General features: G+C 64.1%; 60 protein-coding genes, 6 tRNA genes and 2 pseudogenes (1 of these 68 cut by a window edge). 48 read left to right on the top strand and 20 right to left on the bottom strand.

What is annotated here, in order from left to right:
• Together OGL92_RS17865 and OGL92_RS17870 are read right to left on the bottom strand one after the other, a co-directional pair.
• Positions 1-369, bottom strand: a 369-nt coding sequence (locus tag OGL92_RS17865) for a GNAT family protein (protein ID WP_263146286.1), incomplete at its 3' end; no start/stop codon positions are given.
• A 276-nt stretch (positions 370-645) separates the two neighbouring features.
• Positions 646-1560 carry a LysR substrate-binding domain-containing protein gene (locus OGL92_RS17870; protein WP_263146171.1) on the bottom strand — a complete coding sequence of 305 codons (915 nt, stop codon included), beginning with the start codon at positions 1558-1560 and terminating at the stop codon, positions 646-648.
• Between the two features lie 104 nt (positions 1561-1664).
• On the opposite strand from OGL92_RS17870, the gene OGL92_RS17875 reads away from it, so the two are divergent.
• Complete coding sequence (locus tag OGL92_RS17875; protein ID WP_263146289.1) at positions 1665-2591, top strand: DMT family transporter; 927 nt, start codon at positions 1665-1667, stop codon at positions 2589-2591.
• 562 nt (positions 2592-3153) lie between these two features.
• The gene (locus OGL92_RS17880; protein WP_263146174.1) at positions 3154-3429 is read left to right on the top strand and encodes a hypothetical protein; all 276 of its coding nucleotides are present in this window, start codon (positions 3154-3156) and stop codon (positions 3427-3429) included.
• Between the two features lie 178 nt (positions 3430-3607).
• On the opposite strand, the gene OGL92_RS17885 is transcribed toward OGL92_RS17880, so the two are convergent.
• A tRNA-Asn gene (locus OGL92_RS17885) sits at positions 3608-3683 on the bottom strand.
• Positions 3684-3751: 68 nt separating this feature from the next.
• Complete coding sequence (locus tag OGL92_RS17890) at positions 3752-4948, bottom strand: amino acid aminotransferase (RefSeq protein ID WP_263146176.1); 1197 nt, start codon at positions 4946-4948, stop codon at positions 3752-3754.
• A 186-nt stretch (positions 4949-5134) separates the two neighbouring features.
• Between OGL92_RS17890 and uvrB the strand changes: the two genes are divergently transcribed.
• Positions 5135-7144 (top strand): excinuclease ABC subunit UvrB, encoded by a 2010-nt coding sequence (uvrB, locus tag OGL92_RS17895; RefSeq protein WP_263146177.1) that lies wholly within the window; start codon positions 5135-5137, stop codon positions 7142-7144.
• 48 nt (positions 7145-7192) lie between these two features.
• On the opposite strand, the gene OGL92_RS17900 is transcribed toward uvrB, so the two are convergent.
• Together OGL92_RS17900 and OGL92_RS17905 are read right to left on the bottom strand one after the other, a co-directional pair.
• Positions 7193-8683: an MDR family MFS transporter gene (locus OGL92_RS17900; RefSeq protein WP_263146291.1), complete on the bottom strand. Its 1491-nt coding sequence runs from the start codon at positions 8681-8683 to the stop codon at positions 7193-7195.
• 59 nt (positions 8684-8742) lie between these two features.
• Positions 8743-9780: an HlyD family secretion protein gene (locus OGL92_RS17905; RefSeq protein ID WP_263146178.1), complete on the bottom strand. Its 1038-nt coding sequence runs from the start codon at positions 9778-9780 to the stop codon at positions 8743-8745.
• 104 nt (positions 9781-9884) lie between these two features.
• Between OGL92_RS17905 and OGL92_RS17910 the strand changes: the two genes are divergently transcribed.
• From OGL92_RS17910 to OGL92_RS17950, 9 genes are all read left to right on the top strand, one after another.
• Positions 9885-10805, top strand: a complete 921-nt coding sequence (locus tag OGL92_RS17910; protein WP_263146180.1) for a LysR family transcriptional regulator — start codon at positions 9885-9887, stop codon at positions 10803-10805.
• A gap of 59 nt (positions 10806-10864) precedes the next feature.
• On the top strand, positions 10865-12346 hold the full coding sequence (gene gltX, locus OGL92_RS17915) for a glutamate--tRNA ligase (protein ID WP_263146181.1): 1482 nt from the start codon (positions 10865-10867) through the stop codon (positions 12344-12346).
• 145 nt (positions 12347-12491) lie between these two features.
• Positions 12492-12567, top strand: a tRNA-Ala gene (locus tag OGL92_RS17920).
• 63 nt (positions 12568-12630) lie between these two features.
• Positions 12631-12706, top strand: a tRNA-Glu gene (locus tag OGL92_RS17925).
• Between the two features lie 78 nt (positions 12707-12784).
• A tRNA-Ala gene (locus tag OGL92_RS17930) sits at positions 12785-12860 on the top strand.
• Positions 12861-12910: 50 nt separating this feature from the next.
• A tRNA-Glu gene (locus OGL92_RS17935) sits at positions 12911-12986 on the top strand.
• Between the two features lie 354 nt (positions 12987-13340).
• Positions 13341-13991: a bifunctional 4-hydroxy-2-oxoglutarate aldolase/2-dehydro-3-deoxy-phosphogluconate aldolase gene (locus tag OGL92_RS17940; protein WP_263146183.1), complete on the top strand. Its 651-nt coding sequence runs from the start codon at positions 13341-13343 to the stop codon at positions 13989-13991.
• Positions 13988-14422, top strand: a complete 435-nt coding sequence (locus OGL92_RS17945) for a thioesterase family protein (protein ID WP_263146185.1) — start codon at positions 13988-13990, stop codon at positions 14420-14422. The genes OGL92_RS17940 and OGL92_RS17945 overlap by 4 nt, the downstream gene beginning before the upstream one ends.
• A 62-nt stretch (positions 14423-14484) precedes the next feature.
• Positions 14485-15363: a GntR family transcriptional regulator gene (locus OGL92_RS17950; RefSeq protein ID WP_263146187.1), complete on the top strand. Its 879-nt coding sequence runs from the start codon at positions 14485-14487 to the stop codon at positions 15361-15363.
• On the opposite strand, the gene OGL92_RS17955 is transcribed toward OGL92_RS17950, so the two are convergent.
• Entirely contained in the window at positions 15360-15752 is a 393-nt protein-coding gene (locus OGL92_RS17955; RefSeq protein ID WP_263146190.1) for a hypothetical protein, read from the bottom strand. The genes OGL92_RS17950 and OGL92_RS17955 overlap by 4 nt on opposite strands.
• A gap of 133 nt (positions 15753-15885) precedes the next feature.
• Here OGL92_RS17955 and OGL92_RS17960 point away from each other — a divergent pair, with 133 nt between their 5' ends.
• The gene (locus OGL92_RS17960) at positions 15886-16851 is read left to right on the top strand and encodes a tRNA-dihydrouridine synthase (RefSeq protein ID WP_263146191.1); all 966 of its coding nucleotides are present in this window, start codon (positions 15886-15888) and stop codon (positions 16849-16851) included.
• A 25-nt stretch (positions 16852-16876) separates the two neighbouring features.
• Here OGL92_RS17960 and OGL92_RS17965 read toward each other — a convergent pair whose 3' ends face one another.
• Entirely contained in the window at positions 16877-17653 is a 777-nt protein-coding gene (locus OGL92_RS17965) for a hypothetical protein (RefSeq protein WP_263146194.1), read from the bottom strand.
• Positions 17654-17738: 85 nt separating this feature from the next.
• A complete protein-coding gene (locus tag OGL92_RS17970) occupies positions 17739-18719 on the bottom strand; it encodes a lysophospholipase (protein WP_263146196.1) in 981 nt (326 codons plus the stop codon).
• Positions 18720-18875: 156 nt separating this feature from the next.
• Here OGL92_RS17970 and aroC point away from each other — a divergent pair, with 156 nt between their 5' ends.
• From aroC to mtnC, 5 genes are all read left to right on the top strand, one after another.
• Positions 18876-19967 (top strand): chorismate synthase, encoded by a 1092-nt coding sequence (aroC, locus tag OGL92_RS17975; protein WP_263146198.1) that lies wholly within the window; start codon positions 18876-18878, stop codon positions 19965-19967.
• A 99-nt stretch (positions 19968-20066) separates the two neighbouring features.
• Entirely contained in the window at positions 20067-21251 is a 1185-nt protein-coding gene (locus OGL92_RS17980) for an MFS transporter (protein ID WP_263146200.1), read from the top strand.
• The gene (locus OGL92_RS17985) at positions 21248-21868 is read left to right on the top strand and encodes a methylthioribulose 1-phosphate dehydratase (protein WP_263146202.1); all 621 of its coding nucleotides are present in this window, start codon (positions 21248-21250) and stop codon (positions 21866-21868) included. Before OGL92_RS17980 ends, OGL92_RS17985 begins: the two co-directional genes overlap by 4 nt.
• A gap of 61 nt (positions 21869-21929) precedes the next feature.
• Positions 21930-22475 (top strand): acireductone dioxygenase, encoded by a 546-nt coding sequence (locus OGL92_RS17990; protein WP_263146204.1) that lies wholly within the window; start codon positions 21930-21932, stop codon positions 22473-22475.
• Between the two features lie 71 nt (positions 22476-22546).
• On the top strand, positions 22547-23230 hold the full coding sequence (gene mtnC, locus OGL92_RS17995; protein ID WP_263146207.1) for an acireductone synthase: 684 nt from the start codon (positions 22547-22549) through the stop codon (positions 23228-23230).
• A 24-nt stretch (positions 23231-23254) separates the two neighbouring features.
• Here mtnC and OGL92_RS18000 read toward each other — a convergent pair whose 3' ends face one another.
• Positions 23255-23602: a hypothetical protein gene (locus tag OGL92_RS18000; RefSeq protein ID WP_263146209.1), complete on the bottom strand. Its 348-nt coding sequence runs from the start codon at positions 23600-23602 to the stop codon at positions 23255-23257.
• A gap of 149 nt (positions 23603-23751) precedes the next feature.
• Here OGL92_RS18000 and OGL92_RS18005 point away from each other — a divergent pair, with 149 nt between their 5' ends.
• Positions 23752-23943, top strand: coding sequence for a PLD nuclease N-terminal domain-containing protein (locus OGL92_RS18005; protein WP_263146211.1), 192 nt, complete (start codon positions 23752-23754; stop codon positions 23941-23943).
• Positions 23944-24014: 71 nt separating this feature from the next.
• Here the strand turns inward: OGL92_RS18005 and OGL92_RS18010 are convergent, their stop codons facing one another.
• Positions 24015-24485 (bottom strand): methylated-DNA--[protein]-cysteine S-methyltransferase, encoded by a 471-nt coding sequence (locus OGL92_RS18010; RefSeq protein WP_263146213.1) that lies wholly within the window; start codon positions 24483-24485, stop codon positions 24015-24017.
• A gap of 174 nt (positions 24486-24659) precedes the next feature.
• Here OGL92_RS18010 and speE point away from each other — a divergent pair, with 174 nt between their 5' ends.
• Both speE and OGL92_RS18020 read left to right on the top strand, forming a co-directional pair.
• Positions 24660-25520 carry a polyamine aminopropyltransferase gene (gene speE, locus OGL92_RS18015; RefSeq protein ID WP_263146215.1) on the top strand — a complete coding sequence of 287 codons (861 nt, stop codon included), beginning with the start codon at positions 24660-24662 and terminating at the stop codon, positions 25518-25520.
• 102 nt (positions 25521-25622) lie between these two features.
• The gene (locus OGL92_RS18020; protein WP_263146217.1) at positions 25623-26477 is read left to right on the top strand and encodes a hypothetical protein; all 855 of its coding nucleotides are present in this window, start codon (positions 25623-25625) and stop codon (positions 26475-26477) included.
• A gap of 72 nt (positions 26478-26549) precedes the next feature.
• Here the strand turns inward: OGL92_RS18020 and OGL92_RS18025 are convergent, their stop codons facing one another.
• A complete protein-coding gene (locus OGL92_RS18025; RefSeq protein ID WP_263146220.1) occupies positions 26550-27152 on the bottom strand; it encodes a peroxiredoxin C in 603 nt (200 codons plus the stop codon).
• A gap of 248 nt (positions 27153-27400) precedes the next feature.
• On the opposite strand from OGL92_RS18025, the gene OGL92_RS18030 reads away from it, so the two are divergent.
• Positions 27401-27616, top strand: a complete 216-nt coding sequence (locus OGL92_RS18030) for a bacterioferritin-associated ferredoxin (RefSeq protein WP_263146221.1) — start codon at positions 27401-27403, stop codon at positions 27614-27616.
• A 204-nt stretch (positions 27617-27820) separates the two neighbouring features.
• Positions 27821-28291, top strand: a complete 471-nt coding sequence (gene bfr / locus OGL92_RS18035) for a bacterioferritin (protein ID WP_263146224.1) — start codon at positions 27821-27823, stop codon at positions 28289-28291.
• A gap of 59 nt (positions 28292-28350) precedes the next feature.
• On the opposite strand, the gene grxD is transcribed toward bfr, so the two are convergent.
• Complete coding sequence (grxD, locus tag OGL92_RS18040; protein ID WP_263146226.1) at positions 28351-28677, bottom strand: Grx4 family monothiol glutaredoxin; 327 nt, start codon at positions 28675-28677, stop codon at positions 28351-28353.
• Positions 28678-28843: 166 nt separating this feature from the next.
• The gene (locus OGL92_RS18045; protein WP_263146228.1) at positions 28844-30949 is read right to left on the bottom strand and encodes a molybdopterin oxidoreductase family protein; all 2106 of its coding nucleotides are present in this window, start codon (positions 30947-30949) and stop codon (positions 28844-28846) included.
• Positions 30950-31266: 317 nt separating this feature from the next.
• Here OGL92_RS18045 and OGL92_RS18050 point away from each other — a divergent pair, with 317 nt between their 5' ends.
• On the top strand, positions 31267-32607 hold the full coding sequence (locus OGL92_RS18050) for an OprO/OprP family phosphate-selective porin (protein WP_263146229.1): 1341 nt from the start codon (positions 31267-31269) through the stop codon (positions 32605-32607).
• A gap of 110 nt (positions 32608-32717) precedes the next feature.
• Complete coding sequence (locus OGL92_RS18055; protein ID WP_263146230.1) at positions 32718-33851, top strand: GNAT family N-acetyltransferase; 1134 nt, start codon at positions 32718-32720, stop codon at positions 33849-33851.
• Between the two features lie 69 nt (positions 33852-33920).
• Here the strand turns inward: OGL92_RS18055 and OGL92_RS18060 are convergent, their stop codons facing one another.
• From OGL92_RS18060 to OGL92_RS18070, 3 genes are all read right to left on the bottom strand, one after another.
• Complete coding sequence (locus OGL92_RS18060) at positions 33921-35753, bottom strand: ABC transporter ATP-binding protein (RefSeq protein ID WP_263146233.1); 1833 nt, start codon at positions 35751-35753, stop codon at positions 33921-33923.
• 138 nt (positions 35754-35891) lie between these two features.
• Positions 35892-36449 carry a peptidylprolyl isomerase gene (locus OGL92_RS18065; protein ID WP_263146235.1) on the bottom strand — a complete coding sequence of 186 codons (558 nt, stop codon included), beginning with the start codon at positions 36447-36449 and terminating at the stop codon, positions 35892-35894.
• Between the two features lie 376 nt (positions 36450-36825).
• Positions 36826-37749 (bottom strand): LysR family transcriptional regulator, encoded by a 924-nt coding sequence (locus OGL92_RS18070; protein WP_263146237.1) that lies wholly within the window; start codon positions 37747-37749, stop codon positions 36826-36828.
• Between the two features lie 96 nt (positions 37750-37845).
• On the opposite strand from OGL92_RS18070, the gene OGL92_RS18075 reads away from it, so the two are divergent.
• The 3 genes from OGL92_RS18075 (at position 37846) to OGL92_RS18085 (ending at position 39439) form a co-directional block, all read left to right on the top strand.
• On the top strand, positions 37846-38166 hold the full coding sequence (locus OGL92_RS18075; protein ID WP_263146240.1) for a 3-phosphoglycerate kinase: 321 nt from the start codon (positions 37846-37848) through the stop codon (positions 38164-38166).
• A gap of 180 nt (positions 38167-38346) precedes the next feature.
• Positions 38347-38640, top strand: coding sequence for a hypothetical protein (locus OGL92_RS18080; RefSeq protein ID WP_263146241.1), 294 nt, complete (start codon positions 38347-38349; stop codon positions 38638-38640).
• 532 nt (positions 38641-39172) lie between these two features.
• Positions 39173-39439, top strand: a complete 267-nt coding sequence (locus OGL92_RS18085) for a DUF3509 domain-containing protein (protein ID WP_263146244.1) — start codon at positions 39173-39175, stop codon at positions 39437-39439.
• An 82-nt stretch (positions 39440-39521) separates the two neighbouring features.
• On the opposite strand, the gene OGL92_RS18090 is transcribed toward OGL92_RS18085, so the two are convergent.
• On the bottom strand, positions 39522-40397 hold the full coding sequence (locus OGL92_RS18090; RefSeq protein WP_263146246.1) for a YihY/virulence factor BrkB family protein: 876 nt from the start codon (positions 40395-40397) through the stop codon (positions 39522-39524).
• A gap of 438 nt (positions 40398-40835) precedes the next feature.
• Between OGL92_RS18090 and OGL92_RS18095 the strand changes: the two genes are divergently transcribed.
• From OGL92_RS18095 to OGL92_RS18125, 7 genes and pseudogenes are all read left to right on the top strand, one after another.
• Positions 40836-41783, top strand: coding sequence for a hypothetical protein (locus tag OGL92_RS18095; protein WP_263146247.1), 948 nt, complete (start codon positions 40836-40838; stop codon positions 41781-41783).
• A 304-nt stretch (positions 41784-42087) separates the two neighbouring features.
• Positions 42088-42375, top strand: a complete 288-nt coding sequence (locus OGL92_RS18100; RefSeq protein WP_263146248.1) for a DUF3509 domain-containing protein — start codon at positions 42088-42090, stop codon at positions 42373-42375.
• Between the two features lie 21 nt (positions 42376-42396).
• Positions 42397-42594 (top strand): hypothetical protein, encoded by a 198-nt coding sequence (locus OGL92_RS18105; protein WP_263146249.1) that lies wholly within the window; start codon positions 42397-42399, stop codon positions 42592-42594.
• A gap of 190 nt (positions 42595-42784) precedes the next feature.
• Positions 42785-43204, top strand: a pseudogene (locus OGL92_RS18110) (GAF domain-containing protein); the annotation flags it as partial.
• Positions 43205-44596 (top strand): bifunctional diguanylate cyclase/phosphodiesterase, encoded by a 1392-nt coding sequence (locus tag OGL92_RS18115; RefSeq protein ID WP_263146293.1) that lies wholly within the window; start codon positions 43205-43207, stop codon positions 44594-44596.
• Between the two features lie 148 nt (positions 44597-44744).
• Positions 44745-46370 carry a methyl-accepting chemotaxis protein gene (locus tag OGL92_RS18120; protein WP_263146250.1) on the top strand — a complete coding sequence of 542 codons (1626 nt, stop codon included), beginning with the start codon at positions 44745-44747 and terminating at the stop codon, positions 46368-46370.
• A 386-nt stretch (positions 46371-46756) separates the two neighbouring features.
• On the top strand, positions 46757-47299 hold the full coding sequence (locus OGL92_RS18125) for a hypothetical protein (protein WP_263146251.1): 543 nt from the start codon (positions 46757-46759) through the stop codon (positions 47297-47299).
• 70 nt (positions 47300-47369) lie between these two features.
• On the opposite strand, the gene OGL92_RS18130 is transcribed toward OGL92_RS18125, so the two are convergent.
• The gene (locus OGL92_RS18130) at positions 47370-47594 is read right to left on the bottom strand and encodes a hypothetical protein (protein ID WP_263146252.1); all 225 of its coding nucleotides are present in this window, start codon (positions 47592-47594) and stop codon (positions 47370-47372) included.
• A 594-nt stretch (positions 47595-48188) separates the two neighbouring features.
• Between OGL92_RS18130 and OGL92_RS18135 the strand changes: the two genes are divergently transcribed.
• Complete coding sequence (locus OGL92_RS18135; protein WP_263146253.1) at positions 48189-48488, top strand: hypothetical protein; 300 nt, start codon at positions 48189-48191, stop codon at positions 48486-48488.
• Between the two features lie 114 nt (positions 48489-48602).
• The gene (locus tag OGL92_RS18140; RefSeq protein WP_263146254.1) at positions 48603-48884 is read left to right on the top strand and encodes a hypothetical protein; all 282 of its coding nucleotides are present in this window, start codon (positions 48603-48605) and stop codon (positions 48882-48884) included.
• Between the two features lie 313 nt (positions 48885-49197).
• On the opposite strand, the gene OGL92_RS18145 is transcribed toward OGL92_RS18140, so the two are convergent.
• Entirely contained in the window at positions 49198-49713 is a 516-nt protein-coding gene (locus OGL92_RS18145; protein WP_263146255.1) for a DUF4142 domain-containing protein, read from the bottom strand.
• Between the two features lie 265 nt (positions 49714-49978).
• Here OGL92_RS18145 and OGL92_RS18150 point away from each other — a divergent pair, with 265 nt between their 5' ends.
• The 11 genes and pseudogenes from OGL92_RS18150 to OGL92_RS18200 all read left to right on the top strand — a co-directional run.
• Positions 49979-50248 carry a PepSY domain-containing protein gene (locus OGL92_RS18150; protein ID WP_263146256.1) on the top strand — a complete coding sequence of 90 codons (270 nt, stop codon included), beginning with the start codon at positions 49979-49981 and terminating at the stop codon, positions 50246-50248.
• Between the two features lie 137 nt (positions 50249-50385).
• A tRNA-Gly gene (locus OGL92_RS18155) sits at positions 50386-50459 on the top strand.
• Between the two features lie 365 nt (positions 50460-50824).
• Positions 50825-51271 carry an Rrf2 family transcriptional regulator gene (locus tag OGL92_RS18160; RefSeq protein ID WP_263146258.1) on the top strand — a complete coding sequence of 149 codons (447 nt, stop codon included), beginning with the start codon at positions 50825-50827 and terminating at the stop codon, positions 51269-51271.
• A gap of 124 nt (positions 51272-51395) precedes the next feature.
• Positions 51396-51715 (top strand): annotated as a pseudogene (locus tag OGL92_RS18165) (phage major tail tube protein); the annotation flags it as partial.
• Positions 51716-51843: 128 nt separating this feature from the next.
• Positions 51844-52242, top strand: a complete 399-nt coding sequence (locus tag OGL92_RS18170; RefSeq protein ID WP_263146259.1) for a hypothetical protein — start codon at positions 51844-51846, stop codon at positions 52240-52242.
• Complete coding sequence (locus tag OGL92_RS18175) at positions 52239-52454, top strand: hypothetical protein (protein ID WP_263146261.1); 216 nt, start codon at positions 52239-52241, stop codon at positions 52452-52454. The genes OGL92_RS18170 and OGL92_RS18175 overlap by 4 nt, the downstream gene beginning before the upstream one ends.
• Positions 52455-52670: 216 nt before the next feature.
• Positions 52671-53231, top strand: a complete 561-nt coding sequence (locus tag OGL92_RS18180; RefSeq protein ID WP_263146262.1) for a hypothetical protein — start codon at positions 52671-52673, stop codon at positions 53229-53231.
• A complete protein-coding gene (locus OGL92_RS18185) occupies positions 53228-53398 on the top strand; it encodes a hypothetical protein (RefSeq protein WP_263146264.1) in 171 nt (56 codons plus the stop codon). Before OGL92_RS18180 ends, OGL92_RS18185 begins: the two co-directional genes overlap by 4 nt.
• Positions 53399-53512: 114 nt before the next feature.
• Entirely contained in the window at positions 53513-53827 is a 315-nt protein-coding gene (locus tag OGL92_RS18190; RefSeq protein WP_263146266.1) for a phage tail assembly protein, read from the top strand.
• An 8-nt stretch (positions 53828-53835) separates the two neighbouring features.
• On the top strand, positions 53836-53958 hold the full coding sequence (locus OGL92_RS18195; RefSeq protein ID WP_263146267.1) for a GpE family phage tail protein: 123 nt from the start codon (positions 53836-53838) through the stop codon (positions 53956-53958).
• Positions 53945-54097 carry the 5' portion of a hypothetical protein gene (locus OGL92_RS18200; protein WP_263146268.1) on the top strand. Its footprint extends 207 nt past the window's final position, so the window shows 153 of its 360 coding nt (coding positions 1-153); the start codon lies at positions 53945-53947; its stop codon lies off the right edge, out of view. The genes OGL92_RS18195 and OGL92_RS18200 overlap by 14 nt, the downstream gene beginning before the upstream one ends.

A 54097-nucleotide genomic window follows, 5' to 3' on the forward strand; every position in this document is an offset into this window, starting at 1 on the left:
ATCCCACATCGCCCGTGTCAGGCGATAGACCAGCAGGGGCGGCGGATTGTCGGGATCGCCGCTCCGCGCGTGCCGCTGGAAGCCGACCTTTTCCAGCACCCGCTGCGAGGCCAGGTGGTTTTCCCGCACCAGGGCGGTGAGCCTGTCCAGCCGAGCGCTGCCTTCCGGTCGCGCCGAAGCCGAAGGCGAGCGCACACCGGCGAAATCGGTGGCGTAGCCGCGTCCCCAGGCCTCCAGGGAGAAGTGATAGCCCGGGTTGTCGATGGACTCGCCGTGGAAGTCGCGAACCCGGATGCCGCCGAAACCGGTGAGGCGGTCGGGGTCGTCCCGGGTGGCATTGCCAGTAGCCGGAGCCGTGAGTCTGCCAATGCGCCACCCGGTCGGTCATGACCGACGCCACGTAGGCGAGGTCGGGAAAAGGGCCTTCCGGGTTGAGGCGGTTGGTTGCCGGGTCGCCGTAGATTCGCAGCAGCTCCCCGGTATCGGTGTGGGCGGCAGGGTGCAAGACGAGCCGCTCCGAACTCACTTGCATGTTGGCCTCGACGACTCAAGCAGGCGTGGGTCGGGATGAGGCGGTCGTCTCCAACCGCCGAGATCGGCCCGACCAGACGCTTCCGCCGGTGCGGCAAGCCGACCCCGCGGCCTTCAATCGGCCGGTGGCCACGCGGCGCCCTTGGACAGGTGCGCCACCAGTTGCCTGGCGTGGGACGACAGGCGCTCCCAGTCCCGGATACACAACCGCAGTTCCCGCGTCGCCCAGGCGTCCTCCAGGGGCACGATGCTCACCGGCAGTTCGTGGGCATGACGCAGCGCCGCGGCCTCGGGCAGCATGGCGATCCCGGCATTCTGTGCCACCAGTTGGGCGATTGCGTCGAAGCTCGGGGCCCTTACCCGGACCTTCAGCGGCACTCCGTTGTTGAGGGCCGTCTCTTCGATGAAGCGCTGCATGGCCCGTTCCGGCTGCAGGCAGACGAAGGAAAAGCCCAGGGCATCGCGTATGTTCGCCGTCTGCCGCTGGGTCAGGGGATGCCGATGCGGTACCAGCAGGACCAGCTTGTCGTCGCGGAACGGCAGGGAGATCAGTCCTTCCGTGGGCAGGTTGCCGTCGTAGACGCCGATCTCCGCCTCGCCAGCCTGTACGGCCCTGAGGATGTCGCGACTCTTCTGCTCTTCCAACTGCAGGTCGATTTCCGGGTAGTCCATCAGGAACGGCCCCAGAGCCGACGGCAAGAAGGTGCTGTTGGCGACCGTCGTGGCGGCGAGCCGCAGGACGATCCGTTGGCGCCCCGCCAGTTCCTTCACCCCCTGCCGGAGCTTTTCCGCCTCCCCCAGGATCGCCAGGGCCTGGTCGATGACCAGGCGGCCGGCAGGGGTCAGGGTCATGCCCTCCGGGGAGCGGCCGAACAGTGTGAGCCCGCAGCGTTTTTCGAAGAGCCGCAACCGGTTGCTGGCGGCGGAGACCGCGACGGGGAAGGTCGCCGCCGCCTTGCTCAGGCTGCCGGTGGTGGCGATGGCCACGATCAGGCGCAGGTCGATCAGATCGAAGTACAGGGCATTCACCTGGGGAGAAAGCAGTGTGCTGAAAAAAGCGATACGGCTGGAGGGAGGGTTCCACGCAGAATAAAGCCTCCTGCCCCTGTCCTGGAAGCTGTCCCTTGAAGTCCCTGCCCCTGTTGTACCGGCAAAGCGTGGATGACGGCCGTTTCTATGCGGTGCTGTCCGCGGCGGGTTTCAGCCTGAAAGCCATTTTCGTCAAGCTCGGCTATGCCGCCGGCCCGGTGGATGCGGTGACCCTGCTGGCGCTGCGCATGGGCCTCGCCCTGCCATTGTTCCTCGGTCTGCTCTACCTGAGCCGACAGGACGGCGAGGCGCCCCTGGACACCGGCAGCCTGCTGAAGATCCTGATGCTGGGGGCGTTCGGCTACTACCTTTCGAGCCTGTTCGATTTCTACGGGCTGGAATACATCAGCGCCGGCTTGGAGCGCCTCATCCTGTTTTCCTACCCGACTCTGGTCCTGGCGTTCCAGGCCGTCCTGCTCCGCCAGTGGCCGGCATCCCGGACGCTGCAGGCGATGGGCATCTGCTACCTGGGGCTGGGCGTGGCCTTCCTGCACGACGTGGGTTTTTCCGGCGGCGGCGACTACGTGTTCAAGGGCGCCGCCTGGGTCTTCGCCAGCGCGGTCACCTACGCCTTCTACTACATCGGCACGGGAGCGATGGTGGAGCGGGTCGGCTCGATGCGCCTGGCGGGGCTGGCCGGCAGCGCATCGGCGTTCTTCGTGCTCGGCCACTATGGCCTGACGGCCGAGGGCAGGAGCCTGGCGGACCTGGGCGGGTCGGTCTGGCTCTATGCGGCATTGATGGCGTTGTTTTCCACCGTGCTGCCGGTGTACTGGATGGCGCTGGCCATCCAACGCATGGGGGCGGCCCACGCGGCGACCATCGGCAACCTCGGCCCGGTCCTCACCCTGTTCGCGTCCTGGGCGATCCTCGGCGAGCAGGTGTCGCCGTACCAGGTGGGCGGGCTGGCCCTGGTGCTGTTCGGGATCTCCCGGATCAAGCCCGCGGCGCCGAAGAACGTCGGCCGGTAGCGCACCGGGCCGTCCTTCGGCGCCGTGGTCACCGGCCGGAGGCGGACGCCAGCCGACGGGCGAGCCCGAGGAAAACCGCGCTCTTCACCACCAGGCCGGTGGCATTCAGGAGGGTGGCCAGCAGCAGGATCTGGGTGGCGACGGAGTTGCGTCGTGGGTCGACGAACCGTGGAACAGCGCGAGCACGACAGCGCCCTCTTCGGGTTGAGCGGGTTGCTCAGGAGGCCCAGGGTGAAGATCGGCAGGAGCGGGGTGGCGCTCGATCTCGCCTCGGCTGCCAGGGCCGGGCTCTTCGTGATGAAGGCTTTCCAGGCCAGGACCGCCAGGTATTCCGCACCGGCGAAGCGCACGACGTCGTATGCATAAGCATGGCGATGAACAGCTGGGAAAGGCCCAGGGCGGCGGCCAGCGCATGGCAAAAGGTGCCCGCCCGAATGCCGGCCAGGCATATGAAGCCGGAGCGCGACCCTGGCTCAGGGCCAAGGGATTGGCCTTGGGGGCGTGGCCGTTCCGGGTGGGTGTGCTTAAATCGCCGCCACGTTAGGCTGCGCTGAGAAAGGGCATGTTGGAACTCGAGGAACCTTCCCGTGAGACGATGCTGGAGCCCGAGCTGTCGGTAGACCCGCAAGGCATCGTCAGGCTGGCTTTCCCGCACTTGGGGCTGACCCTCGAGGCCCCGGCCAGGCAGATCCGGATCGCGGTGGACACGGTGAGGAGGCTGCGTCCGATGCGGGTATCCACCGCCGCCCTTGAGGGCCCGCTCTGGGACGTCCTGCTCTCGTTCGACAAGGCCAACGAGTTGCGCCGGCTCATCGGCCAGGACGAAGCGCGCTCGTAGGAGGGAACAGGTTGGGATACGCGGTGACATGGGGCGCGGCTGCCATCGCGGCGGGAAAGGGGCGAGGCGAGTCGCTTGCCTGGCCGGAATTCCATCGACGACCGGTAAGGAACAGCCGATGCGCTGGACGAGTGCGCAAAAAAAAAGCCCTGCATCGCTGCAGGGCTTTCGTTTTATCTGGCTCCGCGACCTGGACTCGAACCAGGGACCCAATGATTAACAGTCATTTGCTCTACCGACTGAGCTATCGCGGAACAACGACGCGTATCCTACTGATTAGGAAGGGGAAGTCAATACCTTGGCCATGACTTCCCCAATCTTTTCAGAGGACCGCGACGATGGCGTCGGTGACCCGTTGCAGGTTGTCGCGATTGAGCGCGGCCACGCAGATGCGCCCGGTGCTCACGGCATAAATGCCGAACTCGCTGCGCAGGCGTTCCACCTGGGCGGCGTCCAGGCCCGAGTAACTGAACATACCGCGTTGCCGGGCGACGAAACCGAAGTCCCGCTTGGCGCCTTGGGCGGCCAGGCGCTCGACCATGGCCAGGCGCATGTCCCGGATACGCTCGCGCATCTCGCCCAGTTCCTGTTCCCAGAGGGCGCGCAGTTCCGGGCTGTTGAGCACGTTGGCGACCACGCCGGCGCCATGGGTCGGCGGGTTGGAGTAGTTGGTGCGGATCACCCGCTTGAGTTGCGAGAGCACCCGGGCGCTTTCGTCGCGGGAGGCGGTGACCAGGGAGAGGGCGCCGACCCGCTCGCCGTACAGCGAGAAGGATTTCGAGAAGGAACTGCTGACGAAGAACGACAGGCCCGATTCGGCGAACAGACGAACCGCTTCGGCGTCCTGCTCGATGCCGTCGCCGAAGCCCTGGTAGGCGATGTCCAGGAAGGGCAGATGGTCGCGTTCGCGGACGACGTTCAGTACCGCTTTCCAGTCGTCCGGGGTCAGGTCCACCCCGGTGGGGTTGTGGCAGCAGGCATGCAAGACCACGATGGAGCCGCTCGGCAGCGCGCGCAGGTCGTCCAGCAGACCTGAACGGTTTACCCCATGGCTAGTCGCATCATAGTAGCTGTAGTTGCGTACCTCGAAGCCCGCCGCCTCGAACAGCGCACGGTGGTTTTCCCAGCTGGGATCGCTGATCGCCACCACCGCATCGGGACGCAGGCGCTTGAGGAAGTCCGCGCCGATCTTCAGGGCGCCGGTGCCGCCAAGGGCCTGGGTGGTGATTACCCGGCCGGCCTCGATGAGCGGCGATCGGTCGCCGAACAGCAGTTTCTGCACCGCTTGGTCATAGGCCGGGATACCGTCGATCGGCAGGTAGCCCCGCGGCGAGTGAGCCGCAACCCGCGCCTGCTCGGCTTGCGCCACGGCGCGCAGCAGGGGAATCCGTCCTTGCTCGTTGCAGTAGACGCCCACGCCCAGGTTGACCTTGTCCGTACGGGGGTCGGCGTTGAACGCTTCGTTGAGACCGAGAATGGGGTCGCGCGGGGCCATCTCTACAGCGGAAAACAGGCTCATGTGCGGCAGGCTCTGGGGATGGAGGTGTGGGCGGGGCAGCCCCCGTCACGAGGCGATTGGGGGTTGCATGAACGGGTCGCTATTATAGCGGCCAGGGTTGTATGCGGCGATAACGCGTGCATGCTTTTTCGCCAGCTTTGACGCGGGGTTCGCCGCCGCGTCACTGCCGTCTGTCGAGGGTCCGTCATGTCCGAGTTTCAACTCGTCACCCGCTTTGAACCCGCCGGCGACCAGCCGGAAGCCATCCGCCAGATGGTCGAGGGGTTGGAGGCCGGTCTTTCCCACCAGACCCTGCTGGGGGTCACCGGCTCCGGCAAGACCTTCAGCATCGCCAACGTGATCGCCCGAGTGCAGCGTCCGACGCTGGTGCTGGCGCCCAACAAGACGCTCGCCGCGCAGTTGTACGGCGAATTCAAGACCTTCTTCCCGAACAACGCGGTCGAGTACTTCGTTTCCTATTACGACTACTACCAGCCCGAAGCCTACGTGCCGTCCTCGGATACCTATATCGAGAAGGACTCGTCGATCAACGATCACATCGAGCAGATGCGCCTGTCCGCCACCAAGGCGCTGCTGGAACGCTCCGACGCGATCATCGTCACCACGGTGTCCTGCATCTATGGTCTGGGCAGCCCGGAGACCTACCTGCGGATGGTGCTCCACGTCGACCGTGGCGACAAACTCAACCAGCGCGAACTGCTGCGTCGTCTCACCGATCTGCAGTACACCCGCAACGACATGGATTTCGCCCGGGCCACCTTCCGCGTGCGCGGCGACGTGATCGACGTGTTTCCCGCGGAATCCGACCTCGAGGCGATCCGCGTCGAGCTGTTCGACGACGAGGTGGAGAGCCTGTCGGCCTTCGATCCGCTCACCGGCGAGGTGATCCGCAAGCTGCCGCGCTTCACCTTCTTCCCCAAGACCCACTACGCCACGCCGCGGGAAACGCTGCTCGACGCGGTGGAGAAGATCAAGGTCGAGCTCAAGGACCGCCTGGACTACCTGCGCGCGCAGAACAAACTGGTGGAGGCGCAGCGCCTGGAACAGCGCACCCGTTTCGACCTGGAGATGATCCTCGAGCTGGGCTACTGCAACGGCATCGAAAACTACTCCCGCTACCTGTCCGGGCGCCTGCCCGGCGAAGCGCCGCCGACCCTCTACGATTACCTGCCGGCCAACGCGTTGCTGGTGATCGACGAGTCCCACGTGTCGGTGCCCCAGGTGGGCGCGATGTTCAAGGGCGACCGCTCGCGCAAGGAAACCCTGGTCGAATACGGCTTCCGCCTGCCTTCGGCGCTGGACAACCGGCCGCTGCGCTTCGAGGAGTGGGAGGCGATCAGCCCGCAGACCATCTTCGTTTCCGCCACCCCCGGTCCCTACGAGGCGGATCACGCCGGCCGGGTGATCGAGCAGGTGGTGCGCCCCACCGGCCTGGTCGACCCCGAGATCGAGATCCGTCCGGCCACCACCCAGGTGGACGACCTGCTCTCGGAGATTCGCAAGCGCGTGGCCCTCGAGGAACGGGTGCTGGTCACTACCCTGACCAAGCGCATGGCCGAGGATCTCACCGACTACCTGGCGGACCACGACGTCCGGGTGCGCTACCTGCACTCCGACATCGATACCGTCGAACGCGTGGAGATCATCCGCGACCTGCGCAGCGGCACCTTCGACGTGCTGGTGGGGATCAACCTGCTGCGCGAGGGCCTGGACATGCCCGAGGTGTCGCTGGTGGCCGTGCTGGATGCGGACAAGGAGGGTTTCCTGCGCTCCGAGCGTTCGCTGATCCAGACTATCGGCCGCGCGGCGCGCAACCTCAACGGCCGGGCGATCCTCTATGCCGACCGTATGACTGGCTCGATGCAGCGGGCCATCGACGAGACCGACCGCCGCCGGGAGAAACAGGTGGCCTTCAACCTGGCCCACGGCATCGTGCCGAAAGGCGTGAAGAAGGACATCACCGACATCCTCGAGGGCGCGGTGCCGGGGGCCCGCGGCAAGCGCCGCGGCGTCGCCAAGGTGGCCGAAGAGAGCGGCCATTACGAGGTGGAGCTGCGTTCCCCCAGCGAGATCACCAAGCGCATCCGCCAGCTGGAGGAGAAGATGCTGCAACTGGCCCGCGACCTGGAGTTCGAGGCGGCGGCGCAAACCCGCGACGAAATCCAGAAGCTGCGCGAGCGGCTCTTGCAGGTGTAGCGCCGGTCGGGCGGCGGATTTGGAGAGGCGCCCAGGAACCGGCGCCGCTCAGTGCGCCGCGCCGCCGGTGGTGCCGCTGGGCAGGCTACGGGTCAGGAGTACGGCGAGCATGCTGATGGCCAGGGCCAAGCCGACGAAATGGAAGGCGTCGTTGTAGGCCATGATCGCCGCCTGCTGATGCACGATTTCGCTGAGCTTGCCCAGGGCCGCCTGCTCGCTGCCGAGCCGCGCGGTGAGCTGGGTCAGGCGTTCCGTCGCCTCCGCGTTGGTGGGCACCACCGCCTCGCGCAAGTAATCGAAATAGGTTTTGGCGCGGGCGTCCAGCAGGGTCGCCAGCAGGGCGATGCCGATGGCTCCGCCGAGGTTGCGCAGGATGTTGAACAGGCTGGAGGCCGAGCCGGCATCCTGCGGGCGGATGTAGGCCGTGGCGATCAGCGAGATGGTCACCATCACCATCGGCTGGCCGATGGCGCGGATCACCTGGATATGGCTGAACTGCGGCCCGGCGAAGTCCAGGTTGAGCACCCCGGAGGCGAAGCTGGACAAGCCGAACAGGAAGAAGCCGAAGGCGCAGAGCAGCTTCGGCGCGACGAACTTCATCAGCTTGGGCACCAGCGGGATCAGGAATAACTGCGGAATGCCCATCCACATGATCACCTCGCCGATCTGCATGGCGTTGTAGTTCTGGATCTGCGCCAGGTACAGCGGCAACAGGTAGATCGAACCGTACAGGCCGATGCCCATGCCCACGCTGGCGATGCTGCTGAGGCCGAAGTTGCGCTCGCGCAGCACACCCAGGTTGATCAGCGGGTGCGGCCGCGACAACTGCAGGATGACGAACAGGATCAGGCTCACCAGGGCGGTGGAGCCGAGCCCGACGATCAGGTCGGATTCCAGCCAGTCTTTGCGGTGGCCTTCCTCGAGGAACACCTGCAGGCAGCCCAGCCCGACGCCCAGGGTGAGGATGCCGGCGTAGTCGGTGGTTTTCAGCAACTCCCAGTGGGGGGGCTTCTTTTCCAGCCCATAGAGCAGGCCCGCGATCATCACCAGCCCGGGCGGAACGTTGATGTAGAAGATGTATTCCCAGCCGAAGTTTTCCGTCAGCCAGCCGCCCAGGGCCGGGCCGATGGAAGGGGCGAAGGTGGCGGTGATGGCGAACAGCGCCATGCCCTTGGCGCGGTGATGGTCCGGCAGCTTGATCAGCGTGAGGGTGAACGCCAGGGGGATCAGCGCGCCGCCGGTGAAGCCTTGCAGGGCCCGGAACAGGATCATGCTTTCGAGGCTCCAGGCGAAGGAGCAGAGCAGCGACGCGGCGAGGAACCCCAAGGACACCCAGAGCGCCAGGCGCCGCGCGGAAAGCAGCTGCACCAGCCAGGCGGTGAGCGGGATCATGATGATTTCCGCCACCAGGTAGGAAGTGGAAATCCACGAGCCTTCTTCCAGGGTCGCCGACAGCGCGCCCTGGATGTCCTTGAGCGAGGAGTTGGTGATCTGGATGTCCAGCACCGCCATGAAGGCGCCGAGCATCGCGCTCATCACCGCGATCCAGTCGCGCCGGCTGGGCTCGCCGGTGGGGCGGATCAGGGCATCGCCGGCCACTAGCGGTCGGTTCCGACGGAGACGTCGACCTGCACCGACATGCCGGGGCGGATCCTGCCGCGCAGCGGGTTATCCGGCGCGAAGGTGAGCTTCACCGGGATGCGCTGCACCACCTTGGTGAAGTTGCCGGTGGCGTTGTCCGGCGGCAGCAGGCTGAACTGCGCGCCGGAGGCGGCGAACAGGCTTTCCACCCGGCCTTCGATGGGCGTGTCGGGGAAGCTGTCGAAGCGCAGTTCGGCCTGCTGCCCCGGCTGCATGCGGCCGATCTGGGTTTCCTTGAAATTGGCCTGGATCCAGATGTCCTGGTCCGGCACCAGCGCCATCAGGTAGGCACCCACTGATACGTACTGGCCGTTGCGCGCGGCGCGCTGGCCGACCAGGCCGCTGATGGGTGCGCGGATTTCCGTGCGGCCGAGGTTGAGGCGGGCCTGGGCCAGCTCGGCGCGGGCGTTGGCGATCTGCGCGTCCAGCCGCTTGAGTTCGGCGTTGAGCGCGGCGACCTGTTGCCGCTGGGCCTTGAGGTCGGCTTCGGCCTTGGCCACCTGCGAGCGCGCCACGTGGCTGTCGGCGGACAGGGTGGTGACCCGCTCTTCGGATACGTAGCCGGGCTTGCGCAAGGCTTGCGCGCGATTCAGGTCGATCTGGGTGCGGCCGAGGTTGGCCTGGCTGGCGGCGACCTGCGCTTCGCCGGCGGCGATCAGGCTGGCCTGTTCGGCGAGCTTGCTTTCCGCCTGCACTCGCTCCGCCTCGCGACTGGCCAGCGCGGCGCTGGCGCGCTGCAGGGCCAGGTCGAAATCGTCGGGCTCCAGGCGCAGCAGCAGGTCGCCTTTCTCCACGTGCTGGTTGTCGGCAACCAAGACTTCGAGGATACGTGCGTTCACCTGGCTGGACACGCGGGTGATCTCGCCCTGCACGTAGGCGTTGTCGGTGCTCTCGTGAAAGCGCCCGACCAAGTACCAGTGCAGGAAAAAGCCTCCGGCGACCACCGCCAGCAAGACCAGGAAGATGAACAGGCGACGTTTGAGAGTGGCGAGCATGGACGGCTTAAATGGCAGGGAAAAGTGTAAACGAATCTAACAGCGTTCCGTCGTAGCATATAGACGGTACGATTCATAAACTTTGTTGCTCCTGAGGAACAATGATGGGCCTGGACGATGCGCTGATCTTTACGCGAGTGGTGGAGTACCACAGCTTCACCCAGGCCGCGCAAAGCCTCGGCATGCAGAAGTCCACCGTGAGCCGGCGCATCGCGCTGCTCGAGGAACGTCTCGGCGTGCGCCTGCTCAACCGCACCACGCGCAAGCTGCGCCTGACCGAAGTGGGGCAGGCCTACTACGAGCGTTGCCGGCAGATCATGCTGGATTTCGCCGAGGCCGAGCAGGCGGTCATGCAATTGCAGCAAGAGCCTTCCGGGCTATTGCGGATCACCGCCCCCATCGAGTTCGGCCAGTTGTTCCTCGGCGGCGTGCTGGGGGATTTCATCCGCCAGTACCCGCAGATCACCGCCGAAGTGGAGATCACCTCGCGCAACGTCGATCCGGTGGAGGAGGGCATCGATATCGCGATCATCGTCGGCCAGCCGCAGGATTCCACGCTGATCGCCCGCAAGCTGTTCGAAAGCCGGCGGCGCCTGTATGCCAGCCCCGCCTACCTGATCGCCCGCGGCACGCCCCAGGTCGCGGACGACCTCTCGGCGCACCGCGCCGTGCTGCTGCCGCAGGATTCGCCTCGCCATTGGCCGTTGCTGGGGGAAAGCGTGCCCTGCCTGCGCGCCTTGTCCTGCAACAACATCACCTTCGCCCGCGAGGCGGTGATCGCCGGGGCCGGAATCGCCGGCCTGCCGGTGATGATCAGTGACGCGGCGGTGCGCCGGGGCGCGCTGGTGGAGCTGTTGCCCCAGACCCGGCTGCCGATCGGCGAGCTCTACGCGGTGTACCCGTCGCGGCGCTTCCAGGCGATGAAGGTGAAGACCTTCCTCGATTTCCTGATGAACAGCCTGCCGATCCCGGACGGGGGGCCGCTGGAGCCGGCCGCCACGCGCCTGTTAACATCGCTGCACTGAAATCCCCACCGCCTTCGTCCTGCGCCGCGGTCCGCCGCAGCCCCTGTTCCGAGAAGCCCATGACCACCGTACGTACCCGTATCGCGCCGTCGCCCACCGGCGATCCCCACGTCGGCACCGCTTACATCGCCCTGTTCAACCTGTGTTTCGCCCGCCAGCACGGCGGCCAGTTCATCCTGCGCATCGAGGACACCGACCAGGTACGCTCCACCCGCGAGTCCGAGCAGCAGATCTTCGACGCCCTGCGCTGGCTCGGCATCGAGTGGGACGAGGGTCCCGACGTCGGCGGCCCCCATGGCCCCTATCGGCAGAGCGAGCGCGGCGACATCTACAAGCGTTACGCCGCGGAACTGGTGGAAAAGGGCCATGCCTTCTATTGCTTCTGCACCCCCGAAGAGCTCGACCAGATGCGCGCGGAGCAGACCGCCCGCGGCGAGACGCCGCGCTACGACGGGCGCGGGCTGAACCTGAGCGCCGACGAGGTGCAGCGTCGCCTGGCCGCCGGCGAGCCCCACGTGATCCGCATGAAGGTTCCCAGCGAAGGCATCTGCGTGGTCCCGGACATGCTCCGTGGGGACGTGGAGATCCCCTGGGACCGCATGGACATGCAGGTGCTGATGAAGGCCGACGGCCTGCCCACCTACTTCCTCGCCAACGTGGTCGACGACCACCTGATGGGCATCACCCACGTCCTGCGCGGCGAAGAGTGGCTGCCGTCCGCGCCCAAGCTGATCAAGCTGTACGAGTACTTCGGTTGGGAGCAGCCCAAGCTCTGCTACATGCCGCTGCTGCGCAACCCGGACAAGAGCAAGCTTTCCAAGCGCAAGAACCCCACCTCGATCACCTTCTACGAGCGCATGGGCTACCTGCCGGAAGCCATGCTCAACTACCTGGGCCGCATGGGCTGGTCGATGCCCGACGAGCGCGAGAAGTTTTCCCTGGCGGACATGATCGAACATTTCGACCTGTCGCGGATTTCCCTCGGCGGCCCCATCTTCGACCTGGACAAGCTGTCCTGGCTCAATGGCCAGTGGATTCGCGAACTGCCGGTGGAGCGTTTCGCCGCCGACGTGCAGAAGTGGGCCTTGAACCCGGACTACCTGATGAAGATCGCGCCGTTGGTCCAGGGGCGGATCGAGACGTTCAGCCAGATCGCTCCGCTGGCCGGGTTCTTCTTCGCCGGCGCCCTGCCGCTGGACGCGGCGCTGTTCGAGCACAAGAAGCTCGATTCCACCCAGGTCCGGCAGGTCATGCAATTGCTGCTGTGGAAACTGGAAGCTCTGCGCCAATGGGATAAGGAGCGCATCACCGGCTGCATCCAGGCGGTGGCCGAGCACCTGCAGCTCAAGCTGCGCGACCTGATGCCGCTGACGTTCGCCGCGATCACCGGGCAGGCCAGCTCGGTCTCGGTCCTGGACGCCATGGAGATCCTCGGGCCGGATCTCACCCGCTTTCGCCTGCGCCAGGCCCTCGAAGTGCTCGGCGGGGTCTCGAAGAAAGAAACCAAGGAGTGGGAAAAACTGCTCGCTGCCCTGGGCTGAGCGTCGGGCGGGCTGGGGCGGCTCGCCCGTTCGGCTGCCTGGGTCGGGGATAAGTGGTTGTTCTGCCAGCGAAAGAATCCGCCATGCAGCGAAATTTTTTGTTGACAGGTCGGAGGGGCGCCCATAATATGCGCCCCGTCCTGATGGGGCTATAGCTCAGCTGGGAGAGCGCTTGCATGGCATGCAAGAGGTCGACGGTTCGATCCCGTCTAGCTCCACCACTCTTTCTTCGGTGAGAGTGCCACGGTCGACCCCAGGGTCGATTGGTTGTAGAAGGGTTCTGCGTCCCCTTCGTCTAGTGGCCTAGGACACCGCCCTTTCACGGCGGTAACAGGGGTTCGAGTCCCCTAGGGGACGCCACTATTTTGCGCTTCCGTTCGACGGAAGCGAGGCCGGTGAAGACGGCCACACCCAGGCAGCTCAGGCTGCACGCTTTTCGGGGCTATAGCTCAGCTGGGAGAGCGCTTGCATGGCATGCAAGAGGTCGACGGTTCGATCCCGTCTAGCTCCACCAAACGTCAGACGAGGCCAGCCTTAGGGCTGGCCTCGTTCTTCGAAGGTTCTGTCCCCTTCGTCTAGTGGCCTAGGACACCGCCCTTTCACGGCGGTAACAGGGGTTCGAGTCCCCTAGGGGACGCCAGTTTCCCGCTTTGCGGGGTTTTCAAGGGTCATCCTTCGTGGATGGCCCTTTTGTTTTTTCAGCCCCTGGGCTTTTCCGCTTCTCTTCTCTTCTCGTTCCGACGATAGCCGGCATCAGCTGCCATGAGCGACGTGGCTGCGTTCCGGCGAAACCGGTCTCGACCGCGCCTCGGGCTCCTTCAGATCCAAATACTTTCCCCGTCTGGTCGTCTTTTCTTCGAACCCTGCACTTTCGATTGGCTCAGACGTATTGACCCGCACGGTGAGCCGCTACACTGCTGCCGGCGAAACGCCCGGATCCGCGACAGGAGCCGGAAGCCTTATCTGAGGAAGCGGTGGAGACGTGAGAGGCGCCATGAGGTTGACGATGGAAATGGTTTTGCAGAGGGCCCGCCCGGTCATGCCGGTCCTGGTGATCGAGGACATCGGCCTGGCGCTGGACCTTGCCGCGGCGTTGCGGGCGGGCGGCGTCGAGGTCCTCGAAGTCACCCTGCGCACGCCCCGCGCCCTGGACGCGGTCGCCGCCATCAGCCAGGCCTTTCCCGACCTGTTGGTGGGCGCCGGCACGCTGATCCATCCGGAGCAATTCCTCGAGGCGCGCGATGCCGGGGCGCAGTTCGTGGTCAGCCCGGGCTGCACCCAGCGCCTGGCCGCGGCCGCCGAAGATGCCGGGTTACCCTACCTGCCGGGCGTGATGACGCCTTCCGAAGTGCTTCAGGCGCTGGAATACGGGTATCGCTCGTTGAAGCTGTTCCCCGCCAACGGTAACGCCAGCGTGAAGATGCTCAAGAGCCTCAAGGGCCCGTTCACCGGCATCCGCTTCTGCCCGACTGGCGGCATCACCCCGGATAATCTCTCGGTGTTCCTGCGCCTGCCGAACGTCGCCTGCGTCGGCGGGACCTGGATCGCCCCGGAAAACCTCGTGCGCGCCCGCGCCTGGGATCAGATCACCCAACTGGCCCGCGAGGCCCGGGACATCGCCGGTGGACTGGAGCGGCAGCCATGAGCTGGGACCTCTCCGACCCCTTCGTCATCGATATCCAGGTCGGCGCCGAGGACATCGATGGCCTGGGCCATGCCAACAATGCGGTCTATGTTTCCTGGCTGGAGCGTTGCGCCTGGCGCCATTCCCAGAGCCTCGGCCTGGACCTCGCCGAGTACCGGCGCCTGGACCGGGCGATGGCGGTGGTGCGCCACGAGATCGATTACCTGGCCAGCGCCTACGAGGGCGAGGCCTTGCAAATAGGCACCTGGATCGTAGAGTCCGACCAGCGCCTGAAGATGGATCGACGCTTCCAGTTGGTCCGCCCGGCGGATGCCGTTACGCTGTTGCGCGCGCGTACGACGTTCGTCTGCATCGAACTGTCCAGCGGCAGGCCGAAACGCATGCCGGCGGAATTCATCGAAGGCTACGGAAAGGCGCTTCGCCAGACCTGAGTGCCGGAACAGAGGCCCGTGCTGGATTGGCACGGGCAACAGCCCAAGGAAGGGTTCGCGTCATGACACAAGGAACGAGTCATCCCACCTCGCTGCAGGTCAAGTTGGCCGCGCAGATTCTCGCGGCGATCCAGTCCGGCGAATTCGCCGTGGGCCGCCACCTCAAGGAAGTCGAACTGGCGAGTCGCTTCGGCGTGTCGCGCTCCCCGATCCGTGGCGCATTGGCCTACCTGGCGGCGCAGTCGCTGATCCAGCCGCTGCCCCAACAGGGCTATGGCGTACCGGCGCACGCGCGTCTGGAGCGTGGCCCGACCTGCCTGCCGTTGTGCGAGGACGAAGACCTGTACCGCCGCCTGATCCGTGATCGGTTGACCCGCCATCTGCCGGATCAGGTGATGGAAAGCGATCTGCTGCGCCGCTACGGCGTGGGCAAGGCCACCTTGCGTCGCTGCCTGTTGCGCCTGTCGGAGGAGGGCGTGATCCAGCGCCGGCATGGCCATGGCTGGTTGTTCCTGCCGACCCTGAATACTCCGCAGAAACGCTACGAGAGCTACCGCTACCGGATGCTGGTGGAGCCGGCCGGCCTGCTGGAGTCGACCTTCGCCCTCAGCGACGAGCGGCTCGCGCAATGCCGTCAGCAGCAACTGGAGTTGCTCGACCGGCTGCCCGACGGTTCGAGGTTCTTCGCGGCCAATGCCGAATTCCACGAGCTGCTCGCGGACGCGTCGGGGAACAGCTACATCCTCCAGGCGGTCCGGCAACAGAACCGCCTGCGTCGGCTCAGCGAGAGCCAGCGAACGGCGGACCCGGAGCACGTGAGGTTGTCGTGTCGCGAACACCTGGCGATCCTCGATGCCCTGGAGCAGGGCGACAACGAGTGGGCGTCGACCCTGTTGCACCGCCACCTGGAGGTTGCCAGCCGGCGCCATCTGCGGGATTAGTCCACCAGGGGCGAGAGGAAGACCCCGGTGGTGTCCACCATCACCTGATACTGGCGGGTCTCGCCCGGCTTGAGGATCGCCGACTGGTTGCTCCCGGGAATACCGGCCTGGGCGCAATAGCCGGCGCTGGAGAGGGCGACCGACAGGGCGACTTCACCGTTCGGCACACTGAGGGTGACGGATTGTTCCGGTGCCAGCTTCGCCGCCAACTGGCTGTTGACAAACAGCTCCACATCGCAGGCGTTGGGTGCGCTGTTGTCGCGGCCGACCATCAGGCGCGCGGCGGCCAGCGGCGAGGGGGCCGGCGGGCCCGGCGGGATTTCCGGGTCGTTGGCCGCCGAGGCCAGGGTGCAGGCGAACAGCATGGACAGGGCCAGTGGGCTACGCATCGGGTGACTCCAGCGATCGGGTTTCATGGGGGTTGGACCTTCGTCCCGCGGGGAAGGGTCCATGCTTCGCCGGCTTCGGTGGCTGGCCGTCCTGCTTTACACTGGCCGCCCTTTTCGACTGGCGAACCTCCCCATGCAAATCGCCCTGGCGCCCATGGAAGGCCTGGTGGACGACATTCTCCGCGACGTTCTCACCCGGGTCGGCGGCATCGACTGGTGCGTGACCGAGTTCATCCGGGTCAGCGACCGGTTGTTGCCCGCCAGCCATTTCCACAAGTTGGCGCCGGAACTGCGCAGGGGATCCATAACGCCGGCCGGCACGCCGATGCGCGTGCAGTTGCTTGGCTCCGACCCGGGCTGCCTGGCGGAGAACGCCGCCTATGCCTGCGAACTGGGCGCGCCGGCCATCGACCTGAATTTCGGCTGCCCGGCCAAGACGGTGAACAAGTCCCGCGGCGGCGCGGTGTTGCTCAAGGAGCCGGAGCTGCTCCACTCGATCCTTCGCGAGGTGCGCCGGGCGGTGCCCGCGGCGATTCCGGTGACGGCGAAGATGCGCCTGGGCTTCGACAGCCCGGAGGGCAGCCTGGATTGCGCTCGCGCGCTGGCCGAGGGCGGCGCCGGGCAGATCGTGGTGCACGCGCGGACCAAGTTGGAGGGCTACAAGCCGCCGGCGCACTGGGAGTGGGTGGCGCGGGTGCAGGAGGCGGTGCGGGTGCCGGTGTTCGCCAACGGCGAGATTTGGAGCCTGGAGGATTACTGGCGTTGCCGCGCCGTCAGCGGCGTGGAGGACGTGATGCTCGGCCGCGGGCTGGTCTCGCGCCCCGACCTGGCCCTACAGATCGCCGCCTGGCGCGCCGGGCGGGCGCCCCAGGCGCTGGAGTGGGCGGACCTGCATCCGCTGCTGCGGGATTTCTGGGCACAGGCGCGGCGCAAGCTGGCGCCGCGTTATGCCCCCGGGCGCTTCAAGCAATGGCTGGCGATGCTCACCCGCAACTATGCCGAGGCCTCCAGCCTGTTCGGCGAGATCCGCCGGGATGACGGCTGCGAGCGGCTCGACGCCTGGCTTGGCTACGATGCCGCGCGGCTCGACGTCGCCTGATCGGCGACAGCCTCCACGGTACGCCTCAGTGCGTGGCGATCCAGATCAGCAAGCCGGCCTGGAACACGGCGAATGCCACCAGGCAGGCGATGGTGAAGCGCAGGCTGCTGTCGTCGCGTTTGAAGGTGGCCAGGCGCTGGCTGAGGGTGCGTAGCTGGGTGTCCTGCTCCCGCAGGTTCTGATCGGCCATCTGCAGCATCGCGGCGGCTTCCAGCAGCTCGACGAACTGCACCTTTTCCTTGTTCCAGTCGCTGTGCAATTCGCTGACCCGGCCCGCGCCGTACTGGCCCTTCAACTGCAAGGCGTCCTGGTAGGTGATTTCGAAGCCTTGGGCGCGCAGCACGTGGTCGCGGCGCAGGCGGGCATCGTCGGTCAGCGCATCCTTGGCCGCCAGCGCACCGCCCTCGACCCGGTAATGCGCCCACTGCTGCTTGGCCCAGGCGATGCCCTGGGCCAGGAGGAAGCGCGCCAGGCCGCGGTTGATCGGATCGAGCGGCGCGCTGCCATCGGTTTCGAAACGGATGCTCTTCTCGCGGTGGTCGGCCCACACGTCCAGGGTGTTCTGGCGGTTGCGCGCGCGCTGGCCGGGCAGCTCGACGGTCAGGCGCAGCAGGCTCTGGTCGGGGCTGTGCCGCTCGACCCGACCCAACTGCACAAAGCGCAGGGGACGCGCGCCGGTGCTGCGGTCGGTGGGCAGGGCCGCCAGGCGCAGCAACTGCGTGCGCTCCGCCTGCAGCTCCGCCCAGGGGTGGGGGCGGTGCTGTTCTTCGGTGTCCTGGGGTTCGACTTCGGGTTCGATCATCGGCGCGTCCTCCTGCCACAGCATGCCAGCCGCGGCGCCATTGGCCAAGGAACGCGGCACGACGGGCCGCGAGGCCGTGGAGGCCTTATCGGCCGTCGGGCGCCGGGCTGGAGTCCGGCAGGCGCTGGATGAAGTCCAGCAGGTAGGCGCCGAGCTGGCCGGCCAGGGGCAGTTTCGGGTCGTCGTAGGAGGCCATCTGCTTCTTCACGTCGTCCGGGACCACCCGCAGCACGTGGTTCATGCCGCCGACCAAGGCCAGTTCGGCGTCCGGGCGCACAGCCTTGAGACGCTCGGCGTCAGCGACGTCCACCTGGATGTCGTGGGTGCCCTGGACGATCAGCGCGGGCATGCGCAGACGGGCGAAGGCTTCCGCCGGCTGCTGGCGGAACAGGCTGATCAGATAGGGCTGGACGCTGGGGCGGAACAGCACCTGCAATTCGTCCGGCACCTCGGCCACGGTCTGCCCGGCCTTGAGCGAGGCGATCAGCGCCGCGCTCTGCGCCAGCAGGGGCGGTGGCAGGCGGTAGCGCAACTGCTCGTCCAGCACCTGGTCGATCGGTCGCGAACTGCCGGCGATGACGATCAGCGCATCGGCACCGGCGTTTTCGGCGGCCAGGCTGGCGATCAGCGCGCCTTCGCTGTGGCCGATGAGGATCAGCGAACCGAAGCGCGGGTCGCTTTTGAGGCGTTGGCCCCAGGCGATGGCGTCGGCGACGTAGCCCTCGACGCTGAGGGTGCGCTCGTCCGGCGCCGCGGCCTTGCTCGCTGCCACGCCGCGCTTGTCGAAACGCACGCTGGCGACGCCGTGCTTGGCCAGCAACTGGGCCAGGCGCTTGAGGCTGTCGTTGTGGGCGCCATAGGGGTTGTTGCCGTCGCGATCGGTGGGCCCGGAGCCGGCGATCAGCAGCGCCACCGGCACGCGTTCCTCGGTTTTCGGCAGCAGCAGGCTGCCGTGCAGCGTCCCGCTGCCGGTCTCGAGGTCGATGGGCCGCTGCAGGATGGTATGCGGGGTGGCGTTGGCGAGGCTGGTGAACAGAAGCAGGGACAAGGCTAGGGCTCGCAACATCGAAGGGACATCGGTGGGGAAGGGGATGTGGCTTGGACGCGGAGCACCGGCCAAGGTTCTGCCGATCCGAGGCGGCCGGGGCGGAACTCGCCCGCGCGGCAGAGGGCCGAGTATACTCGGCGGCTCTGTTTCAGGCTGATTCCGTGGAGCGCCCGCATGTCCGGTAATACGTTCGGCAAGCTGTTCACCGTCACCACCGCCGGCGAAAGCCACGGGCCGGCGCTGGTCGCCATCGTCGACGGCTGTCCGCCGGGCCTGGACCTGTCCGCCGCGGACTTGCAGCACGATCTCGATCGGCGCAAGCCGGGCACCAGCCGCCACACCACCCAGCGCCAGGAAGCCGACGAGGTGGAAATCCTTTCCGGGGTGTTCGAGGGCAAGACCACCGGTTGCCCCATCGGCCTGCTGATCCGCAATACCGACCAGAAGTCGAAGGATTACTCGGCGATCAAGGACCTGTTCCGCCCGGCCCATGCCGATTACGCCTACCACCACAAGTACGGCATCCGCGACTACCGCGGCGGCGGCCGCAGTTCGGCGCGGGAAACCGCCATGCGCGTGGCCGCCGGTGCCATCGCCAAGAAGTGCCTGGCGCGCCAGGGCATCCGCGTGCGCGGCTACATGAGCCAGCTCGGCCCGATCGAAATCCCCTTCAAGAGCTGGGATTCCGTGGAGCAGAACGCCTTCTTCAGTCCCGACCCGGACAAGGTGGTAGAGCTGGAGGCCTACATGGACCAGTTGCGCCGCGACCAGGATTCGGTGGGCGCGAAGATCACGGTGATCGCCGAGGGCGTACCGCCGGGGCTCGGCGAGCCGATCTTCGACCGGCTGGATGCCGAACTGGCCCACGCGCTGATGAGCATCAATGCGGTGAAGGGCGTGGAGATCGGCGCCGGGTTCGCCTGCGTCGCCCAACGCGGCACCGAGCACCGCGACGAGCTGACGCCCCAGGGGTTCCTCTCCAACCATGCCGGCGGCGTGCTCGGCGGGATTTCCTCCGGCCAGCCGATCGTCGCCCACCTGGCGCTGAAGCCCACCTCCAGCATCACCACGCCGGGCCACTCAATCGATACCCGGGGGCAGCCGGTGGAGATGATCACCAAGGGCCGCCACGACCCCTGCGTGGGCATCCGCGCCACGCCCATCGCCGAGGCGATGATGGCCATCGTGCTGCTCGACCACCTGCTGCGCCAGCGCGCGCAGAACGCCGAGGTGCGGGTGGACACGCCGGTGCTGCCGCAGCTGTGAAGTCGTATCGGAGCGGACGTCCGCGACGCCTGCGCGCCCGTGACGACCGGCTGGCCGTCGACCGGTGGCCGCCCCTCGATCCGCCGATCGCCTAGCGGGGTGGCCCTGTTGCCCTATTGGCGGCTGTCGAGCTTCTATTTCTTCTACTTCGCCCTGCTCGGCGCCACCGCGCCGTTCCTGGCGCTGTACTTTCATCACCTGGGGTTCGCCAGCGCGCGGATCGGCGAGTTGGTGGCGATTCCCATGCTGATGCGCTGCGTCGCGCCCAACCTCTGGGGTTGGCTGGGCGACCGCAGCGGCCGCCGGCTGACCATCGTGCGCATGGGCGCGCTATGCACCCTGGCGAGCTTCGCGCTGATCTTCTTCAGCCACAGCTATGCCTGGCTGGCCCTGGTGATGGCGCTGCACGCGTTCTTCTGGCATGCCGTGCTGCCGCAGTTCGAGGTGATCACCCTGGCGCACCTGCGCGAGCAGGTCGCCCGCTACACGCAGATCCGCCTCTGGGGCAGCATCGGCTTCATCCTGACCGTAGCCGGCCTGGGCCTGCTGTTCCAATGGTGCAGCCTGGACTTCTATCCCTGGGCGCTGCTGGCGATCATGGCCGGCATCGTCCTCGCCAGCGGCTGGGTGCCCAACGCCACGCCGGCGATCCGCGGCGGCCCGGAGGGCGGCGGCTTCCTCAGCCAGCTACGCCGGCCGGGTGTCCTGGCGTTCTATGCCAGCGTCGGCTTGATGCAACTGTCCCATGGCCCTTACTACACCTTCTTCACCCTGCACCTGGAGACCCTCGGCTATGCCCGCGGGCTGATCGGCCAGCTATGGGCGCTGGGCGTGGTCGGCGAGGTGCTGCTGTTCATGGTGATGGCGCCGATCCTCGGCCGCTTCAGCCTGCGCCAGGTGTTGATCGCCAGCTTCCTGCTGGCGGCGCTGCGCTGGCTGCTGCTCGGCTCCTTCGCCGATCACCTGGGCGTGCTGCTGATCGCCCAGTTGCTCCACGCGGCGACCTTCGGCAGCTTCCACGGCGCGGCCATCCAATTCGTCCAGCGCAGCTTCGGCGCCTCCCAGCAAGGCCAGGGCCAGGCGCTGTACGCCGCCCTCGCGGGTATCGGCGGGGCGCTCGGCGCGCTGTATTCCGGCTATGCCTGGAGCGGCCTCGGCGCCGCCTGGACGTTTGGCCTCGCCAGCCTGGCCGCGCTGGGCGCCGCGGGCGTCGCCGTGGCTTACCTGAGCGATCGACCGCGCGCGGCGAACCCGCCCCTCGACACCACACAGGAGCAAACATGACTGCCCCACGCGAGCGACTCGCCCAAGAGATCATCGACGCCGGTCGTTTCCTCTACGAGCGCGGCTGGTCGCCGGCCACCAGCAGCAATTATTCGGCGCGGCTGTCGGCCGACCAGGCGCTGCTCACCGTTTCCGGCAAGCACAAGGGCCAGCTCGGCCCGGACGACGTGTTGGCCACCGACCTGGCCGGGAACAGCCTGGAGCCCGGCAAGAAGCCGTCGGCGGAAACCCTGCTGCATACCCAGCTATACACCTGGAAACCGGAGATCGGCGCGGTGCTGCATACCCATTCGGTGAACGCCACCGTGCTGTCGCGGCTGAGCCTGAGCGACTCCCTGGTATTCGCCGACTACGAATTGCAAAAAGCCTTCTCCGGGATTTCCACCCATGAAAGCCAGGTGCTGGTGCCGATCTTCGACAACGACCAGGACATCCGCCGCTTGGCCGCGGCGGTGCAACCCTGGCTGGATGCCCATCCCGATTGCGTCGGCTACCTGATCCGCGGCCATGGCCTTTACACTTGGGGGCCGCGGATGAGCGACGCGCTGCGTCAGGTCGAGGCGTTCGAGTTTCTCTTCGAGTGCGAACTGAAGCTGCGCGCCTTGCAGAAGAGCTGACGCCACGCCGCGCCCGAGACATACATGACGAGGGATGCCCGAATCCCCAGCAGGAGAGACCATGAGCAGCCTGAGCGTCTACCACGAGTCCAGCCCCGATCTGCCGGACAAGGTCCTGAGCCATGCCGAGGACATCGCCGCCACCCTGGCCGCGGTCGGCGTGCGCTTCGAGCGCTGGCAAGCCCGCGCGCCGGTCGCCGCGGGCGCCGGCCAGGAGGAGGTGATCGCCGCCTACCGGCATGAGATCGACAAGCTGATGAGCGAGCGTGGCTACGTCACCGTCGACGTCATCAGCCTCGCCGCCGATCATCCGCAGAAAGCCGAATTGCGCGCCAAGTTCCTCGACGAGCATCGCCACGGCGAGGACGAGGTGCGTTTCTTCGTCGCCGGACGCGGGCTGTTCGTCCTGCATATCGAGGATTACGTCTATGCCGTGCTCTGCGAGAAGAACGACCTGATTTCGGTGCCGGCCGGCACCCGCCACTGGTTCGACATGGGCGAGCAGCCGAATTTCGTCGCCATTCGCCTGTTCTCCAACCCCGAGGGCTGGGTCGCACGCTTCACCGGCGACGATATCGCCAGCCGCTTCCCGCGCCTGGAAGACTGATCCCGACCGGTCGAGGCCTTCCCGCCTCTCCGCGCCTGCGCCTTTCAAGCCCCCCTTTTCGAGGAAGCGTCATGCCCATCAAAGCCATCCTGACCGACATCGAGGGCACCACCAGCGCGGTGAGTTTCGTCTTCGACACCCTGTTCCCCTATGCCGCCGCCCATCTGCCGGCCTTCGTGCGGGCCCACGCGGATGAGGTCGAGGTCGCCTCGCAATTGGATGCGGTGCGCGCCGAGAGCGGCGAGCCGGACGCCGATACCGAGCGGCTGGTGCGGATCCTGCTGGAGTGGATCGCTCAGGACCGCAAGGTGACGCCCCTGAAAGCCTTGCAGGGCATGGTCTGGGCCGAGGGGTACCAGGCGGGGCAACTGAAAGGGCATGTCTACCCGGACGCGGTGGAGGCCTTGCAGCGCTGGCACGCCGCCGGTTACCGCCTCTACGTCTATTCGTCGGGTTCGATCCAGGCGCAGAAGCTGATCTTCGGGTGCTCCCAGGCGGGCGACCTAGCCCCGTTGTTTTCCGGCTATTTCGATACGCTGTCCGGCGGTAAACGCGAGGCGGCGTCCTACGAGCGGATCGTGCAGGCGATCGGCGTATTGCCCGCCGAGGTGCTGTTCCTCTCCGATATCCTCGAAGAGCTGGACGCCGCGCGCCTGGCCGGCCTGCACACCTGCGGGCTGGTTCGCCAGGGGGGCGAGCTGCCCGGCCATGCGCAGGTGACGGATTTCAGCGAAATCGATCCGACGCGTTTCTGAGCCGACTCTTCGTCGGCCGGCGCGTCACTCCGTGCTGCGGTCGGTGCGTTCCTTGACCATGTCCTGGCCGCTTTGCTGGCGCTCCGTTCCCAGTTGGCCGTTGCGCTGCTGGCGGTCGTAGTCGTCCTGGCTCTGCTGCGGTGCATCGCTCCCACCGACGCCGCCGCCATTGCGCCGCGCCGGGTTGGCGTTGCCGTTGGGGGTCGGCGCCTGCGGCGTGACGGTGGTGGGGTTGTTGATCACCGGGGCGTTGGGCCCAGTGGCCGGGCCGGACGGCGAGGAGGTGGCCGCGCCCGGTGCCGAGCCGGCGGCCTGCACGGCGCCGGCGAGCAGCGCGCTCAAGGAGAAGGCGATGAGGGCAGAAGTTTTCATGGCAGCTCCAAAGGATTCGGGATACTGGGTTTTGAACCCCCGGGAGGCGGCGCGGTTCGGTGCGATTGGAGGCCGCTTCCACCACTCGTCGGAACCCTTTGCCGCGTTAGGCTCTCCTAAGGGGTAACCCCATCGACAGGAGTGGCTCCATGGGTTCCATGTTAAGCGGGCTGGCCAGCCTGATCATTCTCGCCCTGGATATCTGGGCGATCATCAACGTGCTTAAAAGCAGCGCGGAAACCGGGATGAAGATTCTCTGGGTGCTGTTGATCCTGTTCCTGCCCGTGCTCGGCCTGATCATCTGGGCCATCGCCGGCCCGCGGGGCAACGTGCGCATCTGACCGAGGCGCAGGGCTTCCCGAAGAGCTTCCCCCTGGCTCGCCAGGCGCCCTCGAAGGCGTCCGGCCGGCACCTAGAGCCAGGCACCTTCCAGCCGCAGGAGCAACTCCTTGCGCGGCAGACCGCCGGCATAGCCGGTGAGGCTGCCATTGCTGCCGATCACCCGATGACAGGGCACGATCACCGCGATCGGGTTGGCGCCGTTGGCGGTACCCACCGCGCGTATCGCCCTGGGCCGCTGGATACGCCGGGCCAACTCGGCGTAGCTGGTGGTATGGCCGAAGGGGATTTCCTGCAAGGCGGTCCACACTTCGCGCTGGAAAGGGGTGCCGCCCAGGTCCAGCGGGAGCTCGAACGCCCGCCGCCGGCCCGCGAAATAGTCGTCGAGCTGGCGGCAGGCTTCGTCCAGTTGGCGGATCGCCGGACGCCAGTGGGCTTGTAGCGGCATCGGCCTGGCATCGTCCATGTGCACCCGACTCAGGCCGACGGGCGTGGCCACCAGCAGCAAACGCCCGAGCGGACTGTCGTGATAACGGTAATCCATGAAAAACCTCCTTTACCGGATAGATCGCGCCCCGGGTCGACTAGTCCTGGCGAATTCGCGTCCGCCGGCGATTCCAACCGCCATGGGGCGCCGCGTAGAATGCGCGCCTTTGCGGAGCGGACGTCTTCGGGCGCCGTTTGTCCGTGCTCCATTTGCCAGTTGGGAGACTGCCCCATGAGCGATTATCAGGAAACCCTCTATGACGGTTATGGCCAGCGTTTTCGCATGGATAAGCTGCTCCACGAGGTGCGCACCGAGCACCAGCACCTGGTGATTTTCGAAAACGCCCGGATGGGGCGGGTGATGGCGCTCGACGGGGTGATCCAGACCACCGAGGCGGACGAGTTCATCTATCACGAGATGCTTACCCATGTGCCGCTCGTCGCCCATGGCGCCGCCCGCCGGGTCCTGATCATCGGCGGCGGCGACGGCGGCATGCTCCGCGAGGTGTGCAAGCATCCGGACGTCGAGCGGATCACCATGGTGGAGATCGACGGCACCGTGGTGGAGATGTGCAAGACCTACCTGCCGGGGCATTCCCAGGGCGCCTTCGAGGATCCGCGGCTCGACCTGGTGATCGACGATGGCATGCGCTTCGTGGCGAACACGGCGGAACGCTTCGACGTGATCATCTCCGACTCCACCGACCCCATCGGTCCGGGCGAGGTGCTGTTCTCCGAGAACTTCTACCAGGCGTGCCGCCGCTGCCTGAACGACGGCGGCATCCTGGTGACCCAGAACGGCACGCCGTTCATGCAGCTTGCCGAGGTGCAGACCACGGCCGGTCGGATGAACGGCCTGTTCGCCGACTGGCATTTCTACCAGGCCGCGGTGCCCACCTACATCGGCGGCGCGATGACCTTCGCCTGGGGCAGCACCGACGCCGCCTACCGGCGGTTGCCGCTGGACGTCCTGCGGCAGCGCTTCGCCAGCAGCGGGATCGCCACGCGCTACTACAATCCCGAGGTCCACCAGGGAGCGTTCGCCCTGCCGCAGTACGTGTTGCAGGCGGTGAACAAGACCGGCAACGACTGACCCGCACGGCATCCGAATGGAGTTCGTCGCGCGCGGCGGGCTCTCCCATGAATCATCCACTCGCGATCGGCGTCCGGGCCGATCGTGTCGATAGGAATGCATATGCAGGAAGCGATACGGGTTTTCGTCGGCTGCGACCCCAACGATTGCGATCTCGAGCAGATGATGGTGCTGGACTACAGCATCCGCAAACACACCCGCCAGCCCGTGGATATCCACTGGATGCAACTGTCCCGCGATCCCCAGAGTTTCTGGTACTCCGACCCGGAGAAGAAGCTGGGCTGGCGCACCGAGGCCTGGCCGACGCCGTTCTCGGCGTTCCGCTGGGGCATCCCGGCGTTCTGCAACTATTCGGGCAAGGCGATCTACATGGACACGGACATGATCGTCCTGTGCGACCTCGCCGAACTGTGGAACACCCCGTTCGAGCCAGGCAAGGTGGTGATGGCCAAGGGTGGCGAGGAATCCTGGCGCTTCTGCGTCTCCATGTGGGATTGCGAACGCGCCGAAGCCCACCTGCCGCCGATCGACGCGTTGAAGGGCAAGCCGGAAAGCCACCAGAGCCTGAAGCGCTACTACAAGGAACACACGGAGGTGATCCAGCCGTTCGACACCCAGTACAACAACATCGACGGGGAGAACGTCCCTGTCGAGCGGATCAAGATCCTGCACTACTCGGACATGGGCACCCAGTTCTCCCATCGGATGTCCTTCGCCCGTCTGGCGCAGGAAGGCACGCGGCACTGGTTCGACGGCGAGGTGATGGCGCACCCGCGGCAGGATCTGCAGGCGCTGTTCGAGCGTTATTACGCGGAAGCCCTGGCCAGCGGGTATTCCCTGGAGAACTATCGGGCGAAACCGGTATTCGGCGCGTTTCCCAAGTACTCGCAGAAAGGCTACACCGGCAACCGCGTGACCCGGCCCAAGCACTGGTGGAGGACGCTCAAGTTCTGGTGAGTGCCGGCTGTCCGCCATGAAAAAAGCCCGTATCGCGCGATACGGGCTTTTTTCGTTGCGCCGTGGATCCCTTTACAGGTTGCCGGCGTTTTCCGACAGGTACTGGGCCACGCCATCCGGCGTGGCGGTCATGCCCTTGTCGCCTTTCTTCCAGTTGGCCGGGCAGACTTCGCCGTGTTCTTCGGTGAACTGCAGGGCATCCACCAGGCGCAACAGCTCGTCCATGTTACGGCCCAGCGGCAGGTCGTTGACGATCTGCGAGCGGACGATGCCGTGGGTGTCGATCAGGAAGGCGCCGCGGAATGCCACGCCGCCTTCGGACTCGACGTCATAGGCCTTGGCGATCTCGTGCTTGACGTCGGCGGCGAGGGTGTATTTCACCGGGCCGATGCCGCCTTTTTCCACCGGCGTGTTACGCCAGGCGTTGTGGCTGAAGTGGGAGTCGATGGAGACGCCGATGACTTCCACGTTGCGTGCCTGGAAATCCGGAATGCGGTGATCGAGGGCGATCAGCTCGGAAGGGCAGACGAAGGTGAAGTCCAGCGGGTAGAAGAACACCAAGCCGTATTTGCCTTTGATGGCCGAGGACAGGGTGAAGCTTTCGACGATCTCGCCGTTGCCCAGCACCGCGGCGACGTCGAAGTCCGGAGCTTTCTTGCCTACGAGTACGCTCATTTATTTCTCCTGGTGTCATGAGTCGTGAAGGGCGGGGAACGGAGGAGGGACACTACCGTTCGTCGAACCCTTCGGGGGCGCCATCATACACCCAGCCTTTTACTCACGCCCTCCCTGCGTTGAAGCCACGCCCTGCCTGGCTTGCAGGCGTGGGCTGGAAGGAATCGAGCCCAATTCCAGAGTTTTGACAATCATTCTCATTACTATTAATATCCCGCCGAAGCTCATTCGCCGAGGGCCCATCCTCCATGTATGTCTGTCTCTGCCAAGGTGTCACCGACGGTCAGATTCGCGATGCGATCTACGAAGGCTGCTGCAGTTATCGAGAGGTCCGCGAAACCCTCGGCGTGGGAACCCAATGTGGCAAGTGCGCCTGCCTGGCCAAGCAGGTGGTACGCGAGACCCTGGGCGAGGTGCAGAGCGGCAACGCCCTGGCCTATTCGGCGAATTTCGTCGCCGCCTGATCGACACGAATGAACGAACCGGACCTCGAGTCCGGTTTTTTTATGCCTGCAATTCAACGGGTTAGCGCCGAGTCGCGGAACAAAAACATTCGTATTCATATTCAAATTCACTTATATTTCAATAACTTAGGTTTGACACGCGGCTCGACTATGGCCAGAATTCCACCCTGAGCACATTCCAAACCGCAACAGCAGGACCTCGATATGAAAGGCGACAAGCAAGTCATCCAGCATCTCAACAAGATCCTCGGCAACGAGCTGGTCGCGATCAATCAATACTTCCTGCATGCGCGCATGTACCAGGACTGGGGTCTGAAGAAGCTCGGCGATCACGAGTACCACGAGTCCATCGACGAGATGAAGCACGCGGACAAGCTGATCAAGCGCATTCTCTTCCTCGAAGGCCTGCCCAACCTGCAAGAGCTGGGCAAGTTGCTGATCGGCGAGAACACCCGGGAAATGCTGGAGTGCGACCTGCAACTCGAGCACAAGGGCGTACCCGACCTGAAGGTGGCGATCGCCTACTGCGAGAGCGTCGGCGACTATGCGACCCGCGAATTGCTCGAAGACATCCTCGAGTCCGAGGAAGAGCACATCGACTGGTTGGAAACCCAGCTCGGCCTGATCGACAAGGTCGGTTTGCCGAACTACCTGCAATCGCAGATGGACGAATAAACCCGGCCATGAAAAAAGCCCCGCGATGCGGGGCTTTTTTTGGCCTGGATTCCGTGGAATCAGGCGTCGGTCTTCTGCACGGCGGCCTTGATGATTTCCTGCAGTTCACCCTTTTCGAACAGCTCGGCCATGATGTCGCTGCCGCCGACCAGTTCGCCGCCGACCCAGAGTTGCGGGAAGGTCGGCCAGTTGGCGTATTTCGGCAGGTTGGCGCGGATTTCCGGATTCTGCAGGATGTCGACGTAGGCGAACTTTTCGCCGCACGCCATGACCGCTTGCGCGGCCCGGGCCGAGAAGCCGCACTGGGGCGCATTCGGCGAGCCTTTCATATAGAGCAGAACGGTATTGTTGGCGATCTGCTCTTTGATGGTTTCGATGATATCCATGGTTACACCTCGGCTTGACTGACCCGACGCAGCGTCGGCACGGTGGCCGCATTGTATCGGAAAGCCGAGTGAATCGCTCGGCCTCTGCGCGCGCCGGAGTAGCGGTGTAGGGCGCGGACGCCCCCGGCGCGCCCGCACGAGCCGAGGCGTGTGGCGAGGAAACGCCTCAAGCCGCCTCCACTTCCACCGGTACGCCATTCAGCACCGCGTTGCCGGACAGGGCGTCCAGCTCACGCTCGTCGGTGATGTCGTTGGCGCTGGCGCCCGGCTGGCGGCGGGCGATTTCCAGTTGGACGCCGCGACGCGCATGACCCCAGCCATGGGGCAGGCTGACCACGCCGGGCATCATGTCCTCGCTGGCCGCGACTTCCACCTCGATGCTGCCGACCCGGGAGCTCACGCGCACCCGTTGACCGTCCTGCAGGCCCCGCTGCGCCAGGTCGGCGGGATTCATCAGCAACTGGTGACGCGGCTTGCCCTTCACCAGCCGGTGATAGTTGTGCATCCAGGAATTGTTGCTGCGTACGTGGCGGCGGCCGATCAGCAGCAGCGAGTCGGCGGCCGGCACGCAGGCCTCGGCGAAGCGCTGCAGGTCGCCGAGCAGCAACTCGGGCGCTGCCTGGATCTTGCCTTGCGGGGTGCGCAGCCGTGGCGCCAGGTTCGGCGCCAGGGGACCGAGGTCGAGGCCGTGGGGATGCTCGCGCAGGCGCTCCAGGGTAAGCCGGCGTTCGCTGCGGTCGCCGTGGGGCCCGCCGCGCAGACCCGCATCGATCATCTGCTGCGGGGTCGCCACCGGTTTGCCGTCGAGACCGTTGTGGGTCGCGAAGGCCCGGGCCAGGCCGACGAAAATTTCCCAGTCGTGCAGGGCGCCCTGGGGCTTCGGCAGTACCGCTTCGTTGAAGCGGGTGACGTTGCGCACGGCGAACAGGTTGAAGGTGGAGTCGTAGTGATCGTGCTCCAGCGGCGCGGTGGACGGCAGGATCAGGTCGGCATAGCGGGTCGTCTCATTGATGTAGAGGTCGATGCTGAGCATGAACTTCAGGCCGTCCAGCGCCTGTTCCAGGCGGCGGCCGTTGGGCGTGGAGAGCACCGGGTTGCCGGCCACGGTCACCAGGGCGCGGATCTGGCCTTCGCCGCCGGTGAGCATTTCCTCGGCCAGGGCCGAGACCGGCAGTTCCCCGCCATATTCCGGCAACCCGGAAACCCGGCTGCGCCAGCGGTCGAAGTGACCGCCGGAGGTGTTCGCCACCAAGTCCACGGCCGGTTGCGTACACAGGGCGCCGCCCACCCGATCGAGGTTGCCGGTGACCAGGTTGATCAGTTGGATCAGCCACTGGCAGAGGCTGCCGAAGGCCTGAGTGGAGACCCCCATGCGTCCGTAGCACACCGCGCTGTCGGCGGCGGCGAAATCCCGTGCCAGGCCGCGGATCGCCTCGGCCGGAATGCCGCAGCGTGCCGCCATGGCCTCGGCGGAAAAATCGGCGATGGCGCTGCGCACCCGCTCCAGGCCTTCCACCGGCAGGTGGCTGGGGCGCACGAGGTGTTCCTCGAACAGCGTGTGCAGCAGGCCGAACAGCAGCGCCGCGTCCTGCCCCGGGCGGACGAACAGGTGGCGGTCGGCGAGGGCGGCGGTCTCGCTGCGGCGCGGGTCCACCACCACCAGCTGGCCGCCCCGCGCCTTCAGCGCTTTCAAGCGTTTTTCCACGTCGGGGACGGTCATGATGCTGCCGTTGGAGGCCAGCGGATTGCCGCCGAGGATCAGCATGAATTGCGTGTGATCGATATCCGGGATCGGGATGAGCAGGCCGTGCCCGTACATCTGCTGGCTGATCAGGTGATGGGGCAACTGGTCGACCGAGGTGGCGGAGAACCGGTTGCGGGTCTTCAACAGGCCGAGGAAATGGTTGCTGTGGGTCATCAGCCCATAGTTGTGCACGCTGGGGTTGCCCTGGTACACGGCCACCGCGTCGCGGCCGTGGCGCGCCTGGATATCGCTCAGTCGGCGCGCGACCAGGGCGAAGGCCTCGTCCCAGTCGATCGCCAGCCACTCGTCACCGACGCGCAGCATCGGCTGGCGGAGGCGGTCCGGGTCGTCCTGGATGTCCTGCAACGCCACCGCCTTGGGACAGATGTGCCCGCGGCTGAAGCTGTCCTGGGCGTCGCCCTTGATGGACAGGATGCGCATGCGCCCCTCCGCGTCGGTCTCGGTTTCCAGGGTCAGGCCGCAGATGGCCTCGCACAGGTGGCAGGCACGGTGGTGAAGGGTGGTCATGGCCGGTCTCATGTCGATACGAGGGAGCGGGGCGAGCGAAGCGCTCGGCCGCCGTCCGACTATGGCCCCGGCCAGGCGTACCCGCCAGCGACGGGCGCGCCATGAATCCACCGGCATAAGACGCGACGATGGCGGCGATTCGTCGAGATCGACCCCGGAAAATCCGGCTGGCGTCCCGAATCCCGAAAAAGTTCCCGTGTAATCAAACCTTTATCGAACAGCCACGGCGCTGACACACGGCCTCGCCAAGATTCCCCCAGCACGAACGAGCCCAGGCTCGGGTGTCATTCAACGCTAAGACTAAGGGGAATCCTTCGATGCTTCGTAAGCACAGTTTCCGTGGGGTGAAGGCCGGTTTCGCCGGTAGCGCGCTGGCCCTGGCCATTTCCGCCCAGGCATTCGCCGGCACCGTCACCACCGATGGCGCTGATATCGTGGTCAAGACCAAAGGCGGTCTTGAAGTGTCGACCACCGACAAGCAGTTCGGCTTCAAGATCGGGGGCCGCCTGCAGGCGGACTACAGCCGCTTCGATGGCATCTTCACCCAGAACGGCGACACGGCCGACGCCGCTTACTTCCGCCGCGCCTTCCTGGAGATTTCCGGCGTGGCCTTCACCGACTGGTCGTACATCATCAACTACGATCTGTCCCATAACAGCGGCAGCTCCGACGACGGTTACTTCGATGAAGCCTCGATCAGCTACAACGGCTTCGCGCCGCTGTCGATCAAGGTCGGCCGTTTCGACCCGGACTTCGGCCTGGAAAAAGCCACCAGTTCCAAGTGGGTCACCGCCCCGGAGCGCAACGCCGCCTATGACCTGATCGACTGGGCCAACTCCCACCAGAACGGCATGGGTATCCAGGCGCTGGCATTGATCGGCGACTCGGGCTACGCCTCCACCAGCCTGAGCAGCAAGGACAACAACGACACCGACGGCGACAGCGTCAAGCAATTCAACGCCCGCGGCGTGTTCGCCCCGCTGCACGAAGCCGGCAATGTCCTGCACGTCGGCGTCAACGTGGCCCGCCGCGACGTCTCCGACACTGCCTTCGACGCGCGCTTCCGTTCCCGCCTGAACATGCGCGGCGTGGAAACCCTCGGTGGCAACGATGCCGGCAGCAACGGCTATCGCCCGGTGTTCGGCGGCGCCAACAACTCCCCGGCCGGTTCCTACGACAACGACACCGCCTGGGGTCTGGAAGCGGCCTGGGCGATGGGTCCGCTGTCGCTGCAAGGCGAATACCTCAAGCGCAAGCTGAAGGCCGACTCCGATGCCTATCACGACATCAAGGGCGACGGTTATTACGCCCAGTTGGCCTACACCCTCACCGGCGAGCCGCGCGGCTACAAGGTGGGCCGCTTCGACAGCATCAAGCCGGAGAACAAGCAGATCGGCGCCTGGGAGCTGTTCTACCGCTTCGACAGCCTGAGCGTGGACGACAAGAACATCGTCACCGCCACGGCCACCCGCGATCTGGGCGACGGCGAGGCCAAGGTGCATAACCTGGGCGTCAACTGGTACGCCACCGAGGCGGTGAAACTGAGTGCCACGTACGTCAAGGCGAAGACCGACAACGTCACCAACGCCGTCAGCGGCGTGCGCACCGGCGACGACAGCGGCGATGGGTTCATCGTCCGCGCCCAGTACGTGTTCTAACGAGCAGGGTTCCGTTGTGATTGTTCGCCCCGCCTCGCGCGGGGCTTTTTTCGTTGCGCGCCGCCGTCCATGGCCTTTTCTTTGCCGCAGGCGCGCGCCAGACTGCGTCCATGCCGATCCAGACCCTGCACCGCCTCGCCGATCTCGAACCCCGCCAGTGGGATGCCCTGCTGCCGTCCGCGCAACCTTTCCTGCGTCACGCCTTCCTGTCCGCCCTGGAAGACAGCGGCAGCGTGGGCGCCGCCAGCGGCTGGCAGCCGGAGCATCGGCTGCTGCGCGACGACCAGGGACGCTTGCGCGCCGCGGCGCCGGCCTACCTGAAAAGCCATTCCTATGGCGAGTACGTCTTCGACTGGGCCTGGGCCGACGCCTGCCAGCGCGCGGGCATCCCCTACTACCCGAAGCTGCTGGCGGCGGTGCCCTTTTCGCCGGTGAGCGGGGCGCGTTTGCTCGGGGATCCGGCGGCGGCACGGGAACTGCTCGAGGGCTGGGTCGACGAGCTCGATCGCGCGGGCGTTTCCGGGCTGCACGTCAATTTCACCCGCGCCGCCGACGACGCCCAACTGGCCGGGCGCGAGGACTGGCTGGAGCGCCTGGGTTGCCAGTTCCATTGGCACAATCGCGGCTATCGCGATTTCCAGGATTTCCTCGATGCCTTCAGTTCGCGCAAGCGCAAGCAGGTGCGCAAGGAGCGCGAGCAAGTGGCGGGGCAGGGCATCGATTTCGCCTGGCTGCAAGGCGGCGAGCTGCGCGAGGCCGACTGGGACTTCGTCTATGCCTGTTACGCCAATACCTATCACGTCCGCGGTCGAGAGCCCTACCTGACGCGGACCTTCTTCAGCCTGCTGGCCGAGCGGATGCCCGAGGCGATCCGCGTGGTGCTGGCGCGCCAGGGCACCCGTCCGGTGGCGATGGCGTTCTCGCTGGTCGGCGACGACAGCTTTTATGGACGGTACTGGGGGTGCCTGGCGGAGTTCGACCGGCTGCACTTCGAGACCTGTTTCTACCAGGGCATCGACTACGCGATCGGCCAGGGCCTGCAACGCTTCGACGCCGGCGCCCAGGGCGAGCACAAGCTGATCCGCGGCTTCGAGCCGGTGCTCACGCGTTCTTGGCATCACCTTCGGCACCCCGGGCTGCGGGCGGCGGTGGCCGAGTTTCTCGAGCAGGAAAGGGCCGGCATCCGGCGCTATGCCGAACAGGCGCGGGAGGCGCTGCCCTATCGGCGCGACGACCAGGGCTGAGTCGGTCTCCCTGCGACCCGGCCGCTGGACAGGGCGCGCCGTGCCGCCCCGCATCCAGTCGGCCGGGCCTCAGTCGACGCCGACGAAGCCACCGGTCTGGTGCTGCCACAGCCGGGCGTACAGGCCGTCACGGGCGATCAGTTCGGCGTGCGTGCCGGTTTCCACCACCTGACCCTTGTCCAGCACCACCAGGCGATCCATGCGCGCGATGGTGGACAGGCGGTGGGCGATGGCGATCACGGTCTTGCCGCGCATGAGGATATCCAGGCTCTCCTGGATCGCCGCTTCCACTTCCGAATCCAGGGCCGAGGTGGCCTCGTCGAGGATCAGGATAGGCGCGTTCTTCAACAGCACCCGGGCGATGGCGATGCGCTGGCGCTGGCCGCCGGACAGCTTCACCCCACGCTCGCCCACCTGGGCGTCGAAACCGCGCCCGCCCTGGTGGTCGTGCAGCAGCGGGATGAAGCCGTCGGCGCGCGCCTGGCGCACCGCTTCCTCCACCTCGGCGTCGCTGGCGCGGGGGTTGCCGTAGCGCAGGTTCTCGCGGATCGAGCGGTGCAGCAGCGAGGTGTCCTGGGTGACCACGCCGATGTGCTCGCGCAGGCTTTCCTGGGTCACGCCGGCGATGTCCTGGCCGTCCACCAGGATGCGCCCGCCTTCCAGGTCGTAGAGCCGCAGGAGCAGGTTGACCAGGGTCGACTTGCCCGCGCCGGAAGGCCCGACCAGGCCGATCTTCTCGCCGGGGCGGACTTCGAAGTCCAGGTCGTCGATCACCCCGCCGGGCTTGCCGTAGTGGAAACGGACGTGTTCGAAGCGCACGCCGCCCTGGGCGATGGCCAGCGGGCGGGCGTCGTCGCGGTCGTTCACCTGGCGCGGCTGGACGATGGTGCGCATGCCGTCCTGCACGCTGCCGACGTTCTCGAAGATGCCGTTGACCACCCACATGATCCATTCCGACATGTTGTTGATGCGGATCACCAGCCCGAGGGACAGCGCGATGGCGCCGGTGCTGATCAGCCCCCGGCTCCACAACCACAGCGCCAGGGCGCCGGTACCGGCGATCAGCAAGCCGTTGAGGCTGGTGATGACGAAGTCCATGGCGGTCACGGTGCGGGTCTGGATGCGCGTCTTGTCCAGCAGGTCGCCCATGGCTTGGGCCGCGTAGCGTTCCTCGTCATGGGTATGGGCGAACAGCTTGAGCGTCATCATGTTGGTATAGCCGTCCACCACCCGGCCCATCAGCTTGGAGCGGGACGCCGAAGCGATCTCCGAGCGGTCCTTGATGCGTGGCACGAAGTAGCAGAGGGTGGCCATGTAGCCGACGATCCAGGCCAGCAACGGCAAGGTCAGGCGGATGTCCGCCTCGGCGAACAGGTAGATGGCGCTGCCGGCGTAGATCACCACGTGCCAGAGCGCATCGACCACCTGGATCGCCGAGTCGCGCAGCGCTTGGCCGGTTTGCAGGATGCGCTGGGCGACGCGCCCGGCGAAGTCGTTCTGGAAGAAGCTCAGGCTTTGCTTGAGCACGTAGCGATGGTTCTGCCAGCGGATCAGGTTGGTCAGCCCGGGGTTCAACGACTGGTGGACCAGCAGGTTGTGCAGGCCGAACAGCAGGGGGCGCACCAGCAGGGCCACGGCTGCCATCCACAGCAGTTCCGGACCGTGCAGTTCGAAAAAGCGCGCGCTGGGCGTGGCCTGGGCAAGGTCGATCAGCCGGCCGACGAAGTCGAACAGCGCGACCTCCACCAGGGCGGCGAAGAAGCCGACCACCATCAGGGTGATCAACAGCGGCCAGACCTGGCGCAGGTAATGCCAGTAGAAGCGCGCCACGCCCTGGGGCGGCTGTACGTCGGGTGTGGGCTTGAATACGTCGATGAGGTTTTCGAAGAAGCGGAACAGCATGGAGGAATCCCGTCCGGTCGCGACGTCGTTGAAATACGGCGGCGCACGTTGCGAAAGGCCTGGCGGAGAGGATCAGGCGCGGGGCGAGCCGGTCGGCGACCGGGCTGCGCCCGCAGGCTGGAAGGTTCTACGCGGGCATTAGGGGAGGCGCTTGGCGGATACCAGGGTCACCGGGTCGCGCGGCACGTTCTGGTTCATCCCGCGGTTGCTGGTGGGCACGCCGGCGATCTGGTCAACCACGTCCATGCCGCGCACCACCTTGGCGAACACCGCATAGCCGAAGTCCCGGCTGCCGTGGTCGAGGAAGGCGTTGTCCTTGTGGTTGATGAAGAACTGGCTGGTGGCCGAATCCTTCGCCGAGGTACGGGCCATCGCCAGGGTGCCGCGCACGTTGTGCAGGCCGTTGTCGGCCTCGTTCTTGATTGCCGGCTGGGTCGGCTTTTCCTGCATGTCGGCGGTGAAGCCGCCGCCCTGGATCATGAAGCCGGGGATCACCCGGTGGAAGATCGTGCCGTTGTAGAAGCCCGAATCGACATAGGCGAGGAAGTTCTTCACGCTGATCGGCGCTTTGGCCTCATCCAGTTCCACCTCGATTTCACCCAGGCTGGTGGTCAGCAGTACGTGGGGATTGCCGGCAGCCAGCAGGTTGGCGGTGAACAACAGGGTGCAGGCGGCGAGAAACAGGCGCTTGAGCATGGGCATACCTTAATTCGTCAGTGGGAACGCCCGGCTCGACGTGGAGACACGGGCGTGGTGGGCGACTCGGCGGAGCGAGCCGCCTAGGGTGACGCGAATCGAGGCGATATGCCACGCATCCGTGGGCGGATTTCGTCACAAAGCCAGCCGAGGCCACCCGCGCGCGGGCGCTCGCCCGTCTGCCGCCAACTGCCTAGGACCGGCGCCTGGCGTTCGATGTTCCCCAGGTGGCCGGCGCGCCGACGGACGAGACCGCTACGGGCCGGGGACCCTTGCAGCGCGAGGCTGGAACGCTGTTCACAGGCTCACCGACTCTCGGTGTTGGCGAGCGAACGAGCGTCGTCCTCTGCCGCCCATTCGTCCTCTTGCGCTCCAGTCAGGGCGCGATCGGCATGGCCAGGACTTCATCGAGCGGAACCGCATCGAAGCGGCGGATCAGTTCGATGAGGATCTGCGAGGCCGGGCCGAGGCCGCGGTCCTTGTTAGCGTAGAGGTAGAACGTGGGGTGACGGCGTCCGCCATGATCCAGGGGCAGGGGCTTGAGCGTGCCTTCGCGCAACTCGCGCTCGATCAGATGACGCGGCAGCCAGGCGAACCCCAGGCCGCTGCCGACGAAGGTGGCGGCGGTCGGCAGGCTGCCCACCGTCCAGCGGTGCTCGGCGCCGAGCCAGCCGACATCGCGCGGCTGGGTACGGCCCGAGTCGCGGATGACCACCTGGAGCTGGCTTTCCAGGTCCTGCACGGTCAGTTGCCGTTGCAGACGGTGCAGGGGGTGATCGGGATGGGCGACCGCGACGAACTCGACGCTGTTCAGTTCGGCCCCCAGGTAGCCGGGGACGCTCATGCCGGTGATGGCGAGGTCAGCGGTGCCTTCCAGCAGCACTTCGTCGACGCCGGACAGCACTTCCTCCCGCAGGCGCACCCGGCAGCCGCGGCTCTGCGGCATGAAGGCGGAGAGGGCGCGCACCAGTCGCGCATTGGGATAGGCGGCGTCCACCACCAGGCGCACTTCCGCTTCCCATCCCTGTTCCATGTGGTGGGCCAGCTCTTCCAGCTGGCTGGCCTGTTTGACCAGTTGCCGCGAACGCCGCAGGAGCACTTCGCCGGCTTCGGTGAGCACTGCCTTGCGACCGTCGATGCGCAGGAGCGGCACACCCAGTTGTTCCTGCATGCGCGCAACGGTGTAGCTGACCGACGACTGCGAGCGATGGGTCGCCTCCGCCGCTTGGGCGAAACCGCCATGGTCGACCACCGCTTGCAGGGTTCGCCACTGGTCCAGGGTGACTCGGGGTGCTTTCATCCGATCCTCGTCGTTGTTGTGGATCTGGCCATGGGCGCAGACCTGGCTTTTTTGCCCTTTGTTAAGCTGAGGGTCACCTAGCTGGAGAAACGTTCGATGAAAAAACTGATCTGCGTGCTGTTCGCGCTCGCGCCCATGACCCTGTTCGCCTACCCGATCGAGGTGGAGAAGCAGCTCAACGGCAGCGAGGTGTCCTATACGACCGACGACGTCGACCGCAACATGGGCTCGATCACCCTCTACAACGCAGGCCAGGAGCCTGTGGCGTGCACGGCGGCCTTCGTCAACGGGCCGGAAGCGCCTAAGCGCCGCAAGGCGAACCTCGCGCCTGGCCAGCAAAGCTATCTCACGGTCAATTTCAATCGCGCGATCATCAAGCTGCGCATCACCCTGACCTGCGCCGCGAACGCCGACTGAGCCAGAGCCTAGGGAGCGCCTATCGAGAAATCAATGCCTTAGGCTGGAGCAGGCGCGAAACGGCAGGAAAACGGCGTGAGACGGCTGACTTCCTCGGCCGGAGCGACTCAGGGAAACGGAACGATGTCCACGCGTCACGGCCGAATCTATGTAGTCCGCTTACCTACATGGAGTTCGACGATGAAAAAGATCACTGTGACGGCTTTCCTGTTGACTGGCCTGTTGGCGTCCGGCGCCTTCGCTGACTCCACAGGCCCGACCAATCCCGTTCCGCCCCGCGATCCGGCCACCCCTTCGGTACCCGCCCGGGTGGATGGAAGCGGAACCACCCAAGACGACGTGGGCAACGGTCCGGCCACCGAAGTGGGCAAGGGCACCGACACCTCCACCGGTACGGCTACCGGCGACGGTACGTCGGGAGAGGCCACCGGCACTGGCAGTGCGACCAAGAGCGACACCAGCAAGGGTCAGTGAGTGTCGTGAAGGGCTCGGTTCTGGCCGAGCCCTCGATTGATCCGAACCCCATTCGAATTGTCGGAGATCGATCGGCGGCGTTCTCATGAGACTTTCAAGTTCGTTGAAAGCCCCATTTCGTGTATGAGCCAGTGGATATATCAGGCGTACTGGGCTTATCACTAACAACTCCGATTGTCGCCCTTTGAAATAAGTGCTCGGTCGCCGGAACAAGTTGTTCACGACATCCCATCTTTCAGCTTTGGTATTTTGCAGGTTTCGACGGTTCGAGCAGGTGGAGATCGTAAGCCCTGGTTCAGGTACTGGCTCAAGCAACAGGCTTATACCTATGGTTTCAGCGGCTCTTCGACGTATAAGGCCGGCTATGCAAAATGCCTTGTCTTGCAACCTGCGGTCGTGCAACTTGCAAGCGGCATAATGACCCCATCATCGAGCAAGTTGCTGAATTGGTTAACCTTCTGCTTTTTCAAAACTATTGGCATGAAGACTGCTATATCGCTTGGAACTCAACTCCACCGATAGGAGCTCCTTCATGACCGTCTGCCTGAAAACCATTTCCGCTGCCTTTCCCGATCATGTCGTTACCGCTCAGCAGCGTGCCGACGGCGGTCAGTTGATAATCCTCGAGAAAGATGGGGTCCAGGTGAAGCGCAGCATTCCTTCGCCGCAACTGAGCGCGCCGGTTCGAACCGAATGGGTGATCAGTGCCATCCGTCGCGACATCGAAGGGGCAGCCGCGGTATCCCCGGTTGTCGCTGGGCGTGGCGCGCCCTCCAAGACCGCCCCCGTCCATGTTTGATCTGAGACGCCCGCGTTAGCGAAGGACTTGCCAACCTTTCAAGCGAAGCCCGCCTACCTGGCGGGCTTCGTCTTTACCGGCTTTATTGAGGCAGGGTCTTTTCGCCCGGGTCCTTGCCTTCGCTGTCGTGGTGCTCGATCACTGCATTCACTTCTGCGCCCAGCAGAAGGACCGCCGCGGATATATAGAAGTAGAGCAACAGCACGATGATCGCGCCGATGCTGCCGTACATGGCGTTGTAGTCGGCGAAGTTGGTGACGTAGAAACCAAAGCCCAGGGACGCGACGATCCAGATCACCACCGCCAGAATCGAGCCCGGGGTGATGAACCGGAAATCCTGCTCCACGTCCGGCGCGACGTAATACAGGGTGGCGACCGCCGCCATCAGCAATACCACGGCAACCGGCCAGCGCAGCCAGGTCCAGAGCGCCACCACGAAATCCTCCAGGCCGATTTGACCGGCGAGCCAGCCTATCACCTGCGGACCGATGATCATCAGGCCGGCCGCGCAGAGCAGCAGCACCGCGATGCCGATGGTGTAGACGATGGACAGCAGGAAGCGTTTCCAGGTGGGCCGGCGTTCTTCCACGTCGTAGGCGTTGTTCAAGGCATTCATGATCGAGCGAATGCCCGATGACGCCGACCATAGTGCCACCACGATGCCCACCGAGAGAAAACCGCTGTTCTGGTTTTGCATCTGGTCGATGATCGGATTCACCAACTCGATGGCCTGGCCGGGGAGAAGGAATTCCGCCTGCTGGCGAAGCCAGGCGAAGAATTCCGGAAGGTGCAACGCGCCCACCAGGGCCAGCAGGAACAGCAGGAAGGGGAACATCGAAAACAGGGCTTGGTAAGCCAGCGCCGATGCATAGGTCGGCATGTCGTCATTGACGAATTCGGTCAGGGTGCGCTTGGCCAGGGCGAAGGGTCCCATCCCCCCCAGATTCATTTTTTGCATGCGCTCTTCTCCTTGTGGGCGGATCACAGATGCCAATAACGATGGATGTGCGGAATCTTGAGTCACCCACATCAAGCAGGTTCCAGAAATTTGCCTGGCTGTATGTGCATACAGTATAGTGGTCATTCCCCTCATGGCCGCGGGACTTTTTCCTACATGGCCGATGGCAGCTCCTCAGAGCTGCCTTTTTTATGTCCGCCGTTTGTAAGACGCCGCCTCAGTCGGGGATATTCCCTGACGGCTTGGCCTTCCAGTGCAAAACGCCCGCATGATTTACCTGTGTCATGCAATGTGCATGGTAAAGCAAACCAGATCCAATATTTAATCCTTATTAATCAATAGCTTGCGTAACTTGTTCAATTGGCACGTTCAGTGCTCAAGTGGAAGTGCTTAAAAAGTATTTGCAGCTGTGTTTCCAATTCTGCCGGAGCTCAAACAATGAATGAAACCCTTAGCACTTATCCCGCTGCTCTCGACGAGCAGAGCGACTCCGCTGTTTCCTGGGGCGCTATTTTCGCGGGGGCAGCCGCTGCCGCCGCACTGTCGCTGATCCTGATCCTCCTGGGCATGGGCCTGGGCTTTTCTGCAGTCTCCCCCTGGGCGGACAGCGGTGTCAGCGCTGGCAAGATCGGCGTAGGCACCATCGTCTGGTTGGCGCTGACCCAGATCATCGCATCGGGCCTGGGCGGCTATATTGCCGGTCGCCTGCGCGTGAAATGGGCTTCCGTCCATCGCGACGAAGTGTTCTTCCGCGACACCGCCCACGGTTTCCTGGCTTGGGCCGTCGCTACCCTGGTAACGGCCGCTTTGGTCATGTCGTCGGTCGGTGCCGTGATCGGTGGCGGTGTTAAAGCCGGTGCTAGCGTCGCCTCCGGTGCAGCGACCGCTGCCAGCGCTGCCGCGGGCAGCGCCGCTCAGAATTCCGACATCGGCGACGAGTCCTACGGCTATTACGTGGACGCGCTGTTCCGCACCGATCGTCCGGCTCCGGTGAGCGACGACGCCGTGCGCGCCGAAGTAGCCCGCATCTTCGGCAAGACCCTGGTGAACGCCAAGGACACCGGGACCGTGCAACTGAGCGCTGAAGATCGCCAGTACCTCGCTCAAGTGGTCGCGCAACGTTCCAACCTGACCCAGCCGGAAGCCGAGAAACGTGTCGATGCGGTATTCGCTCAGGCGCGTCAAGCGGTCGAAGAAGCCAAGGTGGCAGTGAAACAAGCTGCAGACGAGGCCCGTAAACTGGCTGCCTGGACCTCCATCTGGATGTTCATCGCGCTGCTGTGTGGCGCGTTCGTAGGCGCCCTAGGTGCTACCTTCGGTGGTCGTCAACGTGAAGCGGTGGTTTATCTGACCACTACGCGTGATACCGCTTACGTCACCCGCTAAGGAGCAGCGCTCATGCGTTCGATTCTGCTGTTCCTGTTGGGGGTCCCCATACCCCTGATCATCCTGCTGGCAATATTGCTGTAGCAGAAAAAAGGGCGACTTAGGTCGCCCTTTTTCATTCAGGGCAAAAATACCGATCGGGCAAATTGCATCCATTTTTACCTTATTCGTTGCATTTTGCCCGACCCTGAAAAGCCTGATGGCAGCTAACCCTTTGTCCCGCAAGCGAATGGCTTTTCCGCCCCTTTGGCGTGTCCCTTGCTTCTATGGGTTCAGGTTCACCCCCGTATAGGAGCATCTCTCCATGGAACTCGCCCTCAGCGCCTTCACCACCGCCTTCCCGGACTATGTCGTGACCCTGTCCACCAATCCTGATCGCAGCCTGCTGCTGGTCCTGCGCGGCCAGGAGAACAGTGTGATCAAACGGGTGATTCCCAATGGCGAATACCAGTCCCATGGGCACCTGGAAAAATGGATCGGGGCGATTCGTCGTGAATTGATCGCCCAGCAGAGCACATTGCCTCTGCAAAGCCTGGTGGGGTATAACCGCGCGCTTTCAGCGGTGGCCGTCCCTCGTCGGGCGAGCCTGTAGTCACCCGTTCAGGACATGGCAATGGATCTGCGTATCAAGAAAAGTGGCGCGACGTGGCGGGTGTACTTCAACGAGTTCTTCATCGCCTGCGCCACCCGTCAGGAAGCGGCTGATCTTTATGAGCGCGCGCTTCTCAGCTCTTGGTCGGACCTCGGCAAGGCCGCGCTTCCCGTGCGAGAACCTTCCAGCCTGATCGACCGCCAGGCAAAGACATCCTGACGCTCTCCCGTCTTTAACCGCCAGCCCTTGTCCCAAGGCTGGCGAAGCATCCACCCGTCGCGACGTATTCGCGCTGTCCAAAGCGCTCGGTCCATGATTAATGGCTTTATGCCATTAATTGGCTGGAGGTCGTATTCCCTCTTGGGATACAGCCGCTATGCTTGATCCAAGACCTTTCAGAGCACTCAGCATGAAACGTGGTGCCTCGATTCCCTCTAACGAGCAACAACGCCTCGCGCGGATAAAAGAACTGGGCTTGCTGGAAAGCGATGGCGATGAGGGATTCGATACGATCGTTGCGCTGGCCTCGCGCTTGTTCGATGTTCCGATTGCGCTGATTTCCATTGTCGATCAGCACCGTCAGTGGTTCTGTGCCCGGATCGGTATACGGATAAAGGAAACCCACCGCCAGCATTCCTTTTGCGCCCACGCGATTCTCCAGGAAGGCATCTTCGAGATAAGCGATGCCACCCTGGACGAACGGTTTTGTGACAACCCCTATGTGCTGGGCGAACCGCATATCCGCTTCTATGCCGGTATTCCGCTGTGCACCGACGACGGTTTGAGCCTGGGCAGCTTGTGCATCATCGATCAACGGCCGCGCCCTCCGTTGAGCCCCTCCGAAAGCTCGTTGCTGGAGTCGCTCGCCAGTCTGGCGATGGCGCGCATCAACGCGCTGCGTTCGATCAACTACATCGATTCCCCGACCGGCCTGCTCAATCGCCTGCGCTTGCAGAAAGACGTGAGTTATCTGCTCGCGGAGCGCAAGTTCCCGGTCTGGTTGGTGGCGGCCGATGTATTCGCACCGGGCGTCCTCAACGAAATCGTCAAGGCGCTGGGCTATGTGTTCAGCACGGAATTGATGCTGCACATCAAGGAGCGCCTGCAACGCCTGATGCCCGCCGCGACCCCGCTGTACAAATTGAGTCCCACCCGCTTCGCCTTCATCCTCACCGGCCCGCATGCCGAACCGGAATGGGCGATCGCCTTGTTCGAACGCATAGTCCACGCCTTCCAGGAAGAAGTGAACTGCGACAACATCCCGATCCGCCCCCATCTCGGCCTCGGCGTCCTGCGCCTGCTGCCCCAGCACGAAGGCGGCGTGGATTGGCTACGTTGCCTGGTCAGCACCGCCGATCATGCTCGCGAAAACGACACCGGCTGGAGCTTCTACAGCGAACACCGCGACAAAGAGCAGTTACGCGCCTTCGGCTTGCTCAACGCCTTGCCTTCGGCGCTCAACGGGGAGGACCAGCTCTCGCTGCACTACCAGCCGAAGGTCGATCTGCGCACCGGCGAGTGCACCTCGGTCGAGGCGCTGCTGCGCTGGACGCACCCGACACTGGGCGAAATCTCGCCGATGGAATTCATTCCGCTGGCGGAGAAGACCGCGCTGATCCGGCCGGTCAGCCTCTGGGTTCTGACCCAGGGCATGCGCCAGCTCGCCGACTGGCAACGCCTGGGTTGGCGGTTCGGCCTGTCGCTGAACATGTCCGCGCTGGATCTGGAGGACGGCGTGTTCGTCGACCACCTGTTTCTACTGCTGGAGGTGTTCGCCGTGGACGTGGAAGGCCTCGAGCTCGAGCTGACCGAGAGCACGCTGATGAAGCGCCCGGACATGGTCAAGGCGCAACTGGAGCGTCTGGTGGCCCATGGCGTCCGGCTCGCCATCGACGACTTCGGCACCGGCTACAGCAACTGGGCCTACCTGCGGGAAATCGCGGCGACCACGCTGAAGTTGGATCAATCCTTCGCCAGGGGCCTGGATGCCAGCGAACGCGACAAGCAGATCGTCCAGGCGATGATCCAGCTCGCCCGCAGCCTGGGGTATCGCATCGTCGCGGAAGGCATAGAAAGCGAAGCGATCTATCGCATGCTGAGCGAGTGGGGATGCGACGAAGGGCAGGGCTATCACATCGCCAGGCCCATGACGGCGGTGGCCCTGCTGAACTGGTTCGCGGCCCGGGGCATGGTGCCCGGCAAGGGTGCCGTGGAGAACTGAGCGACGAACGGCTTTCCCGTGCAGTAGATGCTTTGCACGGATTGCCGATAGCTAACGTAATGGGCGAGGTTGAATCGTAAGCGGAGTAGTCGCTTGTACGGCCGCCAAACGGAATCGCCGGTCTTGAATCCCCTATAGGAAGCCTTCTATGAGCCTTCGCTCGTTCAACATCGCAACGCGTGCCTCGCTGTGCTTCGCCCTCATTACCCTGTTGTTGATCGTCCTGGGCGGTTTCTCCTTCCTGCAGATGCGCAAGTTGCGCCATGCCGAGCAGGACATCGAGACCAACTGGCTCGCCAGTATCCAGACCACCGACGACATTCAGATCGCGCTGCTGCAGATTCGCCTGGAAAGCCTGCGCCTGCTGTCCAGCCCGTCCCCCCCGGAGCGCCAGCAGTCCATCGCCGCGATGCAGCAGGCCCGCAAGGACCTGAACGACAAGACCGACTACTATCGGCGCAAATTGCTGTCCAGCGACGACGAGCGGCACATGTTCGAGCAAGCCGCCGGCTCCATGCAGCGTTACCTGGAAGGCGTACAGCAATTCCTCGATCTGGAAAGCCAGTCCCACGAGCAGGCGATCCAGTGGGCCAATACCGAACAGCGCGACCGCGCCTCGGCTTATCAGCAGAACCTGACGCTGCTGCGTGACTTCAACGCCAAGGGCGCGACCCATTCCGGCGAGGTCGCCTCGGACGTCTATCACAGCAGCGTGCAAATCGTCGTCGCGCTGGTGGTGGCGGCCTTGGTACTCACCGTGCTGCTGGCCATGCTGCTGACCCGCAGCATCGTGCGGCCCCTGGCCGAGTCCATCGTGCTGGCCGAAGGCATCGCGGGCGGCGACCTGACCAAGCCGATCCTGATCGAGGGCCAGGACGAGGCGACGCGGTTGATGCGTGCCTTGCAGGACATGCAGAACAGCCTGCGCATGACCCTGCGGCAAATCTCCGAGTCCTCCGTCCAGCTGGCCTCGGCCTCCGAGGAGATGACCTCGGTGACCGACCAGGGCAGCCGCAGCCTGCAACAGCAGAACAGCGAAATCGAGCAGGCCGCCACCGCGGTCAACCAGATGAGCGCCGCCGTCGAGGAGGTTGCGCGCAATGCGGCGTCCGCCTCGGACGCCGCGCGTCAGTCGAGCCAGGCGGCGCTGACCGGGAATCAGCGCGTGGGCGAGACCTTGCAAGCCATCCGCAACCTGACCGAGCAGGTGCAGGGCACCTCGCAGCAAATCCAGGGCCTGGCCAGCCAGGCGCAGGATATCAGCCAGGTGCTCAACGTGATTCGTTCGATCGCCGAACAGACCAACCTGCTCGCGCTCAACGCCGCCATCGAGGCGGCGCGGGCTGGCGAGCAAGGGCGGGGGTTCGCCGTCGTGGCGGACGAAGTGCGCGCGCTGGCCCATCGCACCCAGAGTTCCACCTTGGAAATCGAGCAGATGATCTCCTCGATCCAGAGCGGCACCGAAGCCGCCGTTCAGGCCATGCAGACCAGCAGCAACCAGGCGCAGGTAACCCAGCAGGCGGCCGACGAAGCCGGGCGCGCCTTGCAGGAAATCACCAGCGCGGTCGGCATGATCGACGAGCGCAATCTACAGATCGCCACGGCTTCCGAGCAGCAGGCCCACGTGGCGCGCGAAGTGGATCGCAATCTGGTGAGCATCCGCGACCTGTCCATCCAGAGCGCGGACGGCGCGCGCCAGACCTCGACCGCGAGCGCCGAGCTGTCGCGCCTGGCCTCGGACCTCAACACGCTGGTGCAACGCTTCAAGGTTTGAAGCGCGCGGCGCGTGGGTACAGCCCACCCTTCGGGTGGGCTTTTTCATGCCTGAAGCCTTGATGGCGATGGCGTCCCGGGCGGATCGAGCCATAACCTTGGCGGAGCGCCAGGTACCTGTATAGAGGCTTCTGGAAGCGTTCGCGTCATGGGTCGAGGGAGGGCGCGAGCAGGACCTGCAGGCTTGCCTCGGGATCGACTCGCGTGGGCATGCCCGGATGCTTCTTCGAGCATCTCTCCGACGCTTTTGGCGAGCGAAACCGTTCGTCCATTGGGTCGCACGCTGCCAGATGGGTGCTGCCATAAAAATAGGCCCTTCGACACCAGCGACCGAGGCCGCTGGGGCAGATGCGTCGATGCGGGCTTCGACCCGATCACTGGAGAAGCATGATGAAATCAATGACGATAGCGGCACTGGCCCTTAGCGGTCTTCTTTCCTCGACAGCTTTCGCCGCCGGCAGCGTTTCCCCGGGCAATGGCGTGGGCGGCAGCGCCAACGGCACTGGGACCGGCGGCAGCATGGGTAACGGCACCGGAACCGGAACCGGAACCGGCTCCATGGGCAATGGCTCGGGCACCGGCATGAGCAACGGTACCGGAACCGGCACGGGCGGCACCATGAGCGCGCCCTCCGGCGGCACCGGTACAGGTACCGGTGGCATGGGTTCCGGGACCGGGACCGGCAATGCGGGCGGCATGGGTTCCGGCTCGGGCAACACCGGCGGCATGGGGTCCGGTACGGGCACCGGTGGTACCGGCGGCATGGGCTCGGGTAGCGGCTCCGGAGGCGGCGCCGGGATGGGCTCTGGTTCCGGTACAGGCGGTGGCATGGGCTCCGGCACCGGGGGTGGCGCAGCGGGCGGTAGCGGCGGCGGAGCTGCCGGTGGTAGTGGTGGTGGCGCCGGCGGTGGAGCGGGTGGCGGTAGCTGATCCCGTTGGATGAAAAAAGCCCCGTCATACGGGGCTTTTTCATCGTCGTCGTTCAGAATGAGGGAGATTTCTAGGCGGGCGAGTTCCGATTGCGAACGAACTCGGCGCCGATGTCATTGATGATCGTGTCCAGAAAGCCGTGATTCTCCAAGTGACGCTGATAGAGCATCCGGCTGACGGTCCAGGATGAGGCGGAATCCGTCACGGTCAGCTCGATGACCTCGCCTTGAACGTCCAGCATGAACGCAACGTCATCCGGCAACATGGCGCGTAATTTGGAAGTCAAGTGTTGCATGGTCGTACTTCTGCAATGAATCACCCATAACGATGACTACCGCCATTGCCATTCCGTTCGCCTTTTTTTAGCGGCCTTCGGATGCCTGTGGACGAGCGGTTACTTCTGCCTTCTAAAGCGCGCGCAAGAACAGGCAAACAAGTTGCCGTTGAGCGCAGGGGAATCGCTTCGATCTCGGTGAGAAACAGGCAACCCTTACCAAGGATGAGTTCACTCAACTCATGGGGAGGGTGACGAAGTGGTATCGATTCGACGCTCATCCATTACTGTGCACGAAATGGCCTAAGCCAGTCGACCTCTAGCAGCCCGCAGACAACCTCGAGCATCGTCAATCACAGCGCTCGAATGAGCGGATACATTGATTAGCGATTCATCTTGTTTGGCGTCCGTGGGTGAGGGGGAACTACCAACCTATCTCCCGTTGGCGGGATGTGCATTTTGCACGATGAAAGATGCCGTGACCTTGCAATTTGAAGGTGAACGTACGTGGATTTATTTCCAAGTGTTTGATTTTTAAATGATTTTATAAATTATTAGATGGCACGAACTCTGCTCCTCATCACCTATTGACCTCAGGGTTGTAGGGAGTCCGAGATGTCGAGTTTGTTTGAAGTAAACGCTGTACTGGATCGCTTGCCCGCCCAGTTCACTACGCACCAATTCGTACTGACCTATCAGGACCTTTATCCCGGGCATTACACGGGTTTGGTGAAAAGCCAAGGCCATTCCCGCCAGCTTGCACAAGCGTTGAAAGCCGTACACGCCATGATGGGCCGGCACTTGGATCGGCATTGCCGGAATGCGGTACGGCCATTCGCCAACAAACGTCGAGCCTACCCGTTCTTGGCGGCACCGGCCAATGATGCGTTTTCACTCTGGCAACGCCTTACTTGATGGGGGTTCGCCGGGGTAATTCTGACCTTTCGGCGAGGGTACAGCAGACGCCAGCGGTATGAGCATCGTTTTACTCTTGTCGACCGAAGAAGGGATCAAATTGGGAGAATCATCATGAACATGAAGTCGCTCGTACCCTTCGCGCTCACCTGCTTTCTAGCGGGCCCAGTTTTCGCCGACGTGACGACAGCGCTGCCCATTCCGGGCTCCTCCGCTCCGGGTACCGGCACGCTCAAGGATAAACAGACCCGCGAGACGCCTTCGAAAGGCGAGAAAGTCCCGCCGAAGGTCGTTCACACACCCAAGAAAAGCGACACACATAAAACCGATACACATAAAAAGGCCTCGTCTTCCAGTAAAAAGAAGGCTGAAGTCCGTAAGCCGAGCAACGAGTGAAGTCTTTGGCGGCAGTTCCTACCCCCGTGGGTTACTGTCCAGCAAAGATTTTGTCGGAACGCTTTTTTAACCCTGTCGCTCTAACGAGCGTACCGATTAATAAAACAAGGAGAACACCATGCGCTCTATCTTCCTCTGGCTCCTCGGGGTACCGATTCCAATCATTATCCTGATCGCGCTGTTCTGGCATTAAATAAAAAGCCCCGCATAGCGGGGCTTTTTATTGGGATCGTTTTACTTCTAGAGAAGGGACTCGTTACTCATAAAAATCTCGAGGCGATCGGCCCTTCAGATCATTCGATACCGATAGCTCTCAGTCGGCTTTTTTATGGGTGGCGGCCAGCTTCTTCGCCGCTTCCAGGTGTTTTTCCAGGGTAGGCAGGGTGTCCTTGGCGAAGGCTTTCAGGTCCGCGTCGTCCGCCGTTTCCGCTTCTTCACGGAACAGTTTGACGGTCGCCTCATGGGCTTTGACCTGATTATTGGCGTAGGCCTCGTCGAAGGATTCACCGCTACGCAGCTTCAGGATCATTTCCTTGGCCTTGCTCATCAGCTCGGCATCGTCAGCCACCTCGAGCTTTTTCTGGCTGGCGAGAGCGGCAAGCTTCTTATTCGCGGCGGTGTGATCGTCGATCATCATCTGCGCGAAGCTTTTCAGCTCGGGCGAGGTCGCCTTGGTCAAGGCCAGTTTGCCGGTTTCGATTTCGGCAATACCCTTGGCGGAGGCCTCGTCGACGAAGTCGCGGGGGCTCATTTTATCGGCAGCATAAGCGGACGCCATCACACCGATATAAGCAGCGACGGCGCTAGCAAGTAAAGTCTTCATATTCATTGGATTTCCCTTCTATGCGGACAATTGACTCGTATCGCGACCAGCCTGGAGTGCTGGCTCACAAGATGTGACTTGACGCACCGAAAAAGGGTTCAGGCGAAATGATTCGCGGCGCTTTACGGAAATATTCGAGAAAGGCTCGTTACATTTTGTAAGGTACTGAAAGCTCGGGATTTCTATATTTTCCTGAACTCCCCGCCAAGAGTCCTTTCCAAAAATACGAGCGTACAAAACGCTTTTATTTCAATGGAAATGGAGTCTACCCATGCTGAAGAAAACCCTGACCGCTCTCGCCACCCTTTCCTGCCTGGCTGCAGGTAGCGCGTTCGCCGATCGTCCGGGTGCCGACTGGATCACCCTCGAACAAGCCCTGGAAAAAGCCAAGGCAGCCGGTTACACCCTGATCTACAAGATCGAAGCCGACGACAACGGCTACTGGGAAGGCGAGGGCGCCAAGACCAAGGAAGACACCAAGACCCACGAATTCCGCATCGACGGCAAGACCGGCCAAGTCATTCGCGACCAAGTGGATTGATGCCACGCTTCGGCCCCGCTACGACGGGGCCTTGGTTTCCGGACGGCATTCGTCTGTCCGAATCGCTGTGGAACCGAATCGGAGCGCATGAAGGCTTCATTTCGTCCTCCGATTCTGGTACAAAGTCAGCCGCCCGAGCGGGCGTCGTATAATGGCATTACCTGAGCTTCCCAAGCTCATGACGAGGGTTCGATTCCCTTCGCCCGCTCCAGATCTATCAACGGAAAAGCCCTGTTTTTACAGGGCTTTTTCGTTTCGTCATTTGCTGGTGCCCGAGTATTGCAATCGACCACGGCGCACAACGGAGCGAACCCAAGCACCGATGCGGATATGGAAGCGGCAGGTTCCACCCAGACGTCTCCGGCGGATCCTTCATGCTGTGCACCCTATCCAGGTCAACAGCGTCACGTTCGGGGTGACATGGGTGCCGAGCGTATGAGAGGCAGGCACATCACTGACCCACGCGAGCCATCTAGAGCCTAAAAACGCCACCGACGCCCAGGGTAGGCGCAGCGCCATAGCGGCGTGACCATGCGCGCTGTATCGTTCAGCGCGTTTCCACTAAAAGGCTCAGCCGTGAGAACCGATAGCCGCTTATCCCGGATGCTGCACGTGTTGCTGCATATGGCCCGCGATGGTCACCCCGTCACCTCCGAGCAAATCGCTAAGATGCTTGGCACCAACGCCGCCGTCGTGCGCCGTACCCTGGCAGGGCTTCGCCAGGCAGGGTATGTGAAGGCTGGAAAGGGCTACAACGGTGGCTGGACCCTGGCTTGCGATTTGTCCCAAGTGACGTTGCTGGATATTCATAATGCGGTTGGCGGGCCGCGTATCTTCGCCATCGGCACTGACCGGGAAAATCCCGAATGCGGCGTGGAACGGGTGGTCAACGCCTCGCTCGAGGAGGCCATGCAGCAAGCGAAGGATCTGTTGCTGGAGCGTCTGGGGACGATAACTCTGGCCGACTTGTCGAACGAATTCAATACCCTGTGCGGCACTCATGAGCCACCCGTGATCCACTGAATTTTCTGCTCTTATTCCATCGTTAGAATGGCTATGAGCATCTCGCTTGTTAGTGAAACTTTTAAAGATATATATTTATCCGTTGACCCATGCTTTTGCTTGCCGATAAAAGCGGACCTGTCGCGGGTTCGACCTGGCCACCCTGCGCCAATGGCGCGCGATCAAGGCCGACGGCGCGTTGCTGCGCTTTGCCGGCGCCTACCAGCGCGACGACACCGGCGAGGTTGACGCGGTGGAAGTCGTGGTGCGCGGCCGCCACGAAACCATCGAGATGGGCGAAGCAACCCGGGCGAGCACACCGAGCAGAAGATCACCACAACGTGCAGCTACTACAAGCTGACCGTGAACGGCCGGACGGAAATCGAAGTCGATCTGCTCAACTTCATCGAAGTGGTCGACGGCGTCGACCTGCTGGCCGAACAGCGCAAGGCCATCGGCATCTGATGGCACTGAGACAAACGGCACGCCAGCATTCAAGGTGAGGGGGTAATCTATCGACCCCCTCAACATTGAGCATTAGAGTTATGGATGACTGTCCTGGCCAATCGTGGTTTGCGTACTACAAGGAAAACATGGACCAAATCTATATGACCTTGACTGAAACCATTGATGGCACGTTTAAGATGGTGATGGGCGATATCCTTTACCTGATGTCATTTCATGAGAAATATGGCTCTAAGGTCACCGTCGCCGATCTTAGAGGTGCGGGCACAATGAAAGACGCCGCTAAAGTTTTAGCGGCCATCGGCTCAGCTGGATACCTGGGGGCTATGATAGGTAGCGCTGCCGTGGCCACCGGGCGCTATGGCGCATGCGGCTCATACATAATCGATGCCTTCGCTTTCGCCCGCATGCACAATCTGGACAGGCCTTGGTTGATCAGCCACCTGCAGCGCCACCCTGAAATCTACACCCCAAATCATCCGGCTCGCGGCATGTATGCGCGCTTTGGCCGCGGGTCGTTGGCATGAGTAAGTTGAAGGATCAGGTATTACTGCTGATCTGCGGCATAGGTGGGTTCCTGATCGCATGGCTGATTCATCAAGGCCTCGGGGACTGGGCTCCTCTGGTGTTCCTTGCGGTCATGCTGTTCTCTACGGTCAGAGAAAATCGACAGTTACGGGATGAAAACAGGCGGCTTCGCGCACGCTTGCCAGACGAGCCACCAGCGCCCGGCTTGTAGCACACCCCCTTACCTTCCATATCGCTACCCGCGCGCGCCTGCGAGGCTCCAGGAGTTCACTCAACCTCTGGAGCCCGGTGTGGAAACCCTCGACGGAGTCGACCTGCTGGCCGAACAGCGCAAGGCCATCGGCTCTGATGGCACTGTGACCAGAGCCACGTCAGTGTGGGAAAAGGGGGGGTATGCTACGCCCCCTTCAACATGGAGCGTTGACCCATGGCAGACGCCTTGCAGTGCAGCCCCCAGGATTGCAATGAGACCTACACCGTCACGAATGAGGGCGCAATCCACCGCTTCGTCGCTCAATTGGCAAATATCTATCGCCTGTCCACGTTGCGAGCTGAAGAATCGTCCATGTACTGGGCTGATGTCGCCACCCACTCAAAAAGCCCACTTGCTCCTCTCGCCCACGTGCCTGGCGTGTTTGCCGCTTTGTTGACGCCAGAAGTCGCTCCGACCACGGCGTTGACGTTAGGCTTCGCCGGATATGGCTTTTTCGGCCTGCCCAAAAACCTTATTCACTTCACCACTGAGGCCGGTGCTGCTAGCGTCCGGGCCAGCGGTATTATTCGGTCTAGCAAGTTTTTCTCTAATGGATCAGTCACCGGAATGTATGGCCCAGGTGTCTACATGGCACGGGTCGGCAGGCCGTTGAATGGGATTATCAAAAAGCAAGCTACGGTGCCGATATTTCTGGAGACCCCTAAGGGAACGGTGCGCATCCTTCCCTATATGATTTACGTACGTTGGGGCTACAACGGAGTCAAGATCAGATGAAACCACGCCTTAAACGGTCGGAGAAGCTCAGATGGGTTGTCTTTCTGATCTGCTGGGCCGGCATTGGATTCACGATTTACGAGCGCAACCCACTCTATTTTTTCGCTTCAGTGATTCCCTACATGCTTCTCGGCTGGTTCTCCGACAAGATCGACGGCGAGTCCTGACGCAGGCGCAACGGCCACCGGTGTAGCAGCACCATCCACACCGACCGCGGCTGTCCTGCGCCGCGCGCGTGCGGCAAGGTTCCAGGGTAATTCCCCCCAACCCTGGAGCCACCCATGACTGACACGACCAGCCCCCTTGCCGACAACACCGTCACCCTCGACCAGCCGATCACCCGCGGCGACCAGGTCATCGAGCAACTGACGCTGCGCAAGCCAGCCGCCGGCGAGCTGCGCGGCATCGCCCTGGCCGAGCTGCTGCAACTGGACGTGGGCGCCATCGTCAAGCTGCTGCCCCGCATCACCACACCCGCCATCACCGAGCACTACGCCCGGCTCATGGACCCCGCCGACCTGCTGGACGCTGGGGGCAAGATCGCCGGTTTTTTGCTGAAGAAGGCGGCCCGGGCGGAATTCTCCCCCACCGCGTAGAAGACGCCATGGCCGACCTGGCCGTGGTGTTTCACTGGGCACCGGCGGATATGGACCGCCTGGGCCTGCAGGAGCTGATGGAGTGGCGCGAGCGCGCCCGTGTGAGAGCGACCCCCGATGGCCACGAATAAGCTGCAGCTGCAGGTGCTGCTGTCCGCCCTGGATAAGGCCAGCGGGCCGCTGAAGAAAATCCAGGGCAGCAGCATCGGCGCCGCCCGGGAGCTGAAGGCGGCCCGGGAACGGCTGAAGGAGCTGAACCGTACCCAAGCC

The organism is Pseudomonas sp. RIT-PI-AD (assembly GCF_025642785.1).
Classification (GTDB): domain Bacteria; phylum Pseudomonadota; class Gammaproteobacteria; order Pseudomonadales; family Pseudomonadaceae; genus Pseudomonas_T.

Bases quoted from the DNA above. Each gene is read 5' to 3' on its own strand.
- OGL92_RS17880 (WP_263146174.1), top strand. From the start codon at position 3,154: ATGTTGGAACTCGAGGAACCTTCCCGTGAGACGATGCTGGAGCCCGAG.
- OGL92_RS17890 (WP_263146176.1), bottom strand. From the start codon at position 4,948: ATGAGCCTGTTTTCCGCTGTAGAGATGGCCCCGCGCGACCCCATTCTC.
- uvrB (WP_263146177.1), top strand. From the start codon at position 5,135: ATGTCCGAGTTTCAACTCGTCACCCGCTTTGAACCCGCCGGCGACCAG.
- OGL92_RS17905 (WP_263146178.1), bottom strand. From the start codon at position 9,780: ATGCTCGCCACTCTCAAACGTCGCCTGTTCATCTTCCTGGTCTTGCTG.
- OGL92_RS17910 (WP_263146180.1), top strand. From the start codon at position 9,885: ATGGGCCTGGACGATGCGCTGATCTTTACGCGAGTGGTGGAGTACCAC.
- gltX (WP_263146181.1), top strand. From the start codon at position 10,865: ATGACCACCGTACGTACCCGTATCGCGCCGTCGCCCACCGGCGATCCC.
- OGL92_RS17940 (WP_263146183.1), top strand. From the start codon at position 13,341: ATGAGGTTGACGATGGAAATGGTTTTGCAGAGGGCCCGCCCGGTCATG.
- OGL92_RS17945 (WP_263146185.1), top strand. From the start codon at position 13,988: ATGAGCTGGGACCTCTCCGACCCCTTCGTCATCGATATCCAGGTCGGC.
- OGL92_RS17950 (WP_263146187.1), top strand. From the start codon at position 14,485: ATGACACAAGGAACGAGTCATCCCACCTCGCTGCAGGTCAAGTTGGCC.
- OGL92_RS17955 (WP_263146190.1), bottom strand. From the start codon at position 15,752: ATGCGTAGCCCACTGGCCCTGTCCATGCTGTTCGCCTGCACCCTGGCC.
- OGL92_RS17960 (WP_263146191.1), top strand. From the start codon at position 15,886: ATGCAAATCGCCCTGGCGCCCATGGAAGGCCTGGTGGACGACATTCTC.
- OGL92_RS17965 (WP_263146194.1), bottom strand. From the start codon at position 17,653: ATGATCGAACCCGAAGTCGAACCCCAGGACACCGAAGAACAGCACCGC.
- OGL92_RS17970 (WP_263146196.1), bottom strand. From the start codon at position 18,719: ATGTTGCGAGCCCTAGCCTTGTCCCTGCTTCTGTTCACCAGCCTCGCC.
- aroC (WP_263146198.1), top strand. From the start codon at position 18,876: ATGTCCGGTAATACGTTCGGCAAGCTGTTCACCGTCACCACCGCCGGC.
- OGL92_RS17985 (WP_263146202.1), top strand. From the start codon at position 21,248: ATGACTGCCCCACGCGAGCGACTCGCCCAAGAGATCATCGACGCCGGT.
- OGL92_RS17990 (WP_263146204.1), top strand. From the start codon at position 21,930: ATGAGCAGCCTGAGCGTCTACCACGAGTCCAGCCCCGATCTGCCGGAC.
- mtnC (WP_263146207.1), top strand. From the start codon at position 22,547: ATGCCCATCAAAGCCATCCTGACCGACATCGAGGGCACCACCAGCGCG.
- OGL92_RS18000 (WP_263146209.1), bottom strand. From the start codon at position 23,602: ATGAAAACTTCTGCCCTCATCGCCTTCTCCTTGAGCGCGCTGCTCGCC.
- OGL92_RS18005 (WP_263146211.1), top strand. From the start codon at position 23,752: ATGGGTTCCATGTTAAGCGGGCTGGCCAGCCTGATCATTCTCGCCCTG.
- OGL92_RS18010 (WP_263146213.1), bottom strand. From the start codon at position 24,485: ATGGATTACCGTTATCACGACAGTCCGCTCGGGCGTTTGCTGCTGGTG.
- speE (WP_263146215.1), top strand. From the start codon at position 24,660: ATGAGCGATTATCAGGAAACCCTCTATGACGGTTATGGCCAGCGTTTT.
- OGL92_RS18020 (WP_263146217.1), top strand. From the start codon at position 25,623: ATGCAGGAAGCGATACGGGTTTTCGTCGGCTGCGACCCCAACGATTGC.
- OGL92_RS18025 (WP_263146220.1), bottom strand. From the start codon at position 27,152: ATGAGCGTACTCGTAGGCAAGAAAGCTCCGGACTTCGACGTCGCCGCG.
- OGL92_RS18030 (WP_263146221.1), top strand. From the start codon at position 27,401: ATGTATGTCTGTCTCTGCCAAGGTGTCACCGACGGTCAGATTCGCGAT.
- bfr (WP_263146224.1), top strand. From the start codon at position 27,821: ATGAAAGGCGACAAGCAAGTCATCCAGCATCTCAACAAGATCCTCGGC.
- grxD (WP_263146226.1), bottom strand. From the start codon at position 28,677: ATGGATATCATCGAAACCATCAAAGAGCAGATCGCCAACAATACCGTT.
- OGL92_RS18045 (WP_263146228.1), bottom strand. From the start codon at position 30,949: ATGACCACCCTTCACCACCGTGCCTGCCACCTGTGCGAGGCCATCTGC.
- OGL92_RS18050 (WP_263146229.1), top strand. From the start codon at position 31,267: ATGCTTCGTAAGCACAGTTTCCGTGGGGTGAAGGCCGGTTTCGCCGGT.
- OGL92_RS18055 (WP_263146230.1), top strand. From the start codon at position 32,718: ATGCCGATCCAGACCCTGCACCGCCTCGCCGATCTCGAACCCCGCCAG.
- OGL92_RS18060 (WP_263146233.1), bottom strand. From the start codon at position 35,753: ATGCTGTTCCGCTTCTTCGAAAACCTCATCGACGTATTCAAGCCCACA.
- OGL92_RS18065 (WP_263146235.1), bottom strand. From the start codon at position 36,449: ATGCTCAAGCGCCTGTTTCTCGCCGCCTGCACCCTGTTGTTCACCGCC.
- OGL92_RS18070 (WP_263146237.1), bottom strand. From the start codon at position 37,749: ATGAAAGCACCCCGAGTCACCCTGGACCAGTGGCGAACCCTGCAAGCG.
- OGL92_RS18075 (WP_263146240.1), top strand. From the start codon at position 37,846: ATGAAAAAACTGATCTGCGTGCTGTTCGCGCTCGCGCCCATGACCCTG.
- OGL92_RS18080 (WP_263146241.1), top strand. From the start codon at position 38,347: ATGAAAAAGATCACTGTGACGGCTTTCCTGTTGACTGGCCTGTTGGCG.
- OGL92_RS18085 (WP_263146244.1), top strand. From the start codon at position 39,173: ATGACCGTCTGCCTGAAAACCATTTCCGCTGCCTTTCCCGATCATGTC.
- OGL92_RS18090 (WP_263146246.1), bottom strand. From the start codon at position 40,397: ATGCAAAAAATGAATCTGGGGGGGATGGGACCCTTCGCCCTGGCCAAG.
- OGL92_RS18095 (WP_263146247.1), top strand. From the start codon at position 40,836: ATGAATGAAACCCTTAGCACTTATCCCGCTGCTCTCGACGAGCAGAGC.
- OGL92_RS18100 (WP_263146248.1), top strand. From the start codon at position 42,088: ATGGAACTCGCCCTCAGCGCCTTCACCACCGCCTTCCCGGACTATGTC.
- OGL92_RS18105 (WP_263146249.1), top strand. From the start codon at position 42,397: ATGGATCTGCGTATCAAGAAAAGTGGCGCGACGTGGCGGGTGTACTTC.
- OGL92_RS18120 (WP_263146250.1), top strand. From the start codon at position 44,745: ATGAGCCTTCGCTCGTTCAACATCGCAACGCGTGCCTCGCTGTGCTTC.
- OGL92_RS18125 (WP_263146251.1), top strand. From the start codon at position 46,757: ATGATGAAATCAATGACGATAGCGGCACTGGCCCTTAGCGGTCTTCTT.
- OGL92_RS18130 (WP_263146252.1), bottom strand. From the start codon at position 47,594: ATGCAACACTTGACTTCCAAATTACGCGCCATGTTGCCGGATGACGTT.
- OGL92_RS18135 (WP_263146253.1), top strand. From the start codon at position 48,189: ATGTCGAGTTTGTTTGAAGTAAACGCTGTACTGGATCGCTTGCCCGCC.
- OGL92_RS18140 (WP_263146254.1), top strand. From the start codon at position 48,603: ATGAACATGAAGTCGCTCGTACCCTTCGCGCTCACCTGCTTTCTAGCG.
- OGL92_RS18145 (WP_263146255.1), bottom strand. From the start codon at position 49,713: ATGAATATGAAGACTTTACTTGCTAGCGCCGTCGCTGCTTATATCGGT.
- OGL92_RS18150 (WP_263146256.1), top strand. From the start codon at position 49,979: ATGCTGAAGAAAACCCTGACCGCTCTCGCCACCCTTTCCTGCCTGGCT.
- OGL92_RS18170 (WP_263146259.1), top strand. From the start codon at position 51,844: ATGGACCAAATCTATATGACCTTGACTGAAACCATTGATGGCACGTTT.
- OGL92_RS18175 (WP_263146261.1), top strand. From the start codon at position 52,239: ATGAGTAAGTTGAAGGATCAGGTATTACTGCTGATCTGCGGCATAGGT.
- OGL92_RS18180 (WP_263146262.1), top strand. From the start codon at position 52,671: ATGGCAGACGCCTTGCAGTGCAGCCCCCAGGATTGCAATGAGACCTAC.
- OGL92_RS18185 (WP_263146264.1), top strand. From the start codon at position 53,228: ATGAAACCACGCCTTAAACGGTCGGAGAAGCTCAGATGGGTTGTCTTT.
- OGL92_RS18190 (WP_263146266.1), top strand. From the start codon at position 53,513: ATGACTGACACGACCAGCCCCCTTGCCGACAACACCGTCACCCTCGAC.
- OGL92_RS18195 (WP_263146267.1), top strand. From the start codon at position 53,836: ATGGCCGACCTGGCCGTGGTGTTTCACTGGGCACCGGCGGATATGGAC.